Genomic DNA, 43539 nt, shown 5'->3' with positions numbered 1-43539 from the left:
GCGCTTGCGGCTTGTGCGGGATCGCCTAGCCCTTTTTGCTGCGCTGTCACGAAGCGAACAAAGACCGCAAGCGCGACGCGGACCAGGTGGTGAGCGGGCTTGTCCCGCGATGAGGCCGGCAGCTGCACAAGCGATCTCGAGAGCCAAGGACTCAACGCGCTGCGCTGCCGGCCATCATGCGGTTATACCCAAAGGCTGTCCCGCAAAGACACTCCGCCAATGTTCGGGCCGCGATGCCCATGAGCCGCGGCCGTTCCTTCGCCCCGGCCTCGTCTTGTTTCGTGGATCACGCCTCGTGGCAGATATGCCCGTCAACCAGGGTATACCGCACCGCGCCCGGCAGGCAGTGCCCCATGAACGGGCAGTTGTCACCCCGGGAATACCACTGCTCGCCCGCAACGGTCGACGCTTTCGGATCGAACAGCACCAGATCGGCGGCGGCGCCGACCTTGAGCTGGCCTGCCGGCAGAGCCAATGCCGCGGCAGGACCGCTGCTCAGACGTGCCAGCAGCGTCGGCAGGTCGAGCAGGCCATCCGCCACCAAGGTCATGGCCAGCGGTAGCAGCAGCTCGACACTGCTGATCCCAGGCTCGGTAGCACCGAACGGCGCCAGCTTGGCATCTCGCTCGTGAGGCTGGTGATGGCTGGAGATCGCCTGGATCACTCCGGACTTCACGGCTTCGCGCAAGCCATCGCGGTCCGTGGCGGTGCGCAGGGGCGGCTGGACGTGGTACAGGCTGGAAAAGTCGCGCAGCGCCTCGTCGGTCAGGATGAGCTGATACAGCGCCACATCCGCGGTGACCGGCAGGCCGAGCGCCTGGGCCTGGGCAATCAGGCGCGCGCCTCGGGCACTGGTGAGCTGGCTGAAATGGGCGCGCACGCCGCTCTGCTCGACCAACAGCAGGTTGCGGGCCAGGGCCACGGTCTCGGCGCTTTCCGGGATGCCCGGCAAGCCGAGGAAACTGGCCATCGGGCCTTCATGCGCCAGACCGCCCTGAGACAGGTCGCGGTCCTGGGAATGGAAGACGACCGTCAGGTCGAAGGTCGCCGCATATTCCAACGCTCTCGCCAACGTGCGGTTGTTGGAGATTTCGTTGAGACCATTGCCGAACGCCACGCACCCGGCATCGCGCAACGCAACCAGCTCCGCCAGTTGCTCGCCTTCCAGGCCCTTGGTCAGGGCGCCGATCGGATAGACCTTGCTGTGACCCGCGTCACGGGCGCGATCGAGGATCAACTCGGTCACGGCCGAGGTGTCCAGCACCGGACGGGTCAGTGGTGGGCAGCACAGGCTGGTGACGCCGCCGGCCACGGCGGCGCGTGTCTCGCTGGCGATGGTGCCCTTGCGGCTGTAGCCGGGCTCGCGCAGGGCCACGTCCAGGTCGACCAGGCCCGGCGCCGCGATCAGGCCTTGGGCCTCGAGCGTGCGGTTGGCCGTGAAGCCGACCGGCGCGGCGCCGATGGCGACGACCTTGCCGGCTTCCAGGTGCAGGTCGGTCACTTGGTCCAGGCCACTGTTCGGGTCGATGACCCGGGCGCCGAGAATACTGAGGCTCACAGGGCGTTCTCCTGGTCGAATTGACGTTGCGCGTTCTGTCCGCTCATGGCCATGGACAGCACGGCCATGCGGACCGCGATGCCGTAGGTGACCTGGTTGAGGATCACCGAGTGGGCGCCATCGGCCACCGCCGATTCGATTTCCACGCCACGGTTGATCGGCCCGGGATGCATGACGATCGCATCGGGCTTGGCCCCGGCCAGGCGTGCCGTGGTAAGGCCGAATAGGCGATAGAATTCGCCCTCGCTGGGCAGCAGCCCTCCCGCCATGCGCTCACGCTGCAGGCGCAGCATGATCACCACGTCGACGTCCTTGAGACCTTGCGCCAGGTCGGTGTAGACCTTGACCCCATACTGCTCGACACCTATCGGAAGTAAGGTCTTGGGGCCGATGACACGAATATCCGGGCAGCCCAGCGCCTTGAGCGCCAGCATGTTCGAGCGGGCTACACGCGAATGCAGGATATCGCCGACGATGGCGACGGACAGGTTCTCGAAGCCGCCCTTGTGCCGGCGGATGGTCAGCATGTCGAGCATGCCCTGGGTCGGGTGCGCATGGCGACCGTCGCCGCCGTTGATGATGGCAACGTCCGGGCACACATGTTCTGCGATGAAGTGCGCCGCGCCGGAATCGCCGTGGCGCACGACGAACATGTCGGCGGCCATGGCCTCCAGGTTGCGCAAGGTATCGAACAGCGTCTCGCCCTTGCTGGTGGAGGAGGTCGATACGTTCAGGCTGATCACGTCGGCCGACAGGCGTTGGGCGGCCAGCTCGAAAGTGGTGCGGGTGCGAGTCGAGTTCTCGAAGAACACGTTGCACACCGTCTTGCCGCGCAGCAGAGGCACCTTCTTCACGGCGCGGGCACCGACTTCGAGGAAGGAGTCGGCGGTATCGAGGATTTCGGTCAGCAACTCTCGGGGCAGGCCGTCGAGCGAAAGGAAGTGGCGCAACTGGCCCTGATGGTTGAGTTGTAGCGGGCGCTTGGCGTCGATTGGCGTCATCGCGAGGGACTCTTAAAGGGCGGATGCGGTGGCGAGGTCCTGGCGCTCGAGGACGAGCGGGGCGGGGCCGGTCAATTTTACCCGTTCATGGGCGGCCAGTGACAAGGTCGCGCCGAGCACGTTAGGGCGGATCGGCAGTTCCCCGGCGTCCAGGTCGAGCAGGCAGACCAGGGTCACACTGGCCGGGCGGCCATAGTCGAACAGTTCGTTGAGCGCGGCGCGGATGGTGCGGCCACTCATCAGCACGTCATCGACCAGGACCAGGTGCTGGCCTTCGACCTCGAAGGGTAATTCGGACGGGCGCACTTGCGGGTGCAAACCGTTCTGGCTGAAGTCGTCGCGGTAGAAGGACACGTCCAGGGTGCCGAGCGGACTGTCGCTGCCCAGTTCGTCCAGCAGGGCCTGGGCCACCCACACACCACCGGTACGAATACCGATGAAGCGAGGATCGACGATGGTGCGGCGGGCCAGATGGGCGCGAAGATCGACGGCCATCTGCCGGATCAGTTCGGCGGGATCGGGTAGGCTCATGCTTGCTCCTCAAGTCGCCGGGCTGACCCGGCATGAAACCGATGGTCGTGTCATTGCCCGTGATGGGCATCCAGCCAGCCTTGCAGGAGCAGGGCGGCGGCGATGGCATCGACCGGGTTGTCGCGATAGCTGCCGCGCTGGCCACCGCGGGCCAGGCGTTCGCCCTTGGCCTCGAAGGTGGTCAGGCGCTCATCGTGGGTATGCACCGGCAGGTTGAAGCGGCCGTGCAGGCGTCGTGCGAATTTTTCCGCGCGGGCGCTCATCTCGCTGGGCGTGCCGTCCATGTTCAAGGGCAGGCCGACGACAATGGCATCCGGCTTCCACTCCTTGAGCAACCGCTCGACCTGCTCCCAGTCGGGCACGCCGTTCTGGGCTTTCAAGGTGCAGAGTTCGCGGGCCTGGCCGGTGACCATCTGGCCGACGGCGACACCGATCTGTTTGCTGCCATAGTCGAAGCCCAGCAGCAGTCGCAGTTCAGCCATCAGGCGTGACCAGCCTGGCTGGTCAGCAGGGCGAGGTTGATTCCCAGGCTGGCCGCGGCGGCGTCCAGGCGCCGATCGTTGGCCAGGCCGAAGATGATCTCGGGGTCGAACGGGCAGTTGAGCCAGGCATTGTCGGCCAGTTCGGCTTCGAGCTGGCCAGCTTCCCAGCCGGCGTAGCCCAAGGTGATCAGGCTCTGTTTCGGCCCGGCCCCTTCGGCGATGGCGAACAGCACGTCCTGCGAGGTGGACAATGACACCCCTTCGAGTTCTACCGTGGCCTGGTAGCTGCACTCGTTGCTGTGCAGGACGAAGCCACGATCGGTCTGCACCGGGCCGCCGCTGTAGATCGGGATCTGCAGGCAACTGACCGAGGGCTCCTCGTCCGGTCTCAGCTGTTCCAGGATATCGGCCAGGTTGAGTTCCTGGGGACGATTGACCACCAGGCCCATGGCACCGTTGGCATTGTGCTCGACGATGTAGGTCAGGGTCTGGGCAAAGGTCGGGTCCGCCATGTGCGGCATGGCGATCAGGAACTGGTGCTTGAGGTAGCTCGGGGCGAGGGTTTTCATGGGTGATAGTGTGGCGTCCAGTGGCGAGGCTGACAAGATGCCGTGACGCACGTTGGCGTCTGACCGGTCACCCGCCCCATCCTTGACGATGGGCGGGCGCCTTGCCATGCGCCCACCCTGTCAATTGCTCGACAGGCGGTCGCCACGGGCGAAGCGCCAGGTACGGATGATTTCCAGGCGGTCGAACTCCGCAAGGTCACCGGTGAAGGGCGCGAAAGGCGCCGCCAGGCGCACGATGCGCTGGGCCGCCTGATCCAGCACGGGACGACCGGATGATTCGAGGATCAGCACTTCATACAACGAGCCATCGCGGTTGATCGACACCATCATCCGCAGGCTGCCGTAGATCTGCTGGCGGCGCGCCTCGTCGGGATAATTGAGGTTGCCGACCCGCTCGACCTTCTTGCGCCACTCCTCCTTGTACCAGGCGCCCTTGTCGCGCATGGTCGAGGCGGCGTTCAGACGGTGGATGCGCGGACGCTTGGCATAGAGCTGCTGTTCCTGGGACAGCTCGGCCTCCAGGCTGGCGATCTGGCTGGACAGCTGAGAACTGTCGAACTCCGGCACCGCGGCCTTGGGCTTGGGCTGCGGCTTGCTTTCCCGCGGCGTGGTCTCGACCTTGTGCGGCTTGGGCGCCTGGGTGGTCACGGCAGAGCGCTGAGGCTTGGGCGGTGGCCGCACTTCGGGCTTGGCGGCTGGGGGCGGCGTGACCTTGTTGATCTTGCTGTCCTGGAACGGCGCCACCTCGGTGGTCTTGGGCACGGCCTTGCGGTCCAGGGTGCCGCTACCCTGCTGGTTGTCCTGGGCCTGGTAGTCGGCCTTCTCCGGTGCCTTCTCGCTTTTGAAGGTGGCCAGGGTGATCTCCATGGTGCGGCGGATCTCGGTGGGCTTGGCGAAGGAGAAGCCCAGTCCGAGGATCAGCGCCAGGTGCACCAAGGCAGCCAGGAACAAGGTAAGGCCGAGCCGGGCCATCGGGCGTGCGCGGGATGGCAGGAAGTCGGCGGGAATGTCTGCGGGCAACGTCATCGGGTATCCAGCAACCACAGGAGCGGCGTGTGCGGGCACAGCGGGCACAGGTCAGAAAAAACGACCGGCATCATACCCCACTCTGCCCGGTAGCTCCGCGTCGGTTGTCAGCGCGCCTTGAGCTGGCGATCAATGGCATCCATCAATTGGGCGCCGATGTCGGTGCCATAGGCGGCGTCGATCTCGCGGATGCAGGTCGGGCTGGTGACGTTGACTTCGGTGAGGTAGTCGCCGATCACGTCGAGGCCGACAAACAGCAAGCCCTTTTCACGCAGGGTCGGGCCGACCTGGGCGGCGATCCAGCGATCGCGCTCGCTCAGCTCGCGGGCCTCGCCACGACCACCGGCGGCCAGGTTGCCACGGGTTTCGCCACTGGCCGGGATGCGTGCCAGGCAGTACGGGACCGGCTCGCCGTCGATCATCAGGATGCGCTTGTCGCCGTCGCTGATCGCGGGCAGGAAGGCCTGCGCCATGATCTGCTGGGCGCCGTGCTGAGTCAGGGTCTCGAGGATCACCGACAGGTTGGGATCGCCCGGACGATGGCGGAACACCGAGACGCCGCCCATGCCGTCCAGCGGCTTGAGGATCACATCGCCGTGGGTGACGGCGAATTCGCGCAGGATGTCCGCGCGGCGGCTGACCAGGGTCGGCGCCATGCACTGCGCGAAGCGGGTGGCGAAGAGTTTCTCGTTGCAGTCGCGCAGGCTCTGTGGCCGGTTGACCACCAGCACGCCTTCGCTCTCTGCCTGTTCGAGCAGGTAGGTGCTGTAGACGAACTCCATGTCGAACGGTGGGTCCTTGCGCATCAGGATCACCTGCAGGTCGGCGAGGGCGCTGTCCTGCTCGTCGCCCAGTTCGTACCAGCGCGTCGGATCGGCGAACACCTTCAAGGGACGCATGCGCGCCCGCGCCTGGCCGGCGCCCAGGTAAAGGTCTTTCTGTTCCATGTAGAACAGCGTCCAGCCCCGTTCCTGCGCGGCCAGCAGCATGGCCAGCGAGCTGTCCTTCTTGTAGGAGATGCCCGCGATGGGGTCCATGACAATCCCGAGGCGAACGCTCATGGGGTAATTCCTCTTGGCGGCATGTCGCCGCGGTGGCTCGAATGAAAGTGCGTCAGGGTGGCGCTGGCGGCACCGATGGTCAAGGGGGCCGATGGAATGCCTACCCGGAGTGTGCTAAAAAGGCCTGGCATGTGGCCCGCACGGCCCCTGAAGGCGACGCCCTGGCAGCGATGGTAGCGCAACTATGGAACAACCACTGAAGGTGATGGTGATCGACGATTCGCGCACGATCCGCCGCACCGCCCAGCTGCTGCTCACCGAAGCCGGCTGCGAGGTGATCACCGCCAGCGACGGCTTCGACGCCCTGGCCAAGATCATCGACCACAAGCCGCGGATCATCTTTGTCGATGTGCTCATGCCGCGACTCGACGGTTACCAGACCTGTGCCGTGATCAAGCACAACAGCGCATTCAAGGACACCCCGGTCATTCTCCTGTCCTCGCGTGACGGGCTGTTCGACAAGGCGCGCGGGCGGGTGGTCGGGTCCGATCAGTTCCTGACCAAGCCTTTCAACAAGGAAGAGTTGCTCGATGCGATCAGGCAGCATGTGCCCGGTTTCGCCGTGCAAGAACAACACGCACCCTGATGCCGCTCGCCCCTGCGGCGTCTCTTTTCCTCAAAGGAAAAACAGCATGGCCCGAATTCTGATTGTCGACGACTCGCCGACAGAAATGTACAAACTGACCCAGATGCTCGAAAACCATGGCCACCAGGTGCTCAAGGCCGATAACGGCGGTGATGGCGTGGCCCTGGCCCGCCAGGAAAAACCCGATGCGGTACTGATGGATATCGTCATGCCGGGCATGAACGGTTTCCAGGCCACTCGCCAGTTGAGCAAGGATGCCGAGACCAGCGCCATCCCGGTGATCATCGTCACTACCAAGGACCAGGAGACCGACAAGGTCTGGGGCCAGCGCCAGGGCGCCCGCAGCTACCTGACCAAGCCGGTGGACGAGCAGACCCTGATCCGGGTGCTCAACGGCGTGCTGCAGGCTTGACCACTCTGACCGCTTTCGAGTTGCTGCTGGACATCGACCACCGCTGTCGGCTGCTGGCGGCCGACCAGCCTTCGCAGCAGGCTCGTCAACAGCACTGGAGCGGTATCGGCTTTCGCATCGTCGAGCAATGGTTCGTGGCGCCCATGGGCGAGGTCGCCGAAGTGCTGCATGAGCCGCGCAGCAGCCGGGTACCGGGCGTGCAGCCCTGGGTCTGCGGCGTGGCCAACCTGCGCGGCCGCTTGCTGCCGGTGATGGACCTGAGCAGCTTCTTCGGCCTGGGCGCCGCCGCGTCCGGCAAGCATCGGCGAGTGCTGGTGCTGGACCATGAGGCGCTGTTCGCCGGCCTGCTGGTGGACGAAGTGCTGGGTCTGCAGCATTTCAACCTGGACAGCCTCGACCTGGCACCCCCGCAACCGTTGATCCCCGCCGCCGCGCCCTTTGTCCAGGGACACTTCGCACGCGAGCGCAACTGGGCGATCTTCAGCCCGTTCGCCCTGGCCCAGGCGCCGGGCTTTCTCGATGTGGCGTTGTAAAGGACTTCGACCGTGAACCAGCCCGCATCCCCATCCGTCCCCCCACGTTCGCGCAGCAGCGCGCAGATTACCGCGCTGTTCGTCGTCCTGATCCTGTCGATCATCCTGTTGTTCGCCAACTTCGCGTACCTCAGTACCCAGTCCAACTACGACAAGCAGTACATCGGTCATGCGGGTGAGCTGCGCGTGCTGTCCCAGCGAATCGCCAAGAACGCCACCGAGGCAGCGGCCGGCAAGAGCCTGGCATTCCAGCTGCTGAGTGACGCCCGCAACGATTTCGAGCGGCGCTGGGGCTACCTCAAGCAGGGCGATAGGTCCACCGGCCTGCCCGCCGCGCCGAATGCGGTGCGTAATGAAATGGATGCCGTGCAGCGCGATTGGGAAAGCCTGCGCAAGAACACCGATGCCATCCTCGCCAGCGAGCAGACCGTACTGTCCTTGCACCAGGTGGCCGCGACACTGGCCGAGACTGTCCCGCAGCTGCAGGTCGAGTACGAGAAGGTGGTTGAGATCCTCCTGCAGAGCGGCGCTCCGGCCAGCCAGGTGGCCGTGGCCCAGCGCCAGCTGTTGCTGGCCGAACGTATTCTCGGCTCGGTGAACATGGTGCTGGCCGGCGATGAAACCTCGGTACAGGCGGCCGATGCCTTCGGTCGCGATGCCAGCCGCTTTGGCCAGGTGCTCGAGGGCATGCTTGGCGGCAACCCGGCCATCCAGGTGACACGGGTCGAAGATGCCGATGCCCGTGCCCGGCTTGCCGAGATTGCCGAACTGTTCCAGTTCGTGGCCGGCTCGGTGGACGAGATCCTCGAGACCTCGCCCGAGCTGTTCCGCGTACGGGAGGCGGCCGGCAATATCTTCAGTCTGTCGCAAACGCTGCTCGACGAGGCCTCGCACCTGGCCAATGGCTTCGAGAACCTGGCCAGCGGTCGCACCCTGGATACCCTGGGCGGCTACGTGCTCGGCCTGCTGGCGCTGGCCTCGATCATCCTCATCGGCCTGGTCATGGTGCGTACCACCCACCGCCAGTTGCGCGAAACCGCCGAAAAGAACGAACGCAACCAGCAGGCGATCATGCGTCTGCTGGACGAGATCGAAGAGCTGGCCGATGGCGACCTGACCGTCACCGTCTCGGTCACCGAGGATTTCACAGGCGCCATCGCCGACTCTATCAATTATTCGGTCGACCAGTTGCGTGACCTGGTAGCGACCATCAACCACAGTGCCATGCAGGTCGCCAGCGCCGTGCAGGACACCCAGAATACCGCCAGGCAGTTGGCCAAGGCTTCCGAACACCAGGCCGAGCAGATCAGCGAAGCGTCCGTGGCGGTCGGCGACATGGTCGAATCCATCGATCGGGTCTCCGCGCATGCCTACGAGTCGGCCAAGGTCGCAGAACGCTCGGTGGCCATCGCCAACAAGGGTAACGAGGTGGTGCACAACACCATCCATGGCATGGACAACATTCGCGAGCAGATCCAGGACACCGCCAAGCGCATCAAGCGGCTGGGCGAGTCTTCGCAGGAAATCGGCGATATCGTCAGCCTCATCGACGACATTGCCGATCAGACCAACATCCTGGCGCTCAATGCCGCCATCCAGGCGTCCCTCGCCGGGGAGACCGGTCGTGGGTTTGCCGTGGTGGCCGATGAGGTCCAGCGCCTGGCAGAGCGCTCTTCCTCTGCCACGCGGCAGATCGAGGCGTTGGTGCGAGCGATCCAGACCGACACGGTCGAGGCCGTGATCTCCATGGAACAGACTACCGCCGAGGTGGTGCGCGGGGCGCGCCTGGCCCAGGATGCCGGTGTCGCCCTGGCCGAGATCGAAGGTGTCTCGCAGACATTGGCCGACCTGATCCACAGCATTTCCGATGCCGCCCAGCTGCAGACGTCCTCGGCCGGGCAGATCTCCCATACCATGGCGGTGATCCAGCAGATCACCGCGCAGACTTCCGCCGGTTCTGGCGCGACCGCCGACAGCATTCGTCACCTGGCACGCATGGCCAGCGAGATGCGCCGTTCGGTGTCCGGTTTCACCCTGCCGGCTCCGGCCGAACCCCGTTGAGCACACACATGGTCACTGCAACTGTGAGTCCCGAACGCCACGACACGGTCGCTCTGGCCTGGGCCAAGGCGGCCATTCTCGACTGTCTGGGCAACGCCCGTCAGGCCCTGGAGCGGTTCGCCAGCGACCCTGCCGATCCGACGGCGCTAGCGCCTTTCGTCGACGATCTGCATCAGGTCCACGGCTGCCTGCGCATGCTCGAACTACGCGGTGCGACATGCCTGGCCGAAGAGCTGGAGCTGCTCGGGCGGGCCATGGCCGATAGCCAGGTACCGCCACGTGGCGACTGCCTGGGCGCGCTGTTCCGAGGGATCGAGCAGTTGCCCCCTTACCTGGAGCGCCTGCGCGGAGCCCGCCACGACCTGCCCTTGGTGGTACTGCCGCTCTTGAACCAGCTGCGCGGATGCCGCGGCGTCGAGCCTTTGGCGCAAGGCAGCCTGATGGGCAGCCCGGTCCCCGGACAACGAATCGCCGGTGCCGAGGACCTGGCCAATCTCGACCTGTCGTTGGGGAGCTGGCGTGAGCATATGCAGGCCGGTCAAGGCCGCGATGCGTTGCGCTCGGTAGTGGTGGCCCTGTGCGACGACCTCGTGCGCATCAAGGAGCGCCTCGATCAGTTCGTTCGGGGCGATCGCCAGGCGTACGCCCAGCTGGAACCCTTGCTGGCTCCCTTGCGTCAGGTGGCCGATGCCCTGGCAGTGCTCGGATTCCAGCAGCCGCGACGGGTGATCGTCGACCAGGTCGTGGTCCTGCAGGCCCTGGCCCAGGGTACGCGGGCCGCGGACGACGCGCTGTTGATGGACATGGCCGGCGCGCTTTTGTACGTCGAGGCCACCCTGAACGGCATGGTCGGTCCATCGGACGAGAGCGGCCAACTGCCGCAGCCTGGCAACGACCTGGCCGAGGTCCGACAATTGGTGCTCAACGAATCCTTGGGCGTCTTGCAGCAAGCCATGGACCTGATCAGCGACTGTCTGGAGTCCGACTGGTCCCATCAGCGCCTGCAGGCCTTGCCGGCCTTGCTGCAACAGGTGCGCGGCGCCCTGGCCATGCTGATGCTGCCCACGGTGGCAGAGATCTTCGCCGGCTGTGCGAGCTATGTGGAGCGCTGGCTGGTGAACCTCGAACAGGAACCGGCAGCGGCCGACCTGGACGCTATCGCCGATGCGCTCAGCGCGGCGGAGTGCTACCTGCAATGGCGGGTGGCCGACCCGCTGGCCGATGGCCAACCTTTCCTTGACAGGGCACGTACCAGCCTCGTGGCGTTGGGGGTCATGTGCGCCTCGCCGGGCGCTGGAACCGATCCTGGCGCGCCGAATGACGCCGTCGATGACGAGTTACGCGGCATTTTCCTCGAGGAGGCCCATGAGCTGCTGCTGGAAATCGAGCGTCAGTGGTTGCACTGGCGTGCCGACAACGCTGCCCGCGAGGCCTTGATCGAGACCCGAAGGGCCTTGCACACCCTCAAGGGCAGTGGGCGCATGATCCGCGCCCAGGCCGTGGCGGAGCTGGCCTGGGGCGCCGAGCACCTGCTCAACCGCGTGCTGGAAGGTCGAGTCGAACTCCGTGTCCAGGCGCAGATCGCCCTGCAACAGGTCTTCGCCCAGTTGCCCGACCGGCTCGCCGACTTCGCTGTCGGCGAGCCGTCGGGCATGGTCGAGGTCGAAGCACTGGCGCGGCACTTGCACGCCCTGGCGATGAATGACCTTCCCGCGGCCGACGAGAGCGATGGGCTGGACCCGCAGTTGGTGGAAATCTTCCGCAATGAAGCCCTTGGCCATCTGGCGATTCTCGAGGACTTTCTGAAGCAAGCCAGCCCGGACGGGGTCGCGATCAGCGACTCGCTGCAACGCGCCTTGCATACCCTCAAGGGCAGCGCCGCCATGGCCGGGATCCTGCCGGTCGCCGAGCTGGCCACGGCACTGGATCGGCTGTCGCGCGAGTACAAAGGGCACCGCTTGCCGGTGCTGCCCGATGAGCAAGTTCTGCTGGAAACGTCCCATGCGTTGCTCGACCAAGGCCTGGCCCAGTTGTCGAGTACGCCGCTGGCGGCGCTTGCCGGGGCGAGCGAACTGATCGAGCAGCTTGAACGGGTCGTCGATAGGCGCTTGCAGGCCCATCAGGGCAGCCCAGGGCATTCGCGGCCGAGCAAGCACGACCCACAGTTGATCGCCGGTTTCCTGGCCCAAGGCATGGACATCCTTCTGGATGCCGAGTCACTGCTCTCGCGCTGGCAGGAACACCCAGGGGAGCGTCAAGAGCTCGATGCCTTGCTCGATGAGCTGACCACCCTGGGGCAGAGTGCGCACCTGGCGGACCTCTGGCAGGTGGACCAGGTCTGCGAGGCCCTGCTCGACCTGTACGGCGCGGTGGAGGAAGGCAGCCTGGCAGCCACTGGAGGATTCTTCATCGAGGCCCAGCATGCCCATGAAGCCTTGATCGACATGCTTGACGAGATCGCCGCGGGGCAGGAAGTCACTGCGCGGCCCGAGTGCCTGGCTGCCCTGCGGGCACTGCTCGACGAGGCACTGGCACCGGATAGCGCCGGTCTGATCAGTCGCGAGCATGGCGTGATCGATCTGAAGGATGCCTGCGCCGCCGTTCCGGGGGAGATGCCGGGCCCGACGATGATCGGGCTGTTTCTCGAGGAAGCCGAGGACATCCTCGACAGCTCCGCCCAAGTGCTGCTCCGTTGGCAGGCCGAGGCGGACAACACCTCCCTGCTGGCGGAACTGCACCATGACATGCAGACACTCCAGGGAGGCGCGCAAATGGCGTCCCTGGGCGCGGTGGAGATGCTTGCCCAGGAACTGGCCTTGTTCTACGAGGGCCTGCTGAACCGGCAAGCGGACAGCGACCCAGGGTCGATGGACCTGCTGCAACGTAGCCACGCGGCCCTGGCCAGCATGCTCGACGCCGTGCGCCGGGGGCATGCCGTGGAACATGCGGTCAAGCTGCTCGGCGAGCTGCGCGAGCAACGCGATGTGCCGCCGCCAACGGCCTCTCGGCCCACGGCCGAAGAGCAGGAAACGCCCGCGGATCGGGAGCTGCTGGAGGTCTTCCTCGACGAAAGCTCCGATATCGTGGAAAGCGCCGCCGCGGCACTGGCGCGCTGGCAAGGCGACCCACGCAATACCGTCGAGGTGGAGAACCTCTTGCGTGATCTGCATACCCTCAAGGGTGGCGCGCGCATGGTGCGGATCGCTTCGATCGGCGACCTGGCCCATGAGCTGGAGTTTCTCTACGAACTGCTGGCCGCCGGGCAACTGTCGCCCAGCCTGCCCCTGTTCGGGTTGCTGCAGAGCTGCCATGACCGCCTGGCGCAGATGCTCGATGCGGTTCGGCTTGGCCAGAGCCTGCATGCCGCCACGGCGCTGATCGATCATATCCGCAACTTCAGCAGCGCCGCGCTTACCGACAGCGCGTCCGGCAAGGTCCAGGCCGAAGCGGCGTCCGTCGAAGCGCCGGCGGTGGCGCCGGAGCGTGCCTCCGGCGACATGGTCAAGGTCACGGCGGAGCTGCTCGATGACCTGGGCAACCTGGCCAGCGAGCACTCCATCATTCGCGGGCGCATCGAGCAGCAGGTCAACGATGCCCAGGTCGCCCTGGGAGAGATGGAAACCACGCTGGAGCGTATGCGTGACCAGCTGCTGCGCCTGGATACCGAGACCCAGGCACGAGCGTCCAGCTACCAGCAGGCCGAAGGCGATGCCTACGACGATTTCGATCCGCTGGAAATGGACCGCCATTCTCAGTTACAGCAGCTGTCGCGGGCACTCTTCGAATCGGCTTCGGACCTGCTGGACCTCAAGGAAACCCTGTCCCAGCGCGCTCATGACGCGCACAACCTGCTGCAGCAGCAGGCCAGGCTCAACAGTCAGCTGCAGGAAGGCCTGACCGGTACGCGGATGGTGCCCTTCCAGCGTCTGGTCCCGCGCCTGCAACGGGTAGTCAGGCAAGTCGCGAGCGAACTGGGCAAGCAGGTCGAACTGGTGGTCGGCAATGCCGAGGGCGAGTTGGATCGCAGTGTGCTGGAGCGCATGGTCGCGCCGCTCGAGCACATGTTGCGCAATGCCGTCGACCATGGCCTGGAGAATCGTGACGCGCGCCTGGCGCTGGGCAAGCCGGAACAGGGCACCATCGAGCTGAGCCTGCTTCACGAGGGCACCGATATCGTCATCGAGATGAGTGACGATGGTGCCGGCGTACCGCTCGAAGCCGTTCGCCAGAAAGCGATCAAGCGCGGTCTGCTCGATCCCCAGGCACGCCTGAGCGATCACGAGATTCTCCAGTTCATACTGCGTCCAGGCTTCTCCACGGCGCAGAAGATCACCCAGATTTCCGGGCGCGGCCTGGGCATGGACGTGGTCCATGAAGAGGTCAAGCAGCTGGGTGGGTCGATGAGCATCGAGTCCAGTCCCGGCAAGGGCGCGCGCTTCCAGATCAGGCTGCCGTTCACGGTGTCGATCAACCGGGCACTGATGGTCAACCTGGGCGAGGAACAGTACGCCATCCCTCTCGGCACCATCGAAGGGATCGTGCGTGTTCCGAGCGGCGAGCTGGAGTTGTGCTACCAGCATGAACCGCCGCGCTACCGTTACGCCGGGCATGACTACGACCTGCGTTACCTGGGCGAGCTGCTACAGGGCCCCAGCCAACCACGCCTGCTTGGGCACAGCGTGCCATTGCCGGTCTTGCTGGTGCATTCCCACGAGCAGTCGTTCGCCATTCAGGTGGACAGTCTGGCGCCGAGCCGGGAAATCGTGGTCAAGAGCCTGGGTCCGCAGTTCGCGGCGGTGCCGGGGCTGTCCGGGGCAACCTTGCTAGGCGATGGCCGGGTAGTGTTGATCCTCGACCTGCTGGGACAACTGCGTGGGCAGAAGCGGCGTCTGGCGCGACTGCCGGCAAGCTATGCCAGGCAGCGCCAACCCTTCGCGCCGACTACCAGGCCTTTGCTGGTGATGGTGGTGGACGACTCGGTGACGGTGCGCAAGGTCACCGGGCGCCTGCTCGAGCGCCACGGCATGAACGTGTTGACGGCCAAGGACGGTGTCGATGCCATGGCCCTGCTCGAAGAGCACCGTCCGGACCTGCTGCTGCTCGACATCGAAATGCCACGCATGGATGGCTTCGAAGTAGCGACCCGTGTGCGGCGCGACGAGCGTCTCAAGGGCTTGCCGATCATCATGATCACTTCGCGGACCGGTCAGAAGCACCGCGACCGCGCCATGGCCATCGGTGTCAACGAATACCTGGGCAAGCCGTATCAGGAGTCGGTCCTGCTGCAGAGCATCGCCCATTGGAGCCAACACCATGCTTGAATACAGCGCCGGCCAGCGCAGCAGTCTCACCGGGCTGCTGCTGCCCCTGGGAGATCGCACCTTGGTGCTGCCCAATGTGGCCGTTGCCGAGCTGATCGGCCATCAATCGTTCACCTGCGAAAGCAATCAGCCCGCGTGGCACCTGGGTTGGGTGGACTGGCGCCGGCAGAGCCTGCCCCTGATCGGTTTCGAGTCCGCCTGCGGGGGAAGGACCCCCTGCGGAGAACGCGCGCGCATCGTAATTCTCAATGCCTTGGGAGAGACTGGACTGCGCTATCTCGCCGTGCTGCTGCAAGGTATTCCTCGATCGTGCAGGCTCGACAGCCAGCTCAACTATGTGGACGTGCCCCTCGCCAGTCTGGAGCTGGCGGCGGTACAGGTCGCAGACCTGGTGGCGCGCGTGCCCGACCTCGTCGCGCTGGAGCGTCTGGTGTGCCAGGCGGCACTGGGGAAGCGCGCCGGCTGAGGCCTTTGGGATTGGAACCGCCGTGACCTCGAGAGGTATTTCTAGCATGTACTACGGTGAACGCTTCAATGCTTGGACACACCTGGTCGGTGCGATACTGGCCTGTATCGGCGGCATCTGGCTGATCGTCGCGGCAGGGTTGCAGGGCGACCCCTGGAAGATCGTCAGCTTCTCCGTCTATGGGTTCACCCTGTTGTTGCTCTACGCCACTTCGACCCTTTACCACAGCACGCGCGGGCGAGCGAAGGTGATCATGCGCAAGCTCGATCACCTGTCGATCTATCTGCTCATTGCCGGCAGCTATACGCCGTTCTGCCTGGTCAGTCTGCGCGGGCCCTGGGGCTGGAGCCTGTTCGGAGTCGTCTGGGGGTTGGCGGTGCTGGGCATGCTGCAAGAGATCAAGCCGCGCTCGGAAGCGCGGGTACTGTCGATCATCATCTATGCCGTGATGGGATGGATCGTGCTGGTGGCGGTTGACCCCCTGCTGCACACCCTGGGTACCGCCGGCTTTGCCTGGCTGGCGGCAGGTGGCGTGTGCTACACCGTGGGTATCCTCTTCTTTGCCTTCGATCGCCGATACCGCCACTGGCACGGCATCTGGCACCTGTTCGTGATCGCCGGCAGCCTGATGCACTTCATCGCGGTGTTCGGCTACGTGCGTTAGAAGTCGCCCCAGAGCTGCTGCGCGACCGCCAGGGCAACCACGGGCGCGGTTTCCGTGCGCAACACGCGCGGCCCCAGCCGGGCGGCGTGGAAACCGGCAGTCTTGGCCTGCTCCACCTCCGCATCGCTCAGCCCTCCCTCCGGCCCGATCAGGAACGCCAGGTGCTCTGGCCGGGCATGGCTGACCATAGGTTCGGCCACCGGGTGCAAGACCAGTTTGAGGGTGGCATCGACGACATTCGACCACTCGACCAGCGTCATCGGAGGATGGATCACCGGCACGCTGGAACGCCCGCACTGTTCGCACGCGCTGATCGCGACCTGGCGCCAATGGGCCAGGCGCTTGTCGGCGCGTTCGTCCTTGAGCCTGACCTCGCAGCGCTCGCTGACGATGGGGGTGATCTCGTCGACGCCCAGTTCGGTGGCTTTCTGGATGGCCCAGTCCATCCGTTCGCCTCGGGACAGACCCTGACCCAGATGGATATGCAGGGGGGACTCGGGCTGGCCGGCAAGCGCCTGATCCAGGCTGACGCGGACATTCTTCTTGCCCACTTCCAGCAGTTGACCTCGGAATTCCTGGCCGCTGCCGTCGAACAGTTGCACGGCATCACCAGGCGCCATGCGCAGCACGCGACCGATGTAATGGGCTGAGGCCTCGGGCAGGTCATGCTGGCCAAGGCTCAAGGGGGCGTCGATGAAGAAGCGGGACAGTCTCATGGTTCTGCTCAAAAGCTGAAAAGGGATCATATGACCTGTGGGAGCGGGTTTGCCCGCGAATACGATAGCGGGTTCACCATTGTATTCGCGGGTAAACCCGCTCCCACAGGGTACGAGGCGAAGTCTCGGGCTAGCCCGGATCGCGGAAATCGGGGTGGAAGTTGGTTGGCACCGCCACGCTGACGCTGTCGCGCGTGGCGATATCGATGCCTTCACTGGCCACTTCGGCAAGGAAGTCGATCTGCTCGGGCGTGATGACATAGGGCGGCAGGAAATACACCACGCTGCCCAGTGGGCGCAGCAGGGCTCCGCGGGTCAGGGCGTGCTCGAAGACCTTGAGGCCGCGGCGCTCCTGCCACGGATAGGCTACCTTGCCAGCCTTGTCCCGGACCATTTCGATGGCCACGGCCATGCCGGTCTGGCGGACCTCGGCGACATGCGGATGATCGGCGAGGTGCGCGGTCGCGCTGGCCATGCGCTGGGCGAGAGCCTTGTTGGCTTCGATGACGTTGTCCTGCTCGAAGATATCCAGGGTCGCCAGGGCCGCCGCGCAGGCCAGGGGATTGCCGGTGTAGCTGTGCGAGTGCAGGAAGGCGCGCAGGGTCGAGTAGTCGTCGTAGAAGGCCTGATACACGTCGTCGGTGGTCAGGCAGGCAGCCAGGGGCAGGTAACCGCCGGTCAACGCCTTGGACAGGCACAGGAAGTCCGGGCGGATGCCGGCCTGCTCACAGGCGAACATGGTTCCGGTGCGACCGAAGCCGACGGCGATTTCATCGTGGATCAGATGCACGCCGTACCGGTCGCAAGCCTCGCGCAGCAGCTTGAGGTAGATCGGGTGGTACATGCGCATGCCCCCGGCGCCTTGGATCAGGGGCTCGATGATCACCGCGGCGATGGTGGCGTGATGTTCGGCCAGGGTCTGTTCCATGGCGGCGAACAGGTTGCGCGAGTGTTCTTCCCAGTCCATGCCTTGCGGGCGCAGGTAGCAATCCGGGCTCGGCACCTTGATGGTGTCCAGCAGCAATGCCTTGTAGGTCTCGGTGAACAGCGGCACGTCGCCCACCGACATGGCGGCAATGGTCTCGCCGTGGTAGCTGTTGGTGAGCGTGACGAAGCGCTTCTTGTCCGGCAGACCCTTGTTGAGCCAGTAGTGGAAGCTCATCTTCAGCGCCACCTCGATGCACGACGAGCCATTGTCGGCGTAGAACACTCGATCCAGGCCCGCCGGCGTCATGGCGACCAGGCGCTCCGACAGCTCGATCACCGGCTGGTGGCTGAAGCCTGCCAGGATCACGTGTTCGAGCTGGTCGACCTGGTCCTTGATGCGCTGGTTGATGCGCGGGTTGGCATGGCCGAACACATTGACCCACCAGGAACTCACGGCATCGAGGTAGCGCTTGCCTTCGAAGTCTTCAAGCCACACGCCTTCGCCGCGCCTGATCGGAATCAGCGGAAGTTGCTCGTGGTCTTTCATCTGGGTGCAGGGGTGCCACAGGACCTTGAGATCGCGTTGCATCCACTGTTGATTGAGGCCCATTGTCTCTCTCCTGGCGACGGCGGCTCGGATATGCGTCGCAAGCCTATGCAATGCGCCGCCAGAGAACAACCCGCGCGTGACGCAGCGCCTGCGCCGCGCTGGCGGGCTAGACCCGCCTGGCGTATTCTTCGGCAGTTTTTCTGCGGGGAATTCTCCCCCAGTTTCTGCCTCGATCCGGAGTCTCCCGAAAATGGCTGCTGCTTGGCTGCGCCTTTGTGCGCTGGTAATGATTGGTGTGTTCGGCGGCGCGGCGCAGGCCCAGGACAAGTTACCCACGGCGATCGTCGTGGGCGCAGGGATGGCGGGGCTCACCGCTGCCTATGAGTTGCAGGCCAAGGGTTGGCAGGTCACCATTCTCGAAGCCAAGCCCGGCATGGGAGGGCGTTCCGGGCTGGCCACCAGTGAATGGGTGGGCAACAGCAAGGCCCAGCCGGTGCTGAACCACTATTTCGATCGTTTCAAGCTGCAGACGCTGCCGGCGCCCGAGTTCGTGCGCACTCCGAGCTACCTGATCGACGGCGAGCATTTCAGCGCCGCCGATCTGGCGCTCAAGCAACCGGCCACCGCCGAAGCCCTCAAGCGTTACGAGAGAACGCTCGATGACCTGGCGCGGTCGATCGACGATCCTCTGGTGCCCGCTGCCACCAGTACCTTGTTCGCGCTGGACCAGATCACGGTTTCCAGTTGGCTCGACAAGCTGCAGTTGCCGGCCACGGCGCGTCAGTTGGTCAACCAGCAGATCCGTACCCGTTACGATGAGCCGTCGCGTCTGTCGCTGCTGTATTTCGCCCAGCAGACCCGCGTCTATCGCGATGTCAGCGACCGGGACCTGCGTGCCGCGCGCCTGCCTGGCGGCAGTCCGGTGCTGGCCCAGGCGTTCGTCAAGCAACTGAAGACCATCAAGACCAGCTCGCCGGTGTCCGCGATCGTTCAGGACAAGGACGGTGTGACGGTCAAGGTCGGCAATGTCGGCTACAAGGCCGATTACCTGGTCATGGCCGTGCCGCTGCGTGCCCTGGCCAGGATCCAGATGACACCGGGGCTCGATGGCCAACACCTGGCCGCGCTCAAGGGAACCAACTACGGCTGGCGCGACCAGCTGATGCTCAAGTTCAAGAAGCCGGTATGGGAAAGCCGCGCGCGCATGTCTGGGGAAATCTTCAGCAACACCGGTCTTGGCATGTTGTGGATCGAGCCCGCGCTCAAGGGCGGCGCCAATGTGGTGATCAACCTTTCCGGTGACAACGCCCGACTGCTGCAGGCCTTCGGCGACAAGCAGATGGTCGATCAGGTTCTGATCCGCCTGCATGCGTTCTACCCGCAGGCCCGCGGTGCCTTTACCGGCTATGAAGTCCGTCGCTACAGCGCCGACGTGGGTACTGGCGGTGCCTACATTGCCTATGGCCCGGGGCAGATCAGCAAGTACTGGCGTCTATGGGAGCGCCCGGTGCAGCGCGTCGCCTTCGCTGGCGAACATACCGATGCGCTTTATCCCGGCACCCTCGAGGGCGCCCTGCGCAGCGGCCAGCGGGCTGCCGAGCAGGTCCAGGCGCTGGCGCAGGGCAAGTCGTTCGACCCTGTCAAGGTCGCTCCGGTCGCCGCGGTCGCGGCGGCGGGCGCGGTCGCAGCCAAGGAAAAGGGAAACTTCTTCTCCCGACTGTTCGGCGGTTCGTCCGACAAGCGTGAAGCGGTGCCTGCCAAGGCGGAGCCGGTCAAGACAGCGCCTGCCGAGGGTGAAGTGCAGCAGAAAAAGCCGGGCTTCTTTTCGCGTCTGTTTGGTGGTAGCGCAAGCGAGTCGTCCAAGGCGCAACCCGCAGCCAGGGCAGCCGAGCGGACGCCCGCCGTTGCACCCACGCCGACGCCGACGCCTGTAACGCCAGCAACCACGCCGCCGGCGGTAGAGCCTGCCGCGGCCAAGCCGGCCGCAGTCAAACCTTCGTCCACCAAGCCAGTCACTAACCACAAGGCCGCAGCCAAGCATCCGCAAGCCAAGCATCCGCAAGCCAAGCATCCTGCCGTCAAGGGCAAAACAGCTGAAAAGAAACCAGCGACCCAGTCCAAGGCCAGTTGAGAGCTGTTGATCTCTACCGCCGGGCATCATCCAGGGAAGCTTGCATCGACCCGTTCACGCGTTGGTGCAAGCCTTCCTGCGGCAACCTCTGAAGTTGGTTCAAATGGGTGTGCTGCAGCTTTGACCATTTCTTAGCATTACCATGATCAGGGTTAATGTTTCCTTAATGGCCCAGCGACATACTAATCATCGTTTTTATCGATATTTTAAAGCAGGTTTTTTCGCTTTCTATCGATAGGTTTCGCGGTAGTCTGTGCACAGCTTTCACGGGGACACGCCTACATGGAATTGCTTAATTCATCTTCACGGTATGGTCTGGTCAGCATAATCCTGCACTGGGGCATGGCCCTGGCCGTGTTCGGGCTGTTCGCCCTGGGTCTGTGGATGGTCGGTCTCGACTACTACAGCCCATGGCGCAGGGAGGCGCCCGATCTGCACAAGAGCATCGGGCTGGTTCTGCTGGCGCTCATGCTCGTACGCGTGGCCTGGCGTTTCGTGAGCCCGCCGCCTCCGGCGCCAGCCAGCCACGGAACATTCGTGCGGATAGCCGCCACACTGGGCCATGCCGTGCTTTACTTCGGGCTGTTCGCCGTGATGATCGCCGGGTACCTGATCTCCACCGCCGATGGCGCGGGCATTCCGGTGTTCGGGCTGTTCGAGGTGCCGGCACTGGTCAGCAACCTGCCCGATCAGGCAGACCTGGCTGGCGTGATCCATTTCTATCTGGCCTGGGGGCTGGTGATCCTTGCCGTCTTGCACGGCCTGGCGGCTCTCAAGCACCATTTCGTAGACCGTGACGCGACCCTCATCCGTATGCTGGGCCGCAAAGCTTGATAAACAACCTCAATTGCAAAGGAAGGAACTCAGGATGTTGAAAAAGACTTTTGCCGCTCTGGCGCTCGGTACCGCTCTGCTGTCCGCCGGTCAGGCCATGGCCGCGGACTACAAGATCGACAAGAAAGACCAGCACGCGTTCGTCGACTGGAAGATCAGCCACCTGGGCTACAGCTTCATCCACGGTACCTTCAAGGACTTCGATGGCAGCTTCTCCTGGGATAGCGCCAAGCCCGAGGCCAGCAAGATCAACGTGGATCTGAAGACGGCCAGCCTGTGGTCCAACCACGCCGAGCGTGACAAGCACATCGCCAGCAAGGACTTCCTGGACGTAAGCAAATATCCGGACGCCAAGTTCGTCTCCACCAGCGTCAAGTCCACCGGCGCCAAGACCGCCGACGTGACAGGCGACCTGACCCTGCACGGCGTGACCAAGCCAGTGACGTTCAAGGCCGTGTTCAACGGTGAAGGCAAGGATCCATGGGGCGGCGAGCGTGCAGGCTTCAACGCCACGACCACGCTGAACCTGGCCGACTTCGGCATCAAGGGCCCAGGCCCGGCTTCCCAGACCCTGGACCTGGATATCAGCCTTGAAGGCGTGAAACAGTAACTCCACCGGCAGCAATGAAAGAGGGCTAATGCCAGTTAGTTAAGCCCCACAATCTGCAATTGGGGCTGCTTCGCACCCCTTCGCGGGCAAGCCCGCTCCCACAAGTTGAGCGCTGAATTCAGAAACTGCGCACTTCTTGTGGGAGCGGGCTTGCCCGCGAAGGGGTACGAAGCAGCCCCATTGGCTTTAACTGACAAGCATTAGCCCAAGAGGGCGGCCTTTTCGTTCACGGCCTGCGATCAGCGATTACGCGTCAGCAGGGCCGGGCGCTCACCGCGCGGACGGCTCGGCAGTTCCTCCAGCTGCTCGGGCGTCGGGAAACGATCGAGCTTGGATTCCTTGCGGATGATCTTCGGCTGCGGCTGGCTTTCGCGGGGATTACGCACTGCAGGCTCCTGGCGCGCGGCGTCATCACGCCCGGCAGAGCGATTGCGACCTGGATTACCATCGCGTCGCGCACCGCCATTGGCGCCACCGCTACGAGGGCGCTTGTCGCCACCGTTGTTGCGTGGCTGCCCGCCGGTACGCGGTTGATCAGCACCAGCACCAGCACCGGCACCGGCACCGTTGCTGCGTGGGGCGTTGCCTTGCCCTTGGGCAGCGGTACCACCCGGACGGCGATTGCGACCTTGATTCTTGGCGTTCTGGTAAGGGCTGACGTAATCCGCCCGGTTACCGAAGTTGTCCACTTCGTCATCCAGGAACGTATCCGGGTCACGATTGGTCGGAACGGGTGGTACGCCTTCCTGAGCGGACTGCGCCTGGCGTGGCTTCTTGGGGCGCGGTTTGCGCTCCTGGGGCTTCTCGCCGGACTTCTCCTTCTCGGCGGGTTTTTCTGCCGACTGTCGGGTCTTGCCCTTGTCCTTGCCCTTGTCCTTGCGACCGCCGCTACCGGCGTTGCTGCCTTCGCCGCGAGGCTGGTTGCGACCGCCGCGAGCACCGGGCTGCTGACGCTCACGGGTTTCAGGCTTCTCGGCTTCTACCTTGGTGGCATCGAAGCCCATCAGGTCACCGTCCTGGATCTTCTGCCGCGTCACCCGCTCGATGCTCTTGAGCAGCTTTTCCTCATCCGGCGCGACCAGCGAGATCGCTTCACCGGAACGTCCGGCACGACCGGTACGACCGATGCGGTGAACGTAGTCTTCCTCGACATTGGGCAGCTCGAAGTTGACCACGTGTGGCAACTGGTCGATGTCCAGGCCGCGGGCGGCGATGTCGGTGGCGACCAGGATGCGCACGGTGCCGGCCTTGAAGTCGGCCAGGGCTTTGGTGCGGGCATTCTGGCTCTTGTTGCCGTGGATCGCGGCAGCCGTCAGGCCGTGCTTTTCCAGGTACTCGGCAAGGCGGTTGGCGCCATGCTTGGTACGGGTGAAGACCAGTACCTGTTCCCAGGTACCGAGGGTGATCAAGTGTGCAAGCAGAGCGCGCTTGTGGCTGGCCGCCAGGCGGTAGACACGCTGCTCGATACGCTCGACCGTGGTGTTCGGCGGCGTGACCTCGATACGCTCGGGGTTCTGCAGCAGCTTGTCGGCCAGGTCCGTGATGTCCTTCGAGAAGGTCGCCGAGAACAGCAGGTTCTGACGCTTGGACGGAAGACGAGCCAGGACCTTCTTGACGTCATGGATGAAGCCCATGTCGAGCATGCGATCGGCTTCGTCGAGGACGAGGATTTCGACATGGGACAGGTCGACACTGCCTTGGCCGGCCAGGTCGAGCAGGCGGCCCGGACAGGCCACGAGGACGTCGACGCCCTTGGCCATGGCTTGGACCTGCGGGTTCGTGCCGACACCACCGAAGATGCAGGCGCTGACCAGCTTGAGGTCACGGGCATAGACCTTGAAGCTGTCATGCACCTGGGCCGCCAGTTCACGGGTCGGCGTCAATACCAGCACGCGTGGCTGACGTGGGCCGTGGCGGTGAGACTTGTCGGGATGACCACCCGGGAACAGACGCTCAAGAATCGGCAGCGCGAAACCGCCGGTTTTGCCAGTACCTGTCTGGGCGGCGACCATCAGGTCGCGACCTTGCAACACGGCGGGGATAGCCCGCTGTTGCACCGGAGTGGGCTGGGTATAGCCCGCAGCCTCGATAGCGCGGACTAGAGCCTCGGAGAGACCGAGGGAAGCAAAGGACATGGGCAATCCTGTTCTAGTGGGGGCTGAGCCCTATGGGATGATCTTGCCTGGCGCGATACACATCGGTGGGATGTGACCGCGTCCGGTACTGCTGGGCCTTGACGGCGCATCGACGGGCGGCGGACGGGCGAATGGCGCGCGTCGATGCCGATCATGATGCTTGTTTCGAGGCCGAGCGTCCGGGCGTGAGCCGGGCGGAAAGGCCCGAGTATAACAGAGCAATCACGGCATGCCGCGTCCCTGCTGCTCAACGGTGTGAGGAATGTCGCTGCCTGGCGCCTCATGACGCCTGAGAATGGCCGTGTAAGCGGGCTCCTGCTTGAACAGACGAAGCTCGTCGGCGAACCGCTGCGCCAGCCGCTCTCGCCCTGGTTTGCGGCTCAGGCCCAGGTACTGCGGTGTTCGGCGGATGATGAAGGAGAGCTCTTCGACCTTCTGCTCCAGCCCCAATCGATGACGCAGGTGGCGGCCGACAAGGCGATCGGTGACCAGCAGATCGATGCGTCCAAGTGCCAGCTTGCCGAAGTTCGCCTCTTGAGTAGGCGCATTTTCGCGGCGAAACAGTGGCGACTCATTGAAGGCGGACCCGTAGTCGTAACCCGATGAGACCCCAACGTTCAAACCCGCAAGGTCCTCCAGTCGCCGGACGGTGTGCGGCTTCGCACGCAGCTGGAAGAGGGTGAACTCGACGGTCGACATCGGCTCGTCCGGATAGATGATGTAGGCAGTACGAGCATCGGTCCGGAAAATGTCCATCACACCGTCGACCAGACCGTGCTCGATCATTGCCAGGCAGCGTTTCCAGGGAAGGAATTGCCACTGCACCTCGATACCCAGGCGCGTGAACACCTCGTTGGCGACCTCGTAATGAATGCCTCGGGGTACGCCCTCTTCCTGGAAGATATAGGGCGCCCATTCTTCGGTCACGATGCGCAGCCGCTCGCCATGCGCCATGAAGCTCAGGCTGGAAAGCGCGAGGACGCAGAGTAGGCGGACGAAGTCAGGCATGTCAGCAGATTACGATGGACGCCTTCGGATGGCCAGCAAGCCCGTGTCCGCCGGTCATGTGCCTGATGGGAATTGCCGGCGAACCCCTCTGCCTCGTCAATGAAAAAGGCCTTGGTCGAGCCAAGGCCTTTTCGTATGGCCGCACAAAGGTCTTCGCGTATGGCCTGTCCGTCAGCGTGGCAGCTTCAGGTTGTTCCAGATGGCGAGGCTCGCTTCGGCCTGGTTCAGCGTGTAGAAGTGCAACCCTGGCGCGCCGCCTTGCAACAGCTGTTCGCACATCTGGGTGATCACTTCTTCACCGAATGCCTGGATGCTCTGGGCGTCATCGGCATAGGCTTCCAGCTGCTTGCGAATCCAGCGCGGGATTTCGGCGCCACAGGCGTCCGAAAAGCGCGCAAGCTTGCTGTAGTTGGTGATGGGCATGATGCCCGGCACGATCGGGATCTCCACGCCCAGCTTCCGTGCGCGCTCGACGAAATAGAAATAGCTGTCGGCGTTGAAGAAGTACTGGGTGATGGCGCTGTTGGCGCCGGCCTTGACCTTGTGCACGAAATTCTTCAGGTCGGCCTCGAAGCTGCGCGCCTGGGGATGCATTTCCGGATAGGCGGCCACTTCCAGGTGGAAATGGTCACCGCTCTCCTGGCGGATGAATTCGACCAGGTCGCTGGCGTAACGCAGGTCGCCATAGGTCATGCCCATCCCGGAGGGCAGGTCGCCGCGCAGGGCAACGATCCGTTTGATACCGGCCGCCTTGTATTGGGCGAGCAATTGGCGCAGTTCTTCCTTGCTGTCGCCGACGCAGGAAAGGTGCGGCGCGGCGGGGATCCTTACTTCGCTCTCCAGCTGCAGCACGGTATTGAGCGTGCGGTCGCGTGTCGAGCCACCTGCTCCATAGGTGCAGGAGAAGAAATGAGGGTTGTAGGCCGCCAACTGACGGGCCACGCCCATCAGCTTCTCATGGCCCGCCTCGGTCTTGGTCGGGAAGAACTCGAAACTGAAACTGCGTTCTTTGGACATCTCAGGATCCTTCAGCCGCAGGCATCAAGCTGCAGGCTGCAAATAAAAGCCAGGACGGTGTGGTCATGATGTTTACTAAAGCCTTGAAGTCTTTGTTGCCTGTTCTGGCCTCATCGCGGGGCAAGCCCGCTCCCCACCTGTACTGCGTCGTTCCATAGATCGGTGCAGTACAGGCGGGGAGCGGGCTTGCCCCGCGATGGGCCGGGACAGACGCTGCAAAACTTAGGTGAACACAGTGAGACTCGTGCAAACCGTCCTGTCTTGGGCATCTGGAACGACAGCGCTCCAGACGTCGGCGAGCTGGCTCGCTCAACGTCCGGAACCCATCACGCACCGCTTAGTAGCGGTAGGCGTCCGGCTTGAACGGCCCTTCGACCGTCACGCCGATGTACTCGGCCTGCTGGGTAGTCAACTGAGTGACAACGCCGCCAAAACCGCGAACCATTTCCAGAGCCACTTCCTCGTCAAGCTTCTTCGGCAACACTTCGACGGTCAGTCGCTCGGCCTTGCGAGCGGCCGGCAGGCTGGCGAACTGCTGCTCGAACAGGAAGATCTGAGCCAGGACCTGGTTGGCGAAGGAGCCATCCATGATGCGGCTCGGGTGACCCGTGGCGTTGCCCAGGTTCACCAGACGGCCTTCGGCCAGCAGGATCAGGTAGTCGTCGTTCTGTGGATCGAAGTCGCCGTGGCCGGTACGGTGGATCTTGTGTACCTGCGGCTTGACCTCTTCCCATGCCCAGTTCTTGCGCATGAAGGCCGTGTCGATCTCGTTGTCGAAGTGGCCGATGTTGCAGACCACGGCACGCTTCTTCAACGCCTTGAGCATGTTGGCGTCGCAGACATTGACGTTGCCGGTGGTGGTCACGATCAGGTCGATGCGGCCCAGCAGGTCACGGTTGATACCGTCTTCGGTGCCGGTATTGATACCGTCCTTGAACGGCGAGACGACTTCGTAGCCATCCATGCACGCTTGCATGGCGCAGATCGGGTCGACTTCGGTGACCTTGACGATCATGCCTTCCTGACGCAGCGACTGGGCCGAGCCCTTGCCCACGTCACCATAGCCGATGACCAGGGCCTGCTTGCCCGACAGCAGGTGGTCGGTACCGCGCTTGATGGCGTCGTTCAGACTGTGACGGCAGCCGTACTTGTTGTCGTTCTTGCTCTTGGTGACCGAGTCGTTGACGTTGATCGCCGGGACTTTCAGCTCGCCCTTGGCCAGCATGTCCAGCAGGCGGTGCACGCCGGTGGTGGTCTCTTCGGTCACGCCGTGGATCTTGTCCAGCATGGCCGGGTATTTCTTGTGCAGGATCTCGGTCAGGTCACCACCGTCGTCCAGGACCATGTTGGCTTCCCATGGCTGGCCATCCTTGAGGATGGTCTGCTCGATGCACCACTCGTATTCCTGCTCGGTCTCGCCTTTCCAGGCGAACACGGGGATGCCGGCGGCGGCGATGGCGGCAGCGGCCTGGTCCTGGGTGGAGAAGATGTTGCAGGACGACCAGCGAACTTCGGCACCCAGAGCAACCAGGGTCTCGATCAGCACGGCGGTCTGGATGGTCATGTGGATGCAGCCGAGGATCTTCGCGCCCTTGAGCGGTTGTTCGGTCTGGTACTTGCGGCGCAGGCCCATCAGCGCAGGCATTTCCGATTCGGCGATGATGACTTCGCGGCGACCCCAGGCGGCCAGGGAGATGTCGGCGACCTTGTAATCGGTAAAACCTGCAGGCGTGTTTACAGCGCTCATCGAGAGCCTCCATTCGTAGTGTGCGAATGGGCGCCGTTGTGCGTTTAGTGTTCGCGTGGCGAACAACGCCCCATCCGAGCCTGACAGGACGAGCCTGCTGCAGCGCCCCTCGGACAGGTGGCGGGCATGGCCCCGCGGCGGGTGTCCATGTGAATCGGCGCAGATTATAGCCTCGGCGGGAGTATTCGCCCAAGGTTTTCTGTCGATTAATCGAGACGATAGTCGATGTTCAATGGAGCGCCGGCAACCGCTCTGCCATCATTACTGCACGATAGCCAAGCAGGTCAGGAGTACAGATGAACTTTCACACCCGCAAATGGGTAAAACCCGAAGACCTCAACCCCAACGGCACGTTGTTCGGCGGCAGCCTGCTGCGCTGGATCGACGAAGAGGCGGCGATCTATGCCATCGTCCAGTTGGGCAACCAGCGTGTCGTGACCAAGTACATCTCGGAGATCAACTTCGTCAGTGCCTCGCGTCAGGGCGACATCATCGAGCTTGGCATCACTGCCACCGAATTCGGCCGTACCTCGATCACCCTGCGCTGTGAAGTGCGCAACAAGATCACCCGCAAGAGCATTCTCACGGTAGACCGCATGGTCTTCGTCAACCTTGGTGAAGACGGCCTGCCGGCCGCTCACGGGCGGACCGAGATCAAGTATGTGCAGGATCAGTTTCCGGATACTGCAGTCGAGTAGAGTCCCAGAACTCTACTGTCAGGGCCGGCTTCTTCGCGGGCAAGCCGCCTCGGCGAAGAAGCCGACACGATACTTCAAGGTTGGGCGCTGACCCTGCGCACCACCCGGCCGATGCTCAGCCCCTGTACCAGGATCGACAACAGCACCACGATGTAGGTGATCGACAGTAGCAGGTCACGTTCCTCGCCCAGTGGCAGCGACAGCGCCAGGGCCACGGAAACCCCACCCCGCAGGCCACCCCAGGTCAGTACCCGCACTGTGCCTTTCGGCACGCTGCGCCAGCGACGCAACAGTACGATGGCTGGAGCCACGGTCAGCAGCCGCGACAGCAGTACCGCCACCGCCAGCACGCCACCCGCTGCCAGGTGCAGCCAGTTGAACGGCAACAGCAACAGCTCCAGGCCGATCAGCGCGAACAGCAGGGCATTGAGCATGTCGTCGATCAGCTCCCAGAAGCCGTCCAGGTAGCGTCGGGTCATGTCGTTCATCGCCAGGTTGCGCCCCAGGTTGCCGATGATCAGCCCCGCGACGACCATCGCGATCGGCGCCGAGACGTGCAGTTCATAGCACATGGCCGAACCGCCGATGACCAGTGCCAAGGTCAGCATCACTTCAATCTGGTATTGCTCGATACTTTTGATCATGCGGTAAGTGGCATAACCGATCACGCCACCGAAGACGATGCCGCCGAGGGCTTCGCGCGCGAAGAGGATGGCGGTGTCGGCGACACTCGGGGCTTCGCCGAGTTGGGCGATGCCGAGCAGGACGGTGAACACCACGACCGCCGTGCCGTCATTGAACAGCGATTCGCCGACGATGGTGGTCTTCAGCGGTTTCGAGGCGTTGGCGGTACGCAGGGCGCCCAATACGGCAATCGGATCGGTGGGCGAGATCAGTGCGCCGAACAGCAGGCAATAGAGCATGCTGACGTTCCAGCCGAACAGGCTGAAGATCCAATGCGCCAGGAAACCGATCACCACCGTGGCGATCAGTACGCCCACTGTCGCCAGCAGGCCGATCGGCCAGCGATAGCTGCGCAGATCCGTCAGGTTGACGTGCAGGGCGCCAGCGAACAACAGGAATGCCAGCATCCAGTGCATCAACAGGTCGTTGAAGTCGATCTGGTTCATCAGGCTTTCGACGCGCTCTTCCAGGCCTGGATAGCCAATCAGGCTGAGGCCCTGGAGCATCAACGAGAACAACAGCGCCGTGACCATCACGCCGATGGCGGGTGGCAGGCCGATGAAGCGGTAGTTGACGTAGGTGAGAAGTGTGGTGAGGCAGATAAACGCAGCGACTAGCTCAAGCATCCGGGATCCTGTGAAAATGGCTTGCAATTCTTAACCCGAATCGCTCGGGCAGTTCTTTGATGACCTGGCCAAGGGTTCGGGACACAGTTTTTCGACTGTCAACGTTGACCGCGTTTCAAGGAGAGGGTTTCGCATTGGCCTAATTTGGTGGTCGGGAGTTGGCCGTGCGCGGGCTTGCCCTAATGCCGGTCAGTCGAGCAACAGCCACCCATTTTGCGAATGCCGCGCTTATCGTACAGCTCTTGAACCTTCTGTGACGCTTACGGCCTCTCGCGGGACAAGCCCGCTCACCACCAGGACACCATGCACCGGTGGTGAGCGGGCTTGTCCCGCGAGAGGCCGTAAGCGTCACAGAAGATTTAGAGGCCGAAGAGTAAGCCTCGGCATTCGCAAATGGATGGCTGTTGCTCGACTGACCGGTATTGGGCCAACCTGACGTCGGCAATTGCCAATCAAGCCCACGCGGTAGCCGCCAAAGAACCTTTCAAGGGCGCGATGCTCTTACTTCGACTACCCACAAGGAAAACCAGCCATGACCATTGCCCTTTGGTGTGTGTTGATCGCGATGTTCCTGCCGCCACTCTGTGCCTTGATCGCGAAGGTGGGCAGTGGCCGTTTCGGTATGCGCCACAACCATGACCCGCGTGCCTTCCTCGATAGCCTGGAAGGCCTGCCGCGTCGCGCCCACGCTGCCCAGCAGAACGGTTACGAAGCCTTCCCGGCGTTCGCCGCAGCCGTGGTGATTGCCGATCTGGTCGGCAATGCCGAGCAGGTGACGCTGGATGTGCTGGCCGTGCTCTATATCACCAGTCGCCTGCTCTACATCATCTGCTACCTGGCCGACTGGGCGACATTACGCTCCCTGGTGTGGTTCTCCGGGGTGGCCCTGATCGTGGCGATGTTCGTCGTCTCGGCCTGAATCAAGGGACTTTGGGCACATCCGGCAGAGGCATGCCCTTGGGCCAGAGCAGCCAGATCTGGCCTTGCTGCTTCATGTTGCCTGCCAACTCGCCCGCTTGCGCGCCGGTCCCCCAGAACAGGTCGGCACGCACTTCGCCGGTGATCGCCCCGCCGGTATCCTGCGCCGCCACGGGGCGAACCACCGGGCTGCCGTCCGGTCGGGTGGTCGATAGCCACAGCAGGCTGCCCAGCGGAATCACCTTGCGATCGATCGCCACGCTGTAGCCGGCAGTCAAGGGCACGTTGAGCGAACCACGCGGGCCCTCGTTGCTGTCCGGGCGGGCACTGAAGAACACATAGCTAGGGTTGCTGGCCAGCAGCTCCGGAACCCGGGTCGGATTGGCCTGGGCCCAGGCATGGATGCTGCCCATGGTCACGTCTTCCTTCTTCAACTGCCCCTGATCCACCAGCCAACGGCCTATCGGCCGATAGGGGTGACCATTCTGGTCGGCATAGCCCAGGCGCAATTGACGTCCGTCCTCGAGTTGAATGCGTCCCGACCCCTGGATCTGCAGGAACTGCAGGTCCATCGGGTCGGTCAGCCAGGCCAGCACCGGCGCATCGACGCCATCACGGTTGATGACCTCGGCCGTGTCGTAGGGCTTGAGTACCCGGCCTTCCACGCGACCTCGCAGGCGCTTGCCCTTGAGTTCGGGATAGACGCCGTCCAGCGCGACCACGACCATGTCTTGCGGTACGCCGTAGACGGGCACATTGGTGACGTCGGTCCGTGCCAGGCTGCCCGGGTACACCGGTTCGTAATAGCCGGTGATCAGGCCATTGACGTCGTTCTGCGCCGAACGCAGGCCATAGACCTGCAGGTTCTGCTGAAGAAAACCACGGATCTGCGTGGCCTCGGCCGGGACCTGGGCAGCGGCCTGGCAGCTCGCGGCCCAGACCGGGTCGCGCTTGAGGCGTTCGCAGGCGCTGCGCCATGCCTGGAAGCCTGCTACCAGATCCGTGTCACTGACGCTCGGCAGGTCTTTCCAGCCGCCACTGACGTACGTGGCGACGGCGTGAGGCTCTGGTTTGGCGGTTTCGCCGCCATTGCACCCTGCGAGAAGCGCCAAGGCCGGAAGCGCCCAGGCAAGGTGGCGCAAAGCTGATTTCATCGAGAATCCTTATGGGGCAGGCTGCCGCTGGCCAACCCTGTATTTGGTGGGGGTATTGGTGTTTACCGAGCATGCGAGGATACTGACGACCTTTTCCTGCTCGCCATGTGAACCTGATGCGCACACGTTTCATAGTGTTACTGGTGGTCGGCCTGTCCCTGGGCGCTTGTGACCGTGACGATCCTAACTCACCACTGGGCCAGCGCAAGGCGATCTTCCGGCAGATGCTCAAGACCAGCGAAGAGATGGGAGGCATGCTGCGCGGTCGTCTGCCGTTCGACGGCGAGAGGTTCGCAGAAGGGGCGGTCAAGCTCGATGAGCTCGCCCATGCGCCATGGCAGCATTTTCCAAAGGCCAGGGATGAAGGCGAGAGCAGTGCCCGGGACGATGTCTGGGCGCGTCAGGCGCGATTCGACGAGCTGGCGCGCCACCTGGAAGAGGTTACGGGCCGATTGGTCGGCGTGACACGCGACGAAGCGCTGGAGAGTGCTCGCCTGAAAGAGCCCATGGACACCGTGGAAGCGGCCTGTACGGCCTGCCACAAGGAATTCCGGACTCATTGAAGGCTGCGGAGCCACAGCCCCGATGTGACCTTGCGCAGCCGCGTGCGGGGTACCGCCGAGGTTACTTGTCCAGTGCGTCCAGGGCTTGCTGGAGCTCGGTATTGGATTCGGCGAGCTTGGTCTTGCGCTTCTCGATCTTTTCGGCGTCGCCTTTCTTCATCGCCTTGTCGAGGTCGCGTTTGCGCTGGGAGACTTCGTGACGGGCGTCGAGAACCTTCTGCTCGCGTTCCTTGCGCAGGGAGCTGTCGGTGCAGTGCTCGGTATTTTCCGTGAGTGCCTTTTCCAGACCGGAGATCTGCCCCTGATTGTCGTGCGCACGCGCTTCCTTGAGCTGGTTTTCGATGGCGCTACGTTTGGCAGCGCAGCCGGTGAGGCCGGCATCAGGTTGTGCTGCTTGCAGCGAGTTGGCGGCCAGGGAAAGGGTGGACAGCAGGATGAGCGACGAAACCAGTTTCATGGGGCCTCCTTTCGGGACGGGCAATAAAGTGGTGGAAATGCTGCCCTGATTTCAAGGATAGATAAACCTTTAATATGAATTTCCGGCGCAAGTTCGGAAAAGCCTTACATTTGAGCCTGTTCGATTGTTGCGCGCTAGAAGCCGGCGATGCCGTGCTCGCGAAGCTGTTCGGCCAGCGCCTGAAGGCGAGGGTCGCGAAAGAAACGTTGCAATTGTTCCGATCGCGCCTGGCCTACTCCCGGCTCCCGACGCCATTGCATCGCCGTTCTGGCAGCCAGTGTAGCCCAGTCGGAATCGAGCTCGAGGTGGCGTGGCACGGGTGCGCCCAGTGCGCGTATCCACTGTGCGAAGGGGCGTGCTCGAGCCTTGTCGAAACTGTCGAGCAGGCGGGCGACCCGTGTCTCCTTGAAATCGGGTAACAGTTGCAATTGCTCGTTGCCCAAGGCGAGCCAGTCCCCTAGCGTGTTTACCTGCCCGGCATCCACCAGGCGTCCCCATACGCCAGGCCCCAGTTGTGGCAAATCCAGCCCATGCTTGCCACTGAGCCAACTGAGCCTGGCAATGAATTGCTCCTTGCAACCTGTACTGGGTTGCCAGCAACTCATCGCATGGAACTGTCCGGCGGGCGGCGGGGCGACGGGAGCGCGCTCGGCGCTACGGTGCACCACTCGATCGACGCGTGGAACGCTGAGACCGGCCAGGCTGATGGCGACCTGGTCCCCTGGGCGAATATCGAGGCTTTTCCACCGTGCCAGGGAGCCCAGGCTGACCTGATTGACGCGACGGTCATCCAGGGTGACCGGAGCCAGGCGCAGCAGCGGAGTGACGCGCCCGGTACGGCCGACACGGAAGCGCACCTCTCGTACTTCGGTCAGGGCCTGGGCAAGCGGGTATTTCCAGGCGGCGATCCAATAGGGAGCACGTGCTTTCCAGCGAGCTGCGGGCGGGCGCTTGTCCTGGCGCAGGATCACGCCGTCGGTGGCAAAAGGCAGGGGAGAGCCGTACCAGTGATCGCGCCAGTGCGCGGCTTCCTCGTAGTGATGGACGCGCTGGCTATAGCGCGCGGTATCGGGCAGCCCCAGCTGCTCCAGGCGTGACTGACGTTCGGCCTGAGACCCGGGGCCGTCTGGCCAATCCCAGACAAACAGGCCGATGCCCTGTGCCTTGTCCGCGGGCAATCGCTTGCGTGCCATGAGGCCCGCTACCGTGCTGCGTGCATTGAGGCTGCCCGCCGTGCTTTGCATGTGCCCGTCGAGTCGCCAGTAGAGTTCGCCTTGAAGAACGAGGTCGAGCGGTTGTAACAATTGCCGAGGCAGGTGGCCCAAGTGTGGCAGGTGGCGACTCCAGTCATGCCCGCGGACGCCATCGCCGCGGCTGAGCAGGCGCACCAGCGTGCCGGCTTCGTACACCAGGGTCACGGCGACGCCATCGACCTTGGGCTGTATCCACAGGTCCTGCTTGTCGCGCATCCACTCACGCACGGCGTGCTCGTCGGGCAGCTTGTCGACGCCCGTGTGCGGCACGGGATGCTGGATCGGTCCTCGGGCCGTGGCGAGCGGATGGCTGGTGTCCGCCTGGCCGAAACAGGCGTGCAAGTGTTCGAGGCGCTGCCTGCTCTGGTCGTAGAGCGTGTCTTCGACCAACGACACGCCCAAGCGGTGATAGTGGTCGTCCCAGTTGGCAAGCGTATGGCGGAGCTGGCGGATTTCTCCATGCGCCCGATCCTCCGGCCAGGCGGGACAAGTCTTGGCGAATGCCGAGGGGAAGTAGAGGCAGCAGCTCAGGGCAATCAACAGCGCGTAGGGCATGGCCAGCATCCTTGCTCGCATTGGGGAATGCACAGCGTAGGCAGCCTTTCGTGTCTGTGATCCGGCGAGTTGTCAGGCGATGTGACAGGCTTGCGGGCAACGTTTCCACTGCCATGAAAAAGCCCCTGCCGATCACTCGACAGGGGCTTTTTCATGGGGGCGCGGGGCTACATCCGCCGCGCTTGTCTCTTACAGACCCGCGGCGCTGCGCAGTGCTTCGGCGCGGTCGGTACGTTCCCAGGTGAAGGTGGTGAAGGTGTCGTCACCCACGGTCTTCTGCTGCGGGGTGCGACCGAAGTGGCCGTACGCTGCCGTCTCCTGGTACATCGGGTGCAGCAAGTCGAGCATCTTGGTGATCGCGTATGGACGCAGGTCGAAGCATTCGCGAACCAATTGCACGATCCGCTCGTCGGCGACCTTGCCGGTACCGAAGGTGTTTATCGAGATGGAGGTGGGCTGCGCCACGCCGATGGCGTAGGACACCTGGATCTCGCAACGCTCGGCCAGGCCGGCGGCAACGATGTTCTTGGCCACGTAGCGACCCGCGTAGGCAGCGGAACGGTCGACCTTGGACGGATCCTTGCCGGAGAAGGCGCCGCCACCGTGGCGAGCCATGCCGCCGTAGGAATCGACGATGATCTTGCGGCCGGTCAGGCCGCAATCGCCCACCGGGCCACCGATGATGAAGTTGCCGGTCGGGTTGATGTGGAACTGGGTGTCCTTGTGCAGCAGCTCGGCCGGCAGGGTGTGCTTGACGATCAGCTCCATGACGGCTTCGCGCAGGTCCTTGTAGGACACTTCAGGATTGTGCTGGGTCGACAGTACGATCGCGTCGATACCCACCACCTTGCCGTTCTCGTAGCGGCAGGTGACCTGGGACTTGGCGTCCGGGCGCAGCCAGGGCAGCAGGCCGGACTTGCGCGCTTCGGCCTGACGCTCCACCAGTCGGTGGGAGAAGCAGATCGGCGCCGGCATCAGCACGTCGGTCTCGTTGCTGGCGTAGCCGAACATTAGGCCCTGGTCGCCGGCGCCCTGGTCTTCAGGCTTGGAACGGTCGACGCCTTGGGCGATGTCTACCGACTGCTTGCCAATGATGTTCATCACGGCGCAGGTGGCGCCGTCGAAGCCGACTTCGGAGCTGTCGTAGCCGATGTCGATGATGACCTTGCGGACCAGCTCTTCGAGGTCGACCCAGGCCGAGGTGGATACTTCACCGGCAATGATGGCGACACCGGTCTTGACCATGGTCTCGCACGCGACGCGCGCGTACTTGTCCTGGGTGATGATGGCATCAAGGACCGCGTCCGAAATCTGGTCGGCGATCTTGTCCGGATGCCCTTCGGACACGGACTCGGAAGTGAAAAGGGAGTATTCGCTCATCTCGAAGGGTTCCTGAGGTTTACCGAGGGTGAATGTCGCCAGCGGGTCGCTGGAAATGTCGGACTTGAATCTGGAAGCCGTTGCGCAAGCCGACGTAGAGACTGTCTTCGGGCGTCAGGCCCGCTGTCCTGGCCCAAGTGGCCAGGTCGTCCTGCTCGAAGCCCAGCCAGAGGTCGCCGCAGGCATCGCGGGCCCAATGCTGGTCATGGCTGCACAGCTCGGTGACGAGCAGGCTGCCGCCGGCCTTGACGTGCCCGGCCAGCAGGCGCAGGGCCAGAGCCGGATCGTCGAAATGGTGCAGCACCATGTTCAGTACCACGCAATCGGCCTGCTCCTGTGTGGCGCTGAGCGCATCGGCCAATTGCAGGGTCACGTTGTCGAGCCCCTTGCGCAGGCACAGCTGGCGGGCCAGTTCGAGCATGGTCGGGCTGTTGTCCAGTGCCGTGACGTGGGCGAAGCGGCGCGCCAGCTCGGGCAGGAATTCGCCATCGCCCGGACCGACCTCCAATGCGCTCGCCTGCTCGTCGAAGCTGAGCTTGTCGAGCAGTGCCAACAGGCTCTCGCGGTACTGGGGCAGGCCTGCGATAAGGTCCTGCTGGGCGCGGAATTTCTCTTCCACACGCAGGAAAAAGTCCTGGCTGGTAGCGGCCCGGCGTTGTTGCACCTGAGCAATGCGCGCTTGGACATCGTCCGGCAGCGAAAGGCTGTCGGCCTCGTCGAGCAACGCAGAGTGCAGACGACCGCCCAGACGCAGCGGGTCGGGCAGGGCGCGGCGGTAGAAGATCGCATTGCCTTCGCGGCGTGTAGCAACCAGCTCGGCCTGTGCCAGCACCTTGAGGTGATGGCTCATGCCGGACTGGCCGGTGGCGAAGATCTGCGCCAGCTCCAGCACGCCATAGGAGTCGTTGGCCAGGGCGCGCAGGACATTCAGGCGCAGCGGATCGCCACCGGCCTTGCACAGGGCTGCCAGTTCGTCGCTTTGCTGATGTTGGGTCGAAGGTGCGCGCAGGTTCATGAGGCCGCAGTCTAGACAGGCGCCGCTATCGTCGCAATAGCAATATCAAAAAGTTTTGATATTGCACGATAGGCGGCCCGTCGATCCTTGGAATCGACCGCTTCAGGGGCGTACTGCCGGCAGAATGAGCCTGAAAACAGGAAATTCGTCCCTGTTCGTCCATCCGTCATTGCCCCCAGGGCAACTGTGGGCGAAAATGACCGCCTTTTGTTACATCACTCATACAAAGCCCAGGAGATTAGCGATGCCCAGCCGTCGTGAGCGTGCGAACGCTATTCGTGCACTCAGCATGGATGCCGTGCAAAAGGCCAACAGCGGCCACCCAGGTGCCCCCATGGGCATGGCGGATATCGCCGAGGTACTGTGGCGTGACTATCTGAAGCACAGCCCGAGCAACCCGAAATTCGCTGACCGCGACCGCTTCGTGCTGTCCAACGGCCACGGTTCGATGCTGATCTATTCGCTGCTGCACCTGACCGGCTACGACCTGTCGATCGATGACCTCAAGGGTTTCCGCCAGTTGCACAGCCGTACGCCAGGCCACCCGGAGCTGGGCTACACCCCTGGCGTGGAGACCACCACCGGACCCCTGGGCCAGGGCCTGGCCAATGCGGTCGGTTTCGCGCTCGCCGAAAAAGTGCTGGCCGACCAGTTCAACCGCGAAGGCCACCAGGTCGTCGATCACCACACCTATGTCTTCATGGGTGACGGCTGCATGATGGAAGGCATCTCCCACGAAGTCGCCTCGCTGGCCGGCACGCTGGGCCTGAACAAGCTGATCGCCTTCTACGATGACAACGGTATCTCCATCGATGGCGAAGTCCATGGCTGGTTCACCGACGACACGCCAAAGCGTTTCGAAGCCTACAACTGGCAGGTGATCCGCAATGTCGACGGTCATGACGCCGACGAGATCAAGACCGCCATCGAAACGGCGCGCAAGAGCGACCGTCCGACCCTGATCTGCTGCAAGACCATCATCGGTTTCGGCTCGCCGAACAAGCAGGGCAAGGAAGATTCCCACGGTGCGCCGCTGGGCAACGATGAAATCGCCCTGGCCCGCAAGCAGTTGAACTGGAACCACGGTCCGTTCGAAGTGCCTGCCGACATCTACGCCGAGTGGGACGCCAAGGACGCCGGTGCCAAGGCCGAGGCCGACTGGAATCAGCGCTTCGACGCCTACGCCAAGGCCTTCCCCGACCTGGCCGCCGAGTTCAAGCGCCGCGTGGCGGGCGAGCTGCCGGCCGACTTCGCCGAGAAGGCCCAGGCCTACATCGCCGAAGTCGCCGCCAAGGGCGAGACCATCGCCAGCCGCAAGGCCAGTCAGAACACCCTGAACGCCTTCGGTCCCCTGCTGCCCGAACTGCTGGGCGGCTCCGCCGACCTCGCCGGTTCCAACCTGACCCTGTGGAAAGGTTGCAAGGGCGTGGCTGCCGACGATGCCAGCGGCAACTACGTGTTCTACGGCGTGCGCGAGTTCGGCATGACCGCGATCATGAACGGCGTCGCCCTGCATGGCGGCCTGGTGCCTTACGGCGCGACCTTCCTGATGTTCATGGAATACGCCCGCAACGCCGTGCGCATGTCCGCCCTGATGAAGCAGCGTGTGGTGCATGTCTACACCCACGACTCCATCGGCCTGGGCGAGGACGGCCCGACCCACCAGCCGGTCGAGCAGTTGACCAGCCTGCGCAGCACACCGAACCTCGACACTTGGCGTCCAGCCGACGCGGTCGAATCGGCCGTGTCCTGGAAGCATGCCCTGGAGCGCAAGGATGGGCCTTCGGCGCTGATCTTCTCGCGTCAGAACCTGCAGCACCAGGAGCGCGATGCCGACCAGATCGCCGCGATCGGCCGCGGTGGCTATGTACTGAAGGACTGCGCGGGCGAGCCCGAGCTGATCCTGATCGCGACCGGCTCCGAAGTTGGCCTGGCCGTTCAGGCGTTCGACAAGCTGACCGCCCAAGGCCGCAAGGTGCGTGTGGTTTCCATGCCATCCACCAGCGTGTTCGATGCCCAGGATGCCGGCTACAAGCAGTCCGTCCTGCCGCTGGAAGTCAGCGCGCGTATCGCCATCGAAGCTGCTCATGCAGACTTCTGGTACAAGTATGTCGGTCTCGAAGGCCGTGTCATCGGCATGACCACCTACGGGGAGTCGGCTCCGGCGCCTGCGCTGTTCGAAGAGTTCGGCTTCACCCTGGACAATATCCTGGCGACCGCCGAAGAACTGCTGGAAGACTGATGTACAGTGGAGGGCATCGATGCCCTCCGATCACCGAGGCCATTGTCGTGGTTCGTCCCGACGTGTGCCTCGGTCGATCAAGCTCGGTTCGACGTTGCATTCAGGCCGTTCTGCACAGGTCACGCCGTACGCCCCCGAGGCGTTGACGCGGTCTGTGCAGAGCGGCCTGAATGCAACGGCAGCGGCCGATTACCAGACGGTCTCGGTAGGTACGGCCATACTACGCACTAGTTCGTGAGCCCCCATGTCCCAAACGCGTCCTTACAAAGTTGCACTCAACGGCTACGGCCGCATCGGTCGTTGCGTACTGCGCGCATTGGTCGAGCGGGGGGCGAAGGCCGGTTTCGAGATCGTTGCACTGAACGACCTGGCCGACCTGGCCAGCGTGGAATACCTGACACGCTTCGACTCTACCCACGGGCGCTTTCCCGGCGAGGTGAAGGTCGAAGGCGACTGTCTGCATATCAACGGCGACTGCGTGAAGGTCTTGCGCAGCGCCACGCCTGAAGGCATCGACTGGGCCGGCCTGGATATCGACCTGGTGCTGGAGTGCTCCGGCGCCTATCACACCCGCGCCGACGGTCAGCGGTTCCTCGATGCCGGTGCACCGCGCGTGCTGTTTTCCCAGCCGATGGCCAGCGAGGCGGACGTCGATGCCACGGTGGTCTACGGCATCAACCAGGACGGCCTGAATGGCCATGAGCGGCTGGTCTCCAACGCTTCCTGCACGACCAACTGCGGCGTGCCGCTGCTGCGCGTGCTGGATCAGGCATTCGGCATCGAATACGTATCGATCACCACCATCCACTCGGCGATGAACGACCAGCCGGTGATCGACGCCTATCACCATGAGGACCTGCGTCGTACACGCTCGGCCTTCCAGTCGGTGATTCCGGTGTCCACGGGACTGGCACGCGGTATCGAGCGTCTGCTTCCGGAACTTGCCGGGCGAATTCAGGCCAAAGCCGTGCGCGTGCCGACGGTTAACGTATCCTGCCTGGACATCACCTTGCAGACTGCCCGTGACACCACCGCGGCCGAAGTCAACCGGGTGCTGCGCGAAGCCGCGAGTACCGGTCCGCTGCAGGGTCTTCTGGCCTACACTGAACTGCCGCACGCCAGCTGTGATTTCAACCATGACCCGCACTCGGCCATCGTCGACGCCAGCCAGACCCTCGTTTCCGGCCCGCGCCTGGTGAACCTGTTGGCCTGGTTCGACAACGAGTGGGGGTTCGCCAACCGCATGCTCGACGTTGCCGACCATTTCCTGCGCGTCGTCCACTCCACTAGCACCACCTGCAAACAGCCCTGAAGGACCGCATTCATGACCGTGTTGAAGATGACCGACCTCGACCTGCAAGGTAAGCGCGTACTGATCCGCGAAGACCTCAACGTCCCCGTGAAGGACGGTGTGGTAAGCAGCGATGCGCGTATCCAGGCTGCGTTGCCGACCATCCGCTTGGCCTTGGAAAAAGGCGCCGCCGTGATGATCTGCTCGCATCTGGGCCGTCCGACCGAAGGCGAGTTTTCGGCCGAGAACAGCCTCAAGCCGGTGGCCGACTACCTGACCAAGGCCCTGGGGCGCGATGTGCCGCTGGTAGCCGACTACCTGGACGGTGTCACTGTCGGTGCGGGTGACCTGGTGTTGTTCGAGAACGTACGCTTCAACAAGGGCGAGAAGAAGAACGCCGACGAGTTGGCGCAGAAGTACGCCGCACTGTGCGACGTGTTCGTCATGGATGCCTTCGGCACCGCTCACCGTGCCGAAGGTTCCACCCACGGTGTCGCCAAATTCGCCAAGGTCGCGGCGGCTGGCCCTCTGCTGGCCGCCGAGCTGGATGCCCTGGGCAAGGCCCTGAAAGCCCCGGCCAAGCCGATGGCGGCCATCGTCGCCGGCTCCAAGGTCTCGACCAAGCTGGACGTGTTGAACAGCCTCAGCCAGGTCTGCGACCTGTTGATCGTCGGTGGCGGCATCGCCAACACCTTCCTGGCCGCGGCCGGTCACAATGTCGGCAAATCGCTGTACGAGCCTGACCTGATCGAGACCGCCAAGGCCATCGCGGCCAAGGTCAACGTGCCATTGCCGGTGGATGTAGTCGTCGCCAAGGAGTTCGCCGAGAGCGCCGAAGCCACCGTCAAGAGCATCGCCGAGGTGGCCGACGACGACATGATCCTGGATATCGGTCCACAGACCGCCGCCAATTTCGCCGAGGCGCTGAAATCCTCCAGGACCATCCTGTGGAACGGTCCGGTCGGTGTCTTCGAATTCGACCAGTTCGGCAATGGCACCAAGGTGCTGGCTCAGGCCATCGCCGACAGCAGCGCCTTCTCCATTGCCGGTGGTGGCGATACCCTGGCGGCCATCGACAAATATGGCGTCGCCGAAAAGATCTCCTACATTTCTACCGGCGGCGGCGCCTTCCTCGAGTTCGTCGAGGGCAAGGTCCTTCCCGCGGTCGAAATCCTGGAACAGCGGGCCAAGGCCTGAAAAGGTCGACGCCTGGCAGAGGAAGCGAGCCGATGCTCAAGCGATTGCCTGTGATGATCCTGGCGGGTCTGCTCGCCGCCTGCTCCAGCGGGCCGGCCCCGGAGGCCAATGGCCCGACCCCTGCCCAGGGTGGCTGCTACCAGTCCCAGTGGCAGGCGGAGACCGTACCGGTGATCAGCAAGCGCCTGGGACCTGTCGGTCTCGAGAAGTACGACGACGAACATCAGCAGCGCGCGCCGGGTTGCCCTTGATGGCGCATGGCAACCTGGGCGCCGTTTCGTGGTCTTTGGAGGATTATCGATGAGAGCGCTCATGGCCGGGTTGGCCTTGGCGGTCCTGGCAGGATGTACCGGCTTGCGATCCACTTCGCCTGCGCCGTCGGCCGACTGGACTCGCTGGGTCTGCGACAGTGGGGCCGAGCTGGCATGGCGTCTTGCGGACGCAAATGGAGATACTGTAGAGGTACGTTTGGGCGCGGGCGATCGAGTCTATCGGCTGGCGTCCGAGCCGGGGGCGTCCGGGAGCCTGTATGGCGATGGCGTCCTGGCGTTCCATGTCCAGGGCGAAGAAGGCCTGGCGTACTGGGTAGCGACCAACGATCTGATAGGGCGGGGCTGCAAGGCACCGTGACTGGCCGGGCCGCCGTGGCGGCCCACACAACATCAACAGCAACCGCCGCTGCGGCAGGCTTGCACGAAAAACGACGCTTGTCGGGAGAGAGATACACAATGGCACTCATTAGCATGCGCCAGATGCTGGACCACGCCGCCGAGTTCGGTTACGGCGTTCCAGCTTTCAACGTCAACAACCTCGAGCAGATGCGCGCCATCATGGAAGCCGCCGACAAGACCGACTCTCCGGTCATCGTCCAGGCTTCGGCCGGTGCTCGCAAGTACGCTGGCGCCCCCTTCCTGCGTCACCTGATCCTGGCGGCCATCGAAGAATTCCCGCACATCCCGGTGTGCATGCACCAGGATCACGGCACCAGCCCTGACGTCTGCCAGCGTTCCATCCAACTGGGCTTCAGCTCCGTCATGATGGACGGCTCGCTCAAGGAAGACGGCAAGACGCCTTCGGACTACGACTACAACGTCCGCGTGACCCAGCAGACCGTGGCCTTCGCTCACGCCTGCGGCGTCTCCGTCGAAGGCGAGCTGGGCTGCCTGGGTAGCCTGGAAACCGGTCAGGCCGGCGAGGAGGACGGTATCGGCGCCGAAGGTACCCTGGACCACAGCCAGATGCTGACCGATCCGGAAGAAGCCGCCGATTTCGTCAAGAAGACCCAGGTCGACGCCCTGGCCATCGCCATCGGTACCAGCCATGGTGCCTACAAGTTCACCAAGCCGCCGACCGGCGACATCCTGGCCATCGACCGTATCAAGGAAATCCACAAGCGCATCCCCAACACCCACCTGGTGATGCACGGTTCTTCCTCGGTCCCGCAAGAGTGGCTGGCGATCATCAACCAGTACGGTGGCGAGATCAAGGAGACCTACGGCGTACCGGTCGAAGAGATCGTCGAGGGCATCAAGTACGGCGTGCGCAAGGTCAATATCGACA

General features: G+C 63.7%; 38 protein-coding genes and 1 riboswitch (1 of these 39 only partly in view). Of the genes, 19 read left to right on the top strand and 19 right to left on the bottom strand.

Features of this window, described 5'->3' with window-relative positions; translation table 11 throughout:
- Positions 1-286 precede the first annotated feature (286 nt).
- The 7 genes from G7009_RS14530 to gshB all read right to left on the bottom strand — a co-directional run bounded on the left by G7009_RS14530 (position 287) and on the right by gshB (position 6228).
- Positions 287-1558: a dihydroorotase gene (locus G7009_RS14530; protein ID WP_181130770.1), complete on the bottom strand. Its 1272-nt coding sequence runs from the start codon at positions 1556-1558 to the stop codon at positions 287-289.
- Complete coding sequence (locus G7009_RS14525; RefSeq protein ID WP_181130769.1) at positions 1555-2559, bottom strand: aspartate carbamoyltransferase catalytic subunit; 1005 nt, start codon at positions 2557-2559, stop codon at positions 1555-1557. Before G7009_RS14525 ends, G7009_RS14530 begins: the two co-directional genes overlap by 4 nt.
- 12 nt (positions 2560-2571) lie before the next feature.
- On the bottom strand, positions 2572-3090 hold the full coding sequence (pyrR, locus tag G7009_RS14520) for a bifunctional pyr operon transcriptional regulator/uracil phosphoribosyltransferase PyrR (RefSeq protein ID WP_181130768.1): 519 nt from the start codon (positions 3088-3090) through the stop codon (positions 2572-2574).
- 50 nt (positions 3091-3140) lie between these two features.
- Positions 3141-3572, bottom strand: coding sequence for a Holliday junction resolvase RuvX (ruvX, locus tag G7009_RS14515; protein ID WP_181130767.1), 432 nt, complete (start codon positions 3570-3572; stop codon positions 3141-3143).
- The gene (locus G7009_RS14510; protein WP_181130775.1) at positions 3572-4141 is read right to left on the bottom strand and encodes a YqgE/AlgH family protein; all 570 of its coding nucleotides are present in this window, start codon (positions 4139-4141) and stop codon (positions 3572-3574) included. Before G7009_RS14510 ends, ruvX begins: the two co-directional genes overlap by 1 nt.
- A gap of 120 nt (positions 4142-4261) precedes the next feature.
- The gene (locus tag G7009_RS14505; protein WP_181130766.1) at positions 4262-5167 is read right to left on the bottom strand and encodes an energy transducer TonB; all 906 of its coding nucleotides are present in this window, start codon (positions 5165-5167) and stop codon (positions 4262-4264) included.
- Positions 5168-5274: 107 nt separating this feature from the next.
- Complete coding sequence (gene gshB, locus G7009_RS14500; RefSeq protein ID WP_181130765.1) at positions 5275-6228, bottom strand: glutathione synthase; 954 nt, start codon at positions 6226-6228, stop codon at positions 5275-5277.
- Between the two features lie 184 nt (positions 6229-6412).
- Here gshB and G7009_RS14495 point away from each other — a divergent pair, with 184 nt between their 5' ends.
- From G7009_RS14495 to trhA, 7 genes are read left to right on the top strand one after another with little or no spacing between them, the layout of a single operon-like run.
- Positions 6413-6814, top strand: a complete 402-nt coding sequence (locus tag G7009_RS14495; protein ID WP_181130764.1) for a response regulator — start codon at positions 6413-6415, stop codon at positions 6812-6814.
- Between the two features lie 46 nt (positions 6815-6860).
- The gene (gene pilH / locus G7009_RS14490; protein ID WP_181130763.1) at positions 6861-7226 is read left to right on the top strand and encodes a twitching motility response regulator PilH; all 366 of its coding nucleotides are present in this window, start codon (positions 6861-6863) and stop codon (positions 7224-7226) included.
- Positions 7223-7759 (top strand): chemotaxis protein CheW, encoded by a 537-nt coding sequence (locus tag G7009_RS14485; RefSeq protein WP_181130762.1) that lies wholly within the window; start codon positions 7223-7225, stop codon positions 7757-7759. Before pilH ends, G7009_RS14485 begins: the two co-directional genes overlap by 4 nt.
- Positions 7760-7771: 12 nt before the next feature.
- A complete protein-coding gene (locus G7009_RS14480; RefSeq protein WP_181130761.1) occupies positions 7772-9820 on the top strand; it encodes a methyl-accepting chemotaxis protein in 2049 nt (682 codons plus the stop codon).
- Between the two features lie 8 nt (positions 9821-9828).
- On the top strand, positions 9829-15141 hold the full coding sequence (locus G7009_RS14475) for a hybrid sensor histidine kinase/response regulator (RefSeq protein ID WP_181130760.1): 5313 nt from the start codon (positions 9829-9831) through the stop codon (positions 15139-15141).
- The gene (locus G7009_RS14470; protein ID WP_181130759.1) at positions 15134-15607 is read left to right on the top strand and encodes a chemotaxis protein CheW; all 474 of its coding nucleotides are present in this window, start codon (positions 15134-15136) and stop codon (positions 15605-15607) included. The genes G7009_RS14475 and G7009_RS14470 overlap by 8 nt, the downstream gene beginning before the upstream one ends.
- Positions 15608-15653: 46 nt before the next feature.
- Positions 15654-16271, top strand: coding sequence for a PAQR family membrane homeostasis protein TrhA (gene trhA / locus G7009_RS14465; RefSeq protein WP_181130758.1), 618 nt, complete (start codon positions 15654-15656; stop codon positions 16269-16271).
- Here the strand turns inward: trhA and G7009_RS14460 are convergent.
- Positions 16268-16987, bottom strand: coding sequence for a 16S rRNA (uracil(1498)-N(3))-methyltransferase (locus tag G7009_RS14460; protein WP_181130757.1), 720 nt, complete (start codon positions 16985-16987; stop codon positions 16268-16270). The two genes, trhA and G7009_RS14460, sit on opposite strands and share 4 nt — an antisense overlap.
- Positions 16988-17117: 130 nt before the next feature.
- On the bottom strand, positions 17118-18524 hold the full coding sequence (locus tag G7009_RS14455; RefSeq protein WP_181130756.1) for an adenosylmethionine--8-amino-7-oxononanoate transaminase: 1407 nt from the start codon (positions 18522-18524) through the stop codon (positions 17118-17120).
- Between the two features lie 190 nt (positions 18525-18714).
- On the opposite strand from G7009_RS14455, the gene G7009_RS14450 reads away from it, so the two are divergent.
- From G7009_RS14450 to G7009_RS14440, 3 genes are all read left to right on the top strand, one after another.
- On the top strand, positions 18715-20595 hold the full coding sequence (locus tag G7009_RS14450; RefSeq protein ID WP_181130755.1) for a flavin monoamine oxidase family protein: 1881 nt from the start codon (positions 18715-18717) through the stop codon (positions 20593-20595).
- Positions 20596-20877: 282 nt separating this feature from the next.
- Complete coding sequence (locus tag G7009_RS14445) at positions 20878-21429, top strand: cytochrome b (protein ID WP_181130754.1); 552 nt, start codon at positions 20878-20880, stop codon at positions 21427-21429.
- A gap of 34 nt (positions 21430-21463) precedes the next feature.
- Positions 21464-22039: a YceI family protein gene (locus tag G7009_RS14440; protein ID WP_181130753.1), complete on the top strand. Its 576-nt coding sequence runs from the start codon at positions 21464-21466 to the stop codon at positions 22037-22039.
- A gap of 239 nt (positions 22040-22278) precedes the next feature.
- Here the strand turns inward: G7009_RS14440 and G7009_RS14435 are convergent, their stop codons facing one another.
- The 4 genes from G7009_RS14435 to ahcY form a co-directional block, all read right to left on the bottom strand.
- Positions 22279-24174, bottom strand: coding sequence for a DEAD/DEAH box helicase (locus G7009_RS14435; protein WP_181130752.1), 1896 nt, complete (start codon positions 24172-24174; stop codon positions 22279-22281).
- A gap of 222 nt (positions 24175-24396) precedes the next feature.
- Positions 24397-25182, bottom strand: a complete 786-nt coding sequence (locus G7009_RS14430) for a substrate-binding periplasmic protein (protein WP_181130751.1) — start codon at positions 25180-25182, stop codon at positions 24397-24399.
- 171 nt (positions 25183-25353) lie between these two features.
- A complete protein-coding gene (gene metF / locus G7009_RS14425) occupies positions 25354-26199 on the bottom strand; it encodes a methylenetetrahydrofolate reductase [NAD(P)H] (RefSeq protein WP_181130750.1) in 846 nt (281 codons plus the stop codon).
- A 337-nt stretch (positions 26200-26536) separates the two neighbouring features.
- Positions 26537-27946: an adenosylhomocysteinase gene (ahcY, locus tag G7009_RS14420; protein WP_181130749.1), complete on the bottom strand. Its 1410-nt coding sequence runs from the start codon at positions 27944-27946 to the stop codon at positions 26537-26539.
- Positions 27947-27967: 21 nt separating this feature from the next.
- Positions 27968-28063: riboswitch (S-adenosyl-L-homocysteine riboswitch) on the bottom strand.
- Between the two features lie 179 nt (positions 28064-28242).
- Here ahcY and G7009_RS14415 point away from each other — a divergent pair.
- A complete protein-coding gene (locus G7009_RS14415) occupies positions 28243-28644 on the top strand; it encodes an acyl-CoA thioesterase (protein ID WP_181130748.1) in 402 nt (133 codons plus the stop codon).
- Between the two features lie 74 nt (positions 28645-28718).
- Here G7009_RS14415 and G7009_RS14410 read toward each other — a convergent pair whose 3' ends face one another.
- Positions 28719-29954, bottom strand: coding sequence for a cation:proton antiporter (locus G7009_RS14410; protein WP_181130747.1), 1236 nt, complete (start codon positions 29952-29954; stop codon positions 28719-28721).
- A 532-nt stretch (positions 29955-30486) separates the two neighbouring features.
- Between G7009_RS14410 and G7009_RS14405 the strand changes: the two genes are divergently transcribed.
- Complete coding sequence (locus G7009_RS14405) at positions 30487-30873, top strand: MAPEG family protein (RefSeq protein WP_181130746.1); 387 nt, start codon at positions 30487-30489, stop codon at positions 30871-30873.
- A 1-nt stretch (position 30874) separates the two neighbouring features.
- Here the strand turns inward: G7009_RS14405 and mltA are convergent, their stop codons facing one another.
- Positions 30875-32026, bottom strand: coding sequence for a murein transglycosylase A (mltA, locus tag G7009_RS14400; protein ID WP_181130745.1), 1152 nt, complete (start codon positions 32024-32026; stop codon positions 30875-30877).
- 116 nt (positions 32027-32142) lie between these two features.
- Here mltA and G7009_RS14395 point away from each other — a divergent pair, with 116 nt between their 5' ends.
- The gene (locus G7009_RS14395) at positions 32143-32589 is read left to right on the top strand and encodes a c-type cytochrome (RefSeq protein ID WP_181130744.1); all 447 of its coding nucleotides are present in this window, start codon (positions 32143-32145) and stop codon (positions 32587-32589) included.
- 61 nt (positions 32590-32650) lie between these two features.
- On the opposite strand, the gene G7009_RS14390 is transcribed toward G7009_RS14395, so the two are convergent.
- The 4 genes from G7009_RS14390 to G7009_RS14375 all read right to left on the bottom strand — a co-directional run bounded on the left by G7009_RS14390 (position 32651) and on the right by G7009_RS14375 (position 37249).
- Positions 32651-33046, bottom strand: a complete 396-nt coding sequence (locus tag G7009_RS14390; protein WP_181130743.1) for a DUF1090 domain-containing protein — start codon at positions 33044-33046, stop codon at positions 32651-32653.
- A 134-nt stretch (positions 33047-33180) separates the two neighbouring features.
- Complete coding sequence (ligB, locus tag G7009_RS14385) at positions 33181-34854, bottom strand: NAD-dependent DNA ligase LigB (RefSeq protein ID WP_181130742.1); 1674 nt, start codon at positions 34852-34854, stop codon at positions 33181-33183.
- Positions 34855-35043: 189 nt separating this feature from the next.
- Entirely contained in the window at positions 35044-36234 is a 1191-nt protein-coding gene (gene metK / locus G7009_RS14380) for a methionine adenosyltransferase (RefSeq protein WP_181130741.1), read from the bottom strand.
- A gap of 19 nt (positions 36235-36253) precedes the next feature.
- Positions 36254-37249 (bottom strand): ArsR/SmtB family transcription factor, encoded by a 996-nt coding sequence (locus G7009_RS14375; RefSeq protein ID WP_181130740.1) that lies wholly within the window; start codon positions 37247-37249, stop codon positions 36254-36256.
- Between the two features lie 244 nt (positions 37250-37493).
- Between G7009_RS14375 and tkt the strand changes: the two genes are divergently transcribed.
- The 6 genes from tkt to fba all read left to right on the top strand — a co-directional run.
- The gene (tkt, locus tag G7009_RS14370; protein WP_181130739.1) at positions 37494-39491 is read left to right on the top strand and encodes a transketolase; all 1998 of its coding nucleotides are present in this window, start codon (positions 37494-37496) and stop codon (positions 39489-39491) included.
- 244 nt (positions 39492-39735) lie between these two features.
- The gene (gene epd / locus G7009_RS14365; protein WP_181130738.1) at positions 39736-40803 is read left to right on the top strand and encodes an erythrose-4-phosphate dehydrogenase; all 1068 of its coding nucleotides are present in this window, start codon (positions 39736-39738) and stop codon (positions 40801-40803) included.
- A gap of 12 nt (positions 40804-40815) precedes the next feature.
- The gene (locus G7009_RS14360) at positions 40816-41979 is read left to right on the top strand and encodes a phosphoglycerate kinase (RefSeq protein ID WP_181130737.1); all 1164 of its coding nucleotides are present in this window, start codon (positions 40816-40818) and stop codon (positions 41977-41979) included.
- 32 nt (positions 41980-42011) lie between these two features.
- On the top strand, positions 42012-42230 hold the full coding sequence (locus G7009_RS14355; protein WP_181130736.1) for a hypothetical protein: 219 nt from the start codon (positions 42012-42014) through the stop codon (positions 42228-42230).
- 49 nt (positions 42231-42279) lie between these two features.
- A complete protein-coding gene (locus G7009_RS14350) occupies positions 42280-42609 on the top strand; it encodes an MliC family protein (protein ID WP_181130735.1) in 330 nt (109 codons plus the stop codon).
- Positions 42610-42707: 98 nt separating this feature from the next.
- Positions 42708-43539: the 5' portion of a class II fructose-bisphosphate aldolase gene (gene fba, locus G7009_RS14345; protein ID WP_181130734.1), read on the top strand. 233 nt of this gene lie beyond the right edge of the window; the window shows 832 of its 1065 coding nt (coding positions 1-832); the start codon lies at positions 42708-42710; its stop codon lies off the right edge, out of view.

The organism is Pseudomonas capeferrum, from assembly GCF_013523055.1.
Taxonomy (GTDB): domain Bacteria; phylum Pseudomonadota; class Gammaproteobacteria; order Pseudomonadales; family Pseudomonadaceae; genus Aquipseudomonas; species Aquipseudomonas capeferrum_A.
Note: the sequence above shows the minus strand (reverse complement) of the source record. Positions and strands in the feature narration are given on the sequence as shown.

Excerpts from the sequence above, each read along its gene's own strand:
- G7009_RS14355 (WP_181130736.1), top strand. The coding sequence starts at position 42,012 with ATGCTCAAGCGATTGCCTGTGATGATCCTGGCGGGTCTGCTCGCCGCC.
- G7009_RS14505 (WP_181130766.1), bottom strand. The coding sequence starts at position 5,167 with ATGACGTTGCCCGCAGACATTCCCGCCGACTTCCTGCCATCCCGCGCA.
- tkt (WP_181130739.1), top strand. The coding sequence starts at position 37,494 with ATGCCCAGCCGTCGTGAGCGTGCGAACGCTATTCGTGCACTCAGCATG.
- ligB (WP_181130742.1), bottom strand. The coding sequence starts at position 34,854 with ATGCCCTACGCGCTGTTGATTGCCCTGAGCTGCTGCCTCTACTTCCCC.
- G7009_RS14390 (WP_181130743.1), bottom strand. The coding sequence starts at position 33,046 with ATGAAACTGGTTTCGTCGCTCATCCTGCTGTCCACCCTTTCCCTGGCC.
- G7009_RS14470 (WP_181130759.1), top strand. The coding sequence starts at position 15,134 with ATGCTTGAATACAGCGCCGGCCAGCGCAGCAGTCTCACCGGGCTGCTG.
- G7009_RS14435 (WP_181130752.1), bottom strand. The coding sequence starts at position 24,174 with ATGTCCTTTGCTTCCCTCGGTCTCTCCGAGGCTCTAGTCCGCGCTATC.
- trhA (WP_181130758.1), top strand. The coding sequence starts at position 15,654 with ATGTACTACGGTGAACGCTTCAATGCTTGGACACACCTGGTCGGTGCG.
- G7009_RS14405 (WP_181130746.1), top strand. The coding sequence starts at position 30,487 with ATGACCATTGCCCTTTGGTGTGTGTTGATCGCGATGTTCCTGCCGCCA.
- G7009_RS14445 (WP_181130754.1), top strand. The coding sequence starts at position 20,878 with ATGGAATTGCTTAATTCATCTTCACGGTATGGTCTGGTCAGCATAATC.
- G7009_RS14495 (WP_181130764.1), top strand. The coding sequence starts at position 6,413 with ATGGAACAACCACTGAAGGTGATGGTGATCGACGATTCGCGCACGATC.
- G7009_RS14360 (WP_181130737.1), top strand. The coding sequence starts at position 40,816 with ATGACCGTGTTGAAGATGACCGACCTCGACCTGCAAGGTAAGCGCGTA.
- G7009_RS14460 (WP_181130757.1), bottom strand. The coding sequence starts at position 16,987 with ATGAGACTGTCCCGCTTCTTCATCGACGCCCCCTTGAGCCTTGGCCAG.
- metK (WP_181130741.1), bottom strand. The coding sequence starts at position 36,234 with ATGAGCGAATACTCCCTTTTCACTTCCGAGTCCGTGTCCGAAGGGCAT.
- pyrR (WP_181130768.1), bottom strand. The coding sequence starts at position 3,090 with ATGAGCCTACCCGATCCCGCCGAACTGATCCGGCAGATGGCCGTCGAT.
- G7009_RS14350 (WP_181130735.1), top strand. The coding sequence starts at position 42,280 with ATGAGAGCGCTCATGGCCGGGTTGGCCTTGGCGGTCCTGGCAGGATGT.
- G7009_RS14395 (WP_181130744.1), top strand. The coding sequence starts at position 32,143 with ATGCGCACACGTTTCATAGTGTTACTGGTGGTCGGCCTGTCCCTGGGC.
- ruvX (WP_181130767.1), bottom strand. The coding sequence starts at position 3,572 with ATGGCTGAACTGCGACTGCTGCTGGGCTTCGACTATGGCAGCAAACAG.
- G7009_RS14450 (WP_181130755.1), top strand. The coding sequence starts at position 18,715 with ATGGCTGCTGCTTGGCTGCGCCTTTGTGCGCTGGTAATGATTGGTGTG.
- G7009_RS14410 (WP_181130747.1), bottom strand. The coding sequence starts at position 29,954 with ATGCTTGAGCTAGTCGCTGCGTTTATCTGCCTCACCACACTTCTCACC.
- G7009_RS14510 (WP_181130775.1), bottom strand. The coding sequence starts at position 4,141 with ATGAAAACCCTCGCCCCGAGCTACCTCAAGCACCAGTTCCTGATCGCC.
- pilH (WP_181130763.1), top strand. The coding sequence starts at position 6,861 with ATGGCCCGAATTCTGATTGTCGACGACTCGCCGACAGAAATGTACAAA.
- G7009_RS14525 (WP_181130769.1), bottom strand. The coding sequence starts at position 2,559 with ATGACGCCAATCGACGCCAAGCGCCCGCTACAACTCAACCATCAGGGC.
- G7009_RS14475 (WP_181130760.1), top strand. The coding sequence starts at position 9,829 with ATGGTCACTGCAACTGTGAGTCCCGAACGCCACGACACGGTCGCTCTG.
- mltA (WP_181130745.1), bottom strand. The coding sequence starts at position 32,026 with ATGAAATCAGCTTTGCGCCACCTTGCCTGGGCGCTTCCGGCCTTGGCG.
- G7009_RS14375 (WP_181130740.1), bottom strand. The coding sequence starts at position 37,249 with ATGAACCTGCGCGCACCTTCGACCCAACATCAGCAAAGCGACGAACTG.
- metF (WP_181130750.1), bottom strand. The coding sequence starts at position 26,199 with ATGTCCAAAGAACGCAGTTTCAGTTTCGAGTTCTTCCCGACCAAGACC.
- G7009_RS14430 (WP_181130751.1), bottom strand. The coding sequence starts at position 25,182 with ATGCCTGACTTCGTCCGCCTACTCTGCGTCCTCGCGCTTTCCAGCCTG.
- gshB (WP_181130765.1), bottom strand. The coding sequence starts at position 6,228 with ATGAGCGTTCGCCTCGGGATTGTCATGGACCCCATCGCGGGCATCTCC.
- G7009_RS14440 (WP_181130753.1), top strand. The coding sequence starts at position 21,464 with ATGTTGAAAAAGACTTTTGCCGCTCTGGCGCTCGGTACCGCTCTGCTG.
- ahcY (WP_181130749.1), bottom strand. The coding sequence starts at position 27,946 with ATGAGCGCTGTAAACACGCCTGCAGGTTTTACCGATTACAAGGTCGCC.
- epd (WP_181130738.1), top strand. The coding sequence starts at position 39,736 with ATGTCCCAAACGCGTCCTTACAAAGTTGCACTCAACGGCTACGGCCGC.
- G7009_RS14455 (WP_181130756.1), bottom strand. The coding sequence starts at position 18,524 with ATGGGCCTCAATCAACAGTGGATGCAACGCGATCTCAAGGTCCTGTGG.
- G7009_RS14415 (WP_181130748.1), top strand. The coding sequence starts at position 28,243 with ATGAACTTTCACACCCGCAAATGGGTAAAACCCGAAGACCTCAACCCC.